Source organism: Methanoculleus sp. SDB (genome assembly GCA_001412355.1).
GTDB lineage: Archaea > Halobacteriota > Methanomicrobia > Methanomicrobiales > Methanomicrobiaceae > LKUD01.
On sequence record LKUD01000089.1, the window covers coordinates 1 to 51514 of the forward strand.

Here is a 51514-nt window from a genome sequence, read left to right on the forward strand (position 1 = left end):
GGCTGTGTCCAGTCCTCGTTGGCGACTCCGTCGATCTCCTCGAGGAGGAAGGACCCGAATGAGGCATACCACTCGTCGGAAGCGGCGAAGGTGAACCCGCCTGCGGTGGCTGCGGCGTCAAGTGCGCCGATATCGGTTGTCCGGTCCATTTCGTAGGATGCCGATGCGTTGTTCGATGGTACGAAGTCGAATGTCTCGCCTTCGGTGAGGGTCACAGCGCCACTGTAGATCATCTCGGGCTCGACGGGTGCTGCCGCCGCTCCCTCGCCGAACGCGTAAAAACGGTTGTTTTCCGCGCCGATGTAGAGGACGCCGTCGCTGACTGCTGGGGAGGAGGAGTAGAATGCTGCATATGTGCCGCCACCGGCCGAAGGCAGGGTGTAGCGCCACACCTCTGTCCCTGTCGCGGCTTCCACGCCGTAGAGTTTTCCCGTCTGCTCGTTGGTGGCGATGTAGATGATTCCGTTCGCCACCACAGGGGAGCAGTCCACTTTGGCGCATGCAAAATGCCACCCCTGGTTACCGGTATCGGCTGCGAACCGGTACAACCCGTCTGCTGCTCCCGCGTAAAGGGAATCGCCGTCAAGGGCGGGGGTCGCAAAACTTGCATCGATATTCTTATTCCAGACCTCGCTTCCGTCTGAGGCGGAGAGTGCGTAGAGCGTTTCGCCGGTCGTGACATACACAATGCCTGCGCCGATCACCGGCGTGGACATGATCGTCCCGTCAAGGGTTACATTCCATTCTTCGCTCTTTGCGCCTGGATCAACGCAGTAGAGCGTGCTGTCGTTGCCGGCGAAGTAGACCAGTCCTCCGCCTGCGGCGGGGGAAGTGAACTGTGAGACACCGCCGCCGGTCTGAAACGTCCAGTGCGGCGATCCGTCGAGTGAGTAGGAATGAAATGTGCCGGAGTGGCGGGCGGTGACCATCACACGACCGCCGTCGACGGGCGGGCTGCAGGAGAGGCCGAAATAGGGATGGTCATCGACCGTTTCGCTCCACAGCGTGGATCCGTCGGTACTGTCGATACAGTAGAGACGGTTGTCCGTTCCGCCGACGAAGATTTTCCCGTCTGCGATTGCGGCACCCGAGACCGATCCCGCGCCGGTTCCAAGCGGGTTCTTCCAGATCTCGATTCCGGTGGTTGCATCGAGGCAGTAGAGGTACAGCTCTTCGCCATCGCCGAAGTCCATGTCCGGCCATGTAGTGACGTACACACGTCCGTCGGCGACGACCGGAGACCCGTCCGCCCACTCGGCGGTCGTGGTGCTCCAGAGTTCAGCCTCCGTCACCGGCCCGTCCCCAGCCGCCAGTCCTGTGCGCTGTGTGTCGGCATGAAACATCGGGTAATCAGCCGATACCGGAATGGTCACAAGTGTAAGAAGTATGATACCGATCATCATCTGTTGCCATGTCTTCATCTGGAACTAACTCCATATAATTTTAGTTGGATCAAGTATACTTTATAACAATTAAAAATGTTTTTATTTCATATTTTTGGATTTGCGGTACACCACGATTTTATCGTCAGGAGGGGCAGGAATCTGTCCGTCTCCGGCGCATCATCGCTTCGTTTTCGTTGCCGGGGTGAGAAGAAGCGAAAGAAGCTCTTCGTGAGATCCTGCGGTGCGGGCGCCATCCGCTTTCAGCGCCGCGATGATCCGGTCCGCCTCTCCACCGGTGAAATCCCCGGATGCCTTCTCCCCGCCCTCCCGCCTGATCATGATGATACGCTCGCCGGGATAGCGTGTGAGAATCCTGATATTTTCTATGTTGCCCGGCCCGACGGGCATATCGGTCACCAGCACGACATCGGCATCGGAAAGCCATCGTTCACATTCAGCGAGGGCGGGAGGATCGACCTGGCTGAAGGGGGGTGCGGCTACACACGGTATGTTCAGCTCCTGTGCGGTTGTAAAGTCCGAATCGTTGACGCAGAGGACGCCTGTTGTGACACGATAGCCCTTGTGGTTGAGGAGGTACATGATATCAGTGCCCGCCCCGCCTCCGCAGATGAGATGGACCTTCAGTTCGCCTCCGTGAGGGCCAGGCTCATCCATGATCGGGATGACATAGGGTGCGCGGGTCACAGGATTGATCCTGATGAGCACATCGATCCCGTAGACCTCCCGGATATTCTCACGGGTCAGTACTTCCGCTGGTGTGCCTATGTTCACGATCCGGCCTTCGTTGAGCAGGACGAGCTCGTCACAGTAGAGGGCGGCGAGGTTGAGGTCATGGAAGATGGCAACGACTGTCACCTCGCCCTTGAGATTGGTGATGATCGAGAGGATCTCCATTTCGTGGCTGATGTCAAGGTGGGACGTGGCTTCATCGAGCAGCAGGATTTTCGGCTGCTGGGCGAGAGCACGGGCGATAATCACCCTCTGCCGCTCCCCCCCGCTAATCTCGTTGACGGAGCGGTCCTTGAACCGGAGGGTATTTGTCAGCTCCATGGCATGGCGGACTATCTCAAGATCCTCCGGCGTCTCGGAGGAGAACCGGGTGAGATAGGGGTGACGCCCCATCATCACGATGTCCTCGACGGTGAAATCAAAGGAGATGGAGGTCTCCTGCGGTACAACGCTCACCTCACGGGCGAGGTCACGATATGAGAAGCCAACAAGATCCCTCTCTTCGAGGAAGATGGCACCCGACCGGGGTATGAGGATCCTGCTGAGTGCCTTGATGAGCGTCGTCTTTCCCGACCCGTTCGGACCGATGATGCCGAAGAACGTCCCATCGGCGACCTTGAACGAGATGTGCGAAAGGATCCTCTCGATCTCGTCATACCCGACGTCGATGTCGTTTACATCGATCATGCGTTCATCCTCCTCCTGAGCAGGTAGACAAAGAAGGGGGCGCCGACGAACGAGGTGATGACTCCCACCGGCATCTCGTTTGCAAAACTCCGTGCGATCGTATCAGCCCAGAGGAGGAAGAGCCCTCCCGCGATCATTGCGGAGGGGAGGAGCAGCCGGTGGTCGGGCCCAACGATCAGCCGCATGATATGGGGGGTGATGAGGCCGATGAACCCGATGGCTCCGGCAATAGAGACAGCGATTCCGGTGATAAAGGAGCTGAATAAAAGGAGTATCTTCTTGAGACGCTCTACATTGACGCCGAGATGTACTGCCTCCTCCTCCCCCAGCGAGAGGATATTGAGGTCACGGGAGAAGACGAACAGAACGAGGCTTCCGATAAGGATCAGGAGGGCGGTCCGGACGTCGGACCATTCAACGGTCCAGAAACCGCCCATCAGCCAGAATATGATCTGGTGAAGGCTGTTTCCGGCTGAATACATAAGAAATGAGAGAAAAGCCGAGAAGAACATCGAGAGCGCGACACCCGTGAGGAGAAGGGTTTCAACGGGTGCCCTCCCCTTGCGGGTTGCGAGAATATAGACCGTGAAAGTGGCGCCGGTTGCCCCGATAAAGGCGAAAATCGGAAGTCCCTTCGCCCCGAGCAGCACAATGGAAACCGCCGCCCCCAACGCTGCGCCGGACGACGTGCCGATGATATAGGGATCGGCCATCGAGTTCTTGAAGAGTCCCTGCATGGCGGTACCCGCCACGGCAAGCCCGCACCCGACCAGAAAGGCGGTGATGACCCGCGGGAGGCGGATATCGAAGAAAACCATCGATGCGGTGCGATCAGTGAGGATCGCCTGCAGCGAGAGCTCCGTAGGTCCCATTGTGACGGTGATCAGCACGCTCACCAGCATCATGACAAGGAGAACAGCGATTGTGAATACAGTGCGTGGCTTCATGATTGGGGTTCTTCCAATTTTTTTTCCCGATCCCGAGACGTTTTCTCTCCGTGCGGATGGAGGAAAAGGGACTCGAAGTAGCTGATGCTCTCGTCAAATGCCCCGATATCCGCCGTCTCGATGATGAGGGTCGCATCAGGCGGTATCGATGAGAGCACACGGGGGAAATCGATGGTGCCCGATCCGCATGCGGCATGGTCATCCTGTATGCCGTTGTTGTCGTGGAGGTGGACGTGGACGGGTGACGATGCGGCGAGGAAGGATTCGAGATTGCCGTTGAGGTGAGCATGGCCCACGTCGAGCACGAATCCGAGGCCCAGTTCGTCGAGCCGGTCGAGGAGCGAAGGATCGCGAAAATGGCAGATGTCCCATGATCCAAGATTCTCGATCGTAAAGACAACCTCCCGCTCCGCCTGTAGTTCCGCGAGTTCCGCAAGCGAACGGTCGAGCGCCCGTGCCGAACGCTCCATCCCGGATCCATACACCGATTCGCAGTAACCGGGGTGGATTACGAGCCGTTCGGCACTGATATCGTCACAGATCGCGGCAACCTCTGCGATCACCTCGATCGATGCACGCCGTATCCGCTCGTGGTGGCATGCAATGTTCATATCGGCGCAGGGGGCATGGACGGTGTACCGGAGGTCGAAGCAGGCACAAACCTCCGCGTTTCGAAGGATGCAGTGGGTGGTATCCGAGAGGATCTCCGCGAGGGTGGTCCGGGCGGCGATCTGCTCAAGCGCTTTTGCGAGCGTTTCGTTAAAGCAGGCATAGGTCGAGCACCCATACACCGGGGGTGATTCCGTGCGCCGCATCACATGCTCCACCGTCGTGACATGCAAGAAGCATGGTTTTCCCTAAGATAAATAAAAATTGATTTAAGTCTAATCCAATTGAACAGCCCGCTCCGGCTGCTTCACGCGGATCGTGCCGGTTATACGCTATAAAAAACGATGAATGGGTCGGCCAAACGCACGAAGTCATCCGGTAACGGTGCGGGAAACAGCATGGGGCTGCACACAGATGCCGTGCGATCCCGGTGCGGGTGCGGCGGTCCGGTTCGGGATTGCTGCCATTGCGGCAGGAACCCGCGTTTTTTCTGCTATGCCCCGAGGTATGCGGCTTTCACGTGCTCGTCCCCGAGCAGCTCATCGGACGTGCCCGAGCCCACGATACGGCCGTTCTCCAGTACATAGCCGCGGTGCGATATCTCGAGTGCATTCCTGACGTTCTGCTCGACAAGGAGTATGGTAAGGCCGCTCCGGTTCAGGTCATGAATGGTATCGAGCACGGTTCCCACAAGTTTCGGTGAGAGCCCGAGCGACGGCTCGTCGAGCACGAGCATATCGGGCGCCGCCATGAGACTCCGTGCAATCGCCAGCATCTGCTGTTCACCGCCGGAGAGCGTTCCGGCAAGCTGGCCTTCCCGCTCATGGAGGATGGGAAAAAGGTCGAAAATCCGGTCGTAATCGGCCGTCTCCCGCTGTGTTGCGAACGCGCCGAGTTCAAGGTTTTCACGGACCGTCATTTTTGGAAAGAGTTCTCTCTTCTCCGGTACAAGGGAAATTTTCCGTTTGACAATCTCGAAAGGAGAAAGCCCCGTAATATCCCTGCCCTGAAATACGATCGTTCCCAAATCAGGTTTATTCAACCCGAAGATTGTCTCCACGACGGTGGTTTTGCCCGCACCGTTTGAACCGAGGATCGTCACGATCTCTCCGCCGGAGATATGCAGGGAGAGATCCCATATGACATGGAGGTTCCCGTGATGTACATCCAGTCCGGAAATATCAAGCACGCAAAGACATCCTTTATTGAGCGTAGTTTTTTCCGAGATAGGATTCGATGACCGCCGGGTTCCGGACAATCTCTTCTGGCGTCCCTTCGGCGATCTTCTCCCCCTGATCCAGCACGACAATCCGGTCGGACACTCCCATGATCACCCGCATGACATGCTCGATCATGACAATCGTGATCCCCCGGTCCCGCATCTTCCGTATCAGCTGGATTGCTTCGGTCCCTTCGCTCGGGTTCAGGCCGGTCGTCAGCTCATCGAGAAGGAGGATCTGCGGTTGCGACGCCAGGGCCCGGGCAAGCTGGACTCTCCTCAGTTCGATCATGTTCAGGTGTGCGAGGGGAGTGTCATGTTTTTCCGGGGGCAGTCCGACGAATGTCAGGTGCGCCCGTGCCTCCCGTTCGGCATCATCGCGCCGGAGGCGGTGATGGTTGCCGAACAGCGCGCTCACCGTCACCCCTTCGCAGGCTGTCAGCCCGGGAAAGAGCTGGGCGTGCTGAAATGTCTTTGAGATTCCGGCTTTGCAGATTTTGTCGAGATTCATGCCGGTGATATTCATATCCTTAAAATACACGGAACCCGAATCCGGCCGGCAGATGCCCGATATGATATTTAAGAGCGTCGTTTTGCCTGCGCCGTTCGAACCAACGAGCCCGAGAATTTCACCTTTGCGGACGGTGAGATCCACATTGTTGACCGCGACCAGTCCGCCGAATTTCTTCACAACGCCCTGCACTTCGAGCATGACCCACCACCATGTCACCTGTTAACATGACATATGTTAACATATGACACTATTAACTTATTGGTGATGCACACGGATAGCGGCTGCACCGGAAGATCATATAACCTGCAAGATTCCCGGAAAAATGGAGAATCGCCGGTGTGCGTTCTCCCTTCCTCTACCCGATATATGATTCGGATACCAGATCAGTATAGTCATCAAACCAGAGCGCATCCGGATTTTTCCAAAATACCATGAATTTTCCGAAATCCTGCTGTTCTGCAGCCTGATGGAATTTGAAGTACGTATGATTCTCATCGACACCGACGACCGATATTTTTCCGCATTTATGCGACATCGCAAAAGTGACCCGCTTGGCAAGCCCTGAACACTGTGCCTTCGCATGCTCGATGATTCCGTATGCTTCTTCGACGGGCACGACAAAATGGCGGTTCCCGAGAGCCGGGCGGCACTGAAACACGTAATACGGCGCTACGCCGACAAACGACAGATTTCTGAAGAGTTCGGCAAGGACGTCCGGATCATCGTTTACCCCGCGGAGGATCGGTGTCTGGTTTGCGAGAATTGCACCCGCTCCGAGGAGCATGTCGATGCTCTGTACAGCGGCATCGGTAAGCTCACGCGGGTGGCTGAACTGCGTGATCACGTAGATACGCCGGTCGGGTGTGCTGTATTTCCGGATCATCGTGATAAGCGAGGGATCGGTGATGATGCGGAACGGATAATACGCGGGCATTTTCGTCCCGATACGGATAATCCGCACATGGTCGATTGCACGCACCTCCCTCACGATCGCATCGAGCCGCGATGTGGAGAGAAACAGGGGATCCCCCCCGGAGAGCAGCACATTGGTGATCTCGGGGTGAGAAGCGATATATGCAATATCCGGCGATATGTCCCGGATAATTTCCCTTCCTTTCTCAAGAAACAGGCGTTTCCTGAAACAGTATCTGCAGAAGCCTCCGCACATGTCGTTTACGAGAATGAGTGCCGTCTGGTCGTATTTGTGCTCCAGCCCGGGAGCGACCACATAGCGGCTTTCCTCGGAGGGATCCAGTTTCCCCCAGTCCTCGAGTTCGGCGATATCGGGGATGATGATGCGCCGGATGGGATCGTCGGGATCATCCCAGTCGATGAGCGAAAGATAATAGTCATTGGAGCGGAAGGCAAATTTCTCTTCCACGCGCTTCAGTGCATCACGCTCTTCCTCCGTCAGCTGTGCGATTTTATCAATGCGATGTATATATCGCGGTGAAGATATCACGGAAACGATCGAGGGTACCAACGAATTCCTGATTTAAATATCTTCTCAGGGGACGTATGGACATCTCCAAAAGACCCTGAGATAGCGGCGGATGTGTAAAAAACAAAAAAATTGCCGTGCCGTGCATGCTCAAGGGGTTGGTTTCCTCCTCACGTGACGAGCCGCTTCTTCATCAGATGAATGGCAAGCAGGAAGAAGACGGCGGTTGCCAGCACTATCCAACCGAGGCTCACGAGGATGAAGGGAGTGATGTCGGTGAGGGTAAGCGAGCGGGTGACCGTGACTACGTGGGCCAGCGGCAGGAGGGCGAGGGCGAGATAGCGGATAGGATCGGGCAGCACCGAGAGCGGGAAGAAGGTTCCCGAAAAGAGAAACATCGGCGTGATGAAAAGGAACGACGGGTAGTTGAGCTCATCGATGCCGGGAGTCAGTGCGGTGAAGCACATGCCGATGCTCGCGAAAAGGAGTCCGGCGGCAAAGGAGAACGGGATGACGAGGAGAGAGGCGGGAACGTCGACGACACCGAAGATGATAAGGATGAGGAGCATGATGGAGACGTAGATGAAGCTCCGCGTGGCACCCCACAGGAGTTCGCCCGCGATCACCTCGTCGATGGTGAGGGGAGTCGACACCATGGCGTCGAATGTCTTCATGTAGTACATCCGCACGAACGAGCCGTAGGTGCATTCGAAGAAGGCCGAGTTCATGGCTGAGATCGCGAGCAGTGCCGGGGCGATATAGCGGATATACGGGACACCGTCAATATCCCCGACGAACGAACCGAGCCCGATACCGAGCGCGATGAGATACAGCACCGGTTCGAGCATCGGCGGCAGAAAATTCACACGGTACGTCTTGAAAAAGACATCCCTGTTTCGCCGCCAGACTGTCCATGCCGCACGCGAGATGTCGGGCGTGAGAAATGATCCGGGACGCATGTCAGTCCCTCAGGTTCCGGCCCGTCAGCCGGAGAAACACATCCTCGAGCGTCGCCCGTCGGGCAAACACCCTGCCGGGGTTGCACTCCTCAAAGAGCCGCCGCGCTATTTCGCGTGACCGATCCGTCATCACCTCGACCACGTCGCCTATTACCTCGTAATCCGCTCCCATGGCATCGAGGCAGGCGATCACCTCGGGTTTGGGTTCCGCCTCGACTATCTCGGTTCCTGCATGCTCCTTTACAAGTGTTTCCGGCGCCCCTTCAACGAGGATCGAACCGCCGTCCATGATGAGAAGGTTGTCGCAGAGCCGTTCCGCCTCTTCGAGATAGTGGGTGGTGAGCACAATCGTATTGCCGTCCGCCTGCAGTTCCCGGAGCTTCTCCCAGATGAGGTGGCGTGCCTGCGGATCGAGCCCGATGGTCGGTTCGTCGAGGATCAGGAGCTGCGGGTTGTTGACGAGCGCCCGGGCAAGGAGAAGCCGCCGCTTCATCCCGCCGGAAAGGTGTTCGATCCTGACGTCCTGTTTCTCCGTCAGCTGTACGAATGCGAGCAGCTCTTCGATCCGCCGCTCAGCCTCCCGTTTTTCAATGCCGAAATACCGGGAATACACGAACAGGTTTTCGCGGCAGGTGAATTCGGGATCAAGGTTCGTCTCCTGCGGCACCACACCGAGCCACTGCTTGATGGCACGCGGCCGGACGTCCGGGTCCATTCCATACACGGAGAGCGATCCCCCCGAACGCGGGGAGACGCACTGGATCATCCGCATCGTGGTCGTCTTTCCCGCACCGTTCGGCCCGAGAAACCCGAAAACGGTGCCGGGCTCCACATCGAAACTGATGCCGTTCACGGCAGGTTCGGTGCCATAGTACTTCGTGAGATTCCGTGCGGATATGACGGGGGGTGGGGGTGCCATCGGTAGAAAACTGATTGATGGCGGACCGGATGAAACCTTCTGTCGGAAGATGCCGGTAGGGGGAACAATCCCCTATTCGGAGGAGAGAGCCACCCCCTGTCCTCAGGCGGCACGTACCATGGCGCCGTCGTTATCTGCCCGGGTGCGGGTGATCGCAACCTCCGTCTCCCCGAGCGCCTCCCGTGCCGAGCGCTCGATCTCACCGAGCCCCGTATCGGCAATCGCATAGACGGTCGGCCCGAAAGAGCTCAGTCCCGCACAGGCTGCCCCGGCCTCACGCAGGGCGGCCAGGAGTCCGAAAATCAGGGGGGGCTGCAGGGAGATCTCCACACGCTTGAATCCGACATCCTGCAGATGGTTGATCCCGGCGCCGAAGAGATCGAGATCATGGTCTGCGATCCCGGGAAGGATACGCATGACCAGCTGATGGCAGATCTGCTGCACCTCCTGTGCGGGGATCGGGCAGAACTTCCGGAACACATCCTTTTCACGCCTTCCGAACATGGTTTCCGGGAGATGCGGTGTCGCTAGCAGTATCTGCCAGTCCTCCGGGAACGGGTGACGGACGACCACCGGGGGGGGACGCGTGCCTTGCGAAAATGATGAGGGAAGGAAATCCTTTTTCTCCCCGTTTTCACCGAAACTATGGCCTCCGTCAACGAGAAAACCTCCTCCTGAAAAAGCACCCGTACCTATCCCTGACGTTCCTCCCCTGCCTGCCATGAGCGCCATCTCCCGCACCGGCACGGACATCCCGTAGAGATCGCACAGTGCCCTGATAGCAGCGAGCGCAAGGGCAGTACCGCTACCGAGCCCGATATGCGGGGGCGGAGAGCGGTAAATGGTAATCGATGCTCCGCCCTGCACGCCGAGGCGGGAGAGCAGTGCCCGGGACACGTCTTCCACCCTCCGGATTGCGTCCGGATCGCCCCCCTTAACCGACAGGACGGGAGAACGGCGGGCTTCAAGGAGGGTGTCGGGATGGTCAAGTGCAACACCGATGCCGCCATCCACCCGCGAAAGCCCGCCGTTGAGGTCGATAAGCCCTATGTGAAGCCGGGAGGGAGCTTTTACGATAACACCCGATTCTCCTGAAAACGAGGAGAGTGGAAATATCTCTTCGATATGGATGAGGGGGGCTTCGTCATGGATAATCTGGTACTTCCGCCGGAGGAGGCGGTCGTCGCCTCCGATTCCGAATACACGGGAGAGTGCGGGATCCGGCTTTGTCATCCTTACGTCGAGGAGTTCCCTGCGCCCCTCGATCTCGTATTTTTTGAGGATTTTTCCGATGGGAATGTCTGCACGCATCAGGTCGTTCTGCCATTCGGACCGGAGCCGTGCGAGAGGAGTATCCGAAACGGCATAGATGAGGACATCACCTGTCTCGGAATCCTGCAGTTCAACGACACGGTGATTCACTGCCTGCCCCGGCGCGACATCGAGTGACATGCTGCATTCGCTGTCGGCGGATACCACTTCCTGGAAGCGTGTCCGGACGGCCACCTCATGGCCGCTTATGGCTTCCAGGAGTCCCGTCACAGAGCCATCGGTCGTGAGCAGTATTTTCTGGAGGGGGGAGAGGGGCCCAACCTTTTCCTCGATCTCGGAAATTTTCCGGAAAAATGCATTGTACGCCATGTCGTTCCTACCCTGATTCAGAGTGCGGCCTTCATTACAATGAATGTATGGGAGCGCGTACCCTCTCCGGCAGAGACCGCTGATCGCTGCTCCCGGCAGGATCCGACTGTGCCGGGATATGGGATGCCTGTTCGCGGAGAGCTGTTCCGTAAATTTTGTTGTCATGTTCGCGACAAATAATTTATCTGGTTTCCGGGTTCACTATTAAGAAATCGAGGGATATCCGTGGACAGACCCTTTGCCGTGCTCGCCCGTATCATTACCGGCCGCCCGTATGCTGTCGCGGGGGCGATTGCTGCCATCTTTTTCGTATCACTCTGGGGGATGACCCTGCTCTCCATGGAGACCGGAACCGACACGTACATGGACAAATCCACCGAGCGGGGCATGCTTCTCGATAAATATACGGATACATTCAGCACCGATATGGTCATGCTGATAATCGAGGCGGACGACGTCACGAATCCGGAAGTCCTTGCCTATATCGATCGCATTGAGGCCGATATCGGAAACGAGCAGTATATTGCGGGAATATCAAGCATCGTTGATCTGATCAAACAGATAAACAACGGCCAAGTCCCGAAATCTTATGCCGATATCATCCTGGCGAAAGAGTCGCTCCCCCCCTACCTGCTCGAACGGTACCTTCCGTCGGAACTGCTTACCATCAGCGTCATAACGCTCGAACCGGGTGTCTCCGCGGATGTTCGGAATGCCGTGCTCGACAATATCGATGCCATACTCCGGCTTTCGGATCCGCCGCCCGGTGTCGGCGTAACGGTGACGGGCGATTCGGCATTCGAAAAACAGATGGGAGAGGAGATCGGGGCCTCGATGGGAGTACTCATCTCCGCCGCCATGCTGCTCATGATCCTTGCGGTCGGCCTCCTCTTCTCTCATGTCCGGTACCGCCTGCTTCCCGTTGCGGTCGTGGCATGCGGCCTGATCCTCACCTTCGGTATCATGGGGATCGCCGGAATTCCTATCAGCATGGTTGTGATCGGAGCGTTCCCGGTGCTTATCGGGATCGGCATTGACTATGCGATCCAGTTCCATACCCGGTTCGATGAAGAGTCGCGGAAATCCCCCCTGCCCGAGGCGATTCTAACGACCCTCACCCGGTCCGGCCCCGCCATACTCTTCGCAATGATCGCGACGTCGCTCGGGTTTATCGCGATGTATATCTCCCCTGTGCCGATGGTGCAGGATTTCGGGCTGACCTGCACCATCGGCGTGGTCTCCTGTTATATCGCAGCACTGGTGATGGTTCCGACGTTCGGCACGCTCATCGCGTACCGTCCGAAAGAGGTGCGGGGTGCGGGAAGGCGGGGCGCGATGGATATGTACGATTCCTTCCTCGGGACCCTCGCCCTCAAAATTGCAAAACATCCCTTGCCCGTGGTCCTGATCCTCGGTTTCGTCGCAATCGTCGGAATCCAGATCGACCAGACGATTCCGATTAATACCAATGAAGATACCTTTGTTCCCCCTGACATGCCCGCTGTTGTGGATCTGAAAAAAGTCACGCGGACGATGGGATCGACCCAGACGCTCCCCGTATACGTCCGCGGGGCGGGTGTCCTCGATATCGACACACTCAGCTGGATTAAAGAGTTCTCCGAGTACGAAGTATCCTCAAACGACAAGGTTACCGGTGCGACGAGTATTGTGACGTACCTCATGCAGTACAACGGCGGGGTCATGCCCTCCACCGACGCGGGTGTGGAGGAGGTGCTCGCGCGGATTCCCCGGGAGACAAAGAATGCCTATGTCAGCGGCACGATGGATACCGTCATCCAGTTCTCTCTCATGGATATGGAAAACGAGGTTGCGCTCTCGCTGGTCGACAGGATTTCGAGGGACATTGTTTGGAAAGAGGCACCGCCGGGTATCACCGTCTCACCGACGGGACAACTCGACATGTTCACGTCCCTCATCGATCAGATCAATCAGGGAAAGACACGGATGACGCTCCTCGGTTTCGGGCTGATATTTGCATTTCTCCTGATAGTGTACCGCCGCCTGAATGCGATCTCGCCGTTGATTCCCATCATGATGATCGTCGGGTGGAACGGGGCGATTATGTATCTCCTCGGCATAGAATACTCACCCATGACCGCTGCGCTCGGCTCCATGACAATAGGTGTGGCCTCGGAATATACGATCCTGATTATGGAGCGGAGCATGGAGGAGCGGGACCGTGGCCGGGATGTATTTGAATCGATCCGCGAATCCGTCCAGAAGATCGGGACCGCGGTCACCGTGTCGGGGATGACGACGGTATTCGGTTTTTCGGCCCTCCTGCTCTCTACGTTTAATATCATCAAGAATTTCGGTGCCGTGACCGTGATTACCGTCGGCTTTTCGCTTATCGGGGCCATCATCGTCATGCCCGCCGTGCTCTCCCTGATGGGGAGAGGGGGACGGCCGGAGGGAGATCATGCCGCCGTCGAGCTTGTGGGAGCAAAGGGAGCATGACGACGGACGATTACTTCATGCACTGCGCCATCACGGCCGCACGCCGGGGGATTTCGGAGGGACAGACGCCTTTCGGGGCCTGTATTGTCATGGACGGGGAGATCATTGCCTGCGACCACAACCGGGTCTGGGAACAGAGCGACAGTACGGCGCATGCGGAGATACTTGCCATCCGGAGTGCCTGCCGGGCCCGGGGGACCATTGATCTCGCCGGTGCGACAATCTATGCCACCTGCGAGCCCTGCCCGATGTGTTTTGCCGCCTGCCACTGGGCACGAATCGGACGGATCGTCTCGGGCGCCTCCATCCGGGATGCACGGGGATTCGGTTTTCACGAGCTGCATGTCTCAAACGCGATGATGGCCCGGCTTGGGAGGAGCGAAATTACGCTCGAGCAGGGAGTCTGCCGGGACGAATGCATCGCCCTCTTCCTGGAATGGGTGTCCGAAGGGCGGAGCGGGCCGTACTGAGCGGCGGCAGCGGCCGCTCCGCTCCGGGAAGAAACAGAGAAGTGAAATGTAGTATCCGGGGGAATCGGCTATGTCCGTGACATCGCTTAATAATAATCGTCGAATTGTGTCATTTTGCTCTGGCTTTTCCGTTGTCTGTCATCGGGATGCCGGTGGTTGCGGGTGTTTTTAATTTTGTCCCGGGAACCTTTCACATCCCGTTTCTGGCGTCGGTATTCCTTCTCCTCAAAGAAGTCCACACCATCGTTGAAATAATCGTAGGTATTCCTTTTTCCCACAATGTCAGGTGAACCGAATAAAAAAATAAACCTTACGATGGAGGACTCCCCGTCTTGCCGGAAAAAGGGAGGGGCCCGGTATCAGTGGGCGGCATCGCCACACCGGCACCGGCCGATCGTGAATGCCATGGATGCGGTTGTGAGTGCCATTACAAAAAAGGCGGGTGCAAATCCGGATGTCTGCGCTATGATACCCGCTGCAAACGGGAGCAGCGTCATTCCCGCATAGGTGGCTGTATTGAAAAGGCCCATCAGCGCTCCCTGCTGCACGCCCATTGCGCCGAGATACGCGAGCTGGGCATTGATAATAAATCCCGCCACACCGCCGATGACGGCGAACATCAGGAGCACCGCATACAGCCCCAGTGACGGTGCCACGAAGGAGAGCATGACCGCCGTGGCCATGAGAAGGGCCGATATCCGGACGGTCCGCACCGGTTCGAACGAGAGGCGTGACGCGGCAAGTGATGTCGCCATGGTTGCCGCGTGCATCATCCCGATCTGGACGGACAGGAGCGATGCAGATTCGCCGGTAAACTCCGGATAGAGAGCGGTGACCACGCCGGTGACCCCGATAAGCACAACGGTGGAGATATACAGCCAGAAATGAACGCGGAATGTCTCCGCAAGATGCACCTTCCGGCGTTCCTCTTCTCTCACTTCGGAAATATAGGCGCTCATGACTAGCGGAACGGCGGAGAGGGCGGTGAAGAGGACCACGCCACCCGTCGCACCCATGCTCATTTCGAGCCATCCGGTCCCGAGGAGACCGGTCAGGAGACCGAGATTGAGGGCGGCGATAAAATGTCCGCTCAGGCTGCGGTGATTCGGCTGCGAATTAATCCATGCCAGTGCGGACGGCACGAACAGCCCCGCACCAATCCCTTCGAGTGTCCGTGCGGCGAGAACCGGCAGGACGGCCGGGAAGAGTATGATCAGGATCCCCGACATGCACGTAAGAAGCAGGCCGAGGCGGATCAGGGGAGTTTTTCCGATCCGGTCGCTTAACAGGCCGGCGGGGAGTACAGTAAGAAACGCTCCGAAAAAATAGGCGGAATATATCGCACCCTGGAGAGCGGGTTCGGCTTGTGCAAAGGAGGGAAGGACGGGTACGATGGCATTGGAGATTGCCATCACGATGAAAATGCCGGAGAGCAGGGTGATTGACTGTCTCATTTCAGACCATTCGATAGGTTTCAAGGTTCATGGGCGAATGAGTTTCGATGCGGAAGCGTTTATAGATGGAACTGGCCAGATCAATCGTCTTGTTTTCGTCACCATGAATGGTAAATATCTTCTCGGGACGGGGATGCAGGTGCGTCACGTAGTTCATGAGCTGTTTCCTGTCAGAATGGCCCGAAAAACCGTCGACGGTCACAATCTCGAGATTGATCACGATTGTTTCACGCCTCCCGGTCGGGATTTCACGCCATCCTTTCTGGATTCTTCGCCCCATGGTCCCGTCAGCCTGGTACCCGACAAAGACAAGCGCGTTGCGCTCGTCGGATGCGAGGTTTCTGAGATACTCCATGACCGGCCCGCCGTTGAGCATACCGCTTGTGGTGATGATCACGCAGGGGTCGGCGTTCATGACCTCCTCGCGGAGTTTGGGCGAGTCCACCTGGACAAAACAGTCGGAAAGGAACGGGTTCATTCCTTCCCGGAATATCTGTGTGCGCAGGTCGCTGTTGAGATATTCGGGATAGGTCGTGTGGATGGCCGTCGCTTCCCGGATCATCCCGTCGAGATAGACCTTCACCTTCGGGATTTTCTCGAGCCGTATCCCTTCCTCGAGTGCAAGCATCACTTCCTGCGATCTCCCGACAGCGAATGCGGGGATGATGACTTTCCCACCCCGCTCCACGACACGGGACACGGTATCGTAGAGCAGTTCTTCGGCGTCTTTCCGTGCGGGCTGCATATCGCCCGAGCCGCCGTATGTGCTTTCCATGAAGAGCGCTTCGAGGCGGGGAAACTGTACCGTGGCGGGTCCGAAAAGCCGTGTTTTGCCGTAATTGAAATCGCCCGTGAATGCAATGTTGTAGAGCCCTTCCCCGATGTGGAAATGGGCGATTGCAGATCCGAGGATGTGCCCGGCATTGTGGAAGGTGAGTTTAATATCGGGTGCGATATCAGTCACGCTGCCGTAATTCAGCGTAATCGAATGCTTGATATACTGCTGGACCTCCGTCGAGGAGTACGGCACGCGGTTGTTCTCCTTGTTCATAACGTCGATGTAGTCGAGCTGGAGCATTGCCGAGAGATCGCGGGTTGCCGGAGTGCTGTAGATTGGCCCTTCGTACCCGTACTTGAAAAGCAGGGGTACGAGTGCGCAGTGATCAAGATGGGCGTGGGTGATGACGACAGCATCGAGCGAGGTAAGCGGCTGGATCTCGGGAACACCGAGATAGGGAAATCCGTTTACATTGCTGGGCTTCTCTCCGCAGTCGATGAGTATCTTCGACTCGGGAGTCGAAAGGAGGAATGCGGCCCGGCCGACTTCCCTGCAGCAGCCGAGTGTCGTGACCCGCACCCAGTTCTCCTTGCGGGTGATGTCGCGGTGGATGCGCCTCCCGATGGTCCTGAGGAACTCTTTTCGTTCATCCTTGACGGAGCGAAGAAACTGCCGGATCTGTTTTACCGTGACGCTTTCGATGGGGGGCGTCCGGACAACCTTCGGCGTCCACCCGATCTCCTTGGTGATTTCACGGAGCGTGGCACCGTTCTTCCCGATCACGACACCCGGCTTTTCCGCCTCGACAAGTACTTCGCCGGTGTCGGGGTCAAAGAAAATATCGGTGATACCGGCGTTTTCCGGGACGACGTTACGGATATTCACCGCCGCCCGTTCGGGATCCTCGAGGACGTTCGGGCGGACCACGATGCGTTTCCGGAGATCCCGGGCAAGGATTTTAATGAGGTCGGCCTGATCAGCGAACTTCTTCGGATCATCGGTATAGATGACCAGTTCGGGCCCTTCGAATTCGACTTCCGAAATCGTAATCCCTGCGGGTATTTTGTTATTGATCTTTTCCTTAAGATCCTGTAATCGCTCCTCAATAAGCATTAAAATCGTCCTCAATAAAAAAATGTTAGTTGGTTGCCTGAATCGGGCTTTTACCGAGCCCGGGTAATTTTGTTTCTTCGTATTTTTCCCGGGTGATGACGACGATGCTGATGTCCTCGCCGGATCCGACGTCACGGCGCATTGCCGATTTCAGTGCCCTCACGGCGAGATCAACGGCCTCCTCCTCGGTTATGTCACGGTGGTATCGATCTTCGAGCACACCGTATGCAAACGGCGACCCCGAGCCGGTAGCGACCATATCGTCCTCCCGGGAGGCACCCCCCATCGCGTCCACCGAATAGACGGAAGGGCCGGTCTCATCAATGCCCCCGACAAGGAGCTGCACGTAAAACGGGAAATACCTGTTCTGGTTGAGGTAGTTGGAGAGAAGAGTGGATGTCGCACCTACCGTTATCGGGCGCCCCCTGCGGACCTGGAAGAGGTTGCATTCAACCCGCATCAGCCGGGCAAGCTGCTGCGCATCTCCCACGCCTCCGGCAGTTGTCATACCGATCCGGTCGGCAATCTGGTATACTTTCTTTGCTGTTTTACTTGCCACAAGGTTGCCCATTGTCGCTCGTTTTTCGGTGGCGAGCACGACTCCTTGATCAAAGACGAGCCCTATTGTCGTTGTCCCCTTATAAATTTCATTGGAAAGTTCAGGCATTTGGATTCCTCCACCGGGATTACACGATATAAAGATAATAAAAGGTTTCAGACTATACAATGATACGATTATCCATAAAGGTTATTGTTATTTGATTTTAACGGCCTGAAAAAGTATTACATCCGGCAGGTGTCGAAAACTCCTCCCAGGACAATCGATTCGGGGATGAGAACCCTTATCACGTTCCTGTCAAAGAGCATCGAAACAAGCCGTTTATCGCCGTTAATCACCGGCAACTGATCGATCCGCGTCCGCTTCATCTTCAATGCGCATTCGCTGATCACGGAATTGACGGGCATGGCAACGACGTCGCGGACCATGGCCGACTTTGCCGGTTTGTCGGGAAGCTGAATCCGGGATATTCCGTAGGATATGGAGTGCATGTCGCGGATGCTCTCCCACGTCCATTCGTCATCATCAGTGCCGTTTGAAAAATCGCTCACCTGTACCGAATCCTCGATGCATGCATGCCGGATCAGGTCGCGTTCCGAGATGATGCCGGTGAGCTGCGATTCCTCGTTGAGTATGGGAATCGCATCGAAGCCGGAGATCTCCATGATCCTGCCGACGACCGGCAACGGCGTTTCCTCCCACAAAGCGAAGGTGTGGCAGGTATACCGTGATTTGATCTCCTCCTCGATCTTCATTTGTGCGATGGCCCCGATCAAATCCGCGACACTGATCAGCCCGAGGAGTTTCCCGGAATCCACGACAGGAAGACGGCGGACATTGTGTTTTATCATCAGGATTGCCGCTTCACGGATGTGGGCATCGGGGTGGATCGTGACAGGGTCCGGTGTCATGAGAAGCCCGAGCTGGGTCTCATCCGGTTTCCTGAGCAGATCCTTTCGGGTGATGATGCCGACAATTTTTCCTTCTTTCAGGACCGGGACACCGCTGATGCCCGTCCGTTTCAGAATTCTGAGCACATCGTCCCTGTTTCCCGGAATTTCCACGCAGACGACGTCCCCCGTCATAAAGTCGCGGACTGGTTTCGTGTCTATAATCTCACCACCATTGTTGAAACCGTGCTGTTTCTTACGACGTGGGACGTGACACTCCCGAGAAGAAGCCGGTCGATCTCGCTCTTTCCGTGCGACCCGAGAACGATAAGATCGGCAGCGATCTCGTCGGCGAGTTTGAGAATTTCATTTCCTGCGTGTCCCTGTTTGATATGCGTCGTGAGTTCCACACCAGCCTGTGATGCGGTCTCTCTGCTTTCGTCCATTGTCAGATTGCCTTCGCTTTCGAGCAGGTTGTAGATAACCTCAAGCGTATTATCGATGGGGATGGAAGAGAGCATGCCGGTCTCAATGACATAGACCGCATGGATCTCTGCATTCCAGACCTTTGCTTCGTCAATGGCGGTCTGCAGAGATCTTTTACTCACATCCGAGCCATCAATGGCGACCAGGATTTTATGAAACATTGACTCTCCTCAAAAATTAGGTCTGTATATTATTTTTACCGCATACTATAAATGATTCGTCCAATCAGTCCCTGGTTCATGCGTTTCACAACCGTCGCGAGCGGATCATGGCTGTACCGGAAATTTGCGCGCAGGGGATCCACCGTGAAAAACGCAGCCGGGTTCCCCTCGGAAATATAGTGAGGGGCGGTGAAGAGTGACGAACCTGCGGTTGCCATGCGCAGGATGTCGGCGGGCGGAATCCGGTAGATACATGCGGTAAAAGCCATTTCCTGGAACATATCCGGCTGGACGAACATCACGTTGTCCGTTCCGAGCAGGACACGGCACCCGAGATCCAGCATTCGTTTGATCGGGGGATGGGAGCGTGACATCGCCACACCGAGTGACCAGTTCGAGCGCGGGCAGACGGCGACCGGTACCCCCTCGTCTGCAATCCGCTTCAGCTGCGTATCGGTTGCATGCGTGCAGTGGACCAGCAGATCGGGCCCGAAGGACAGTGCTCCCTCGATATCGTCCGCATCCTTCTCCCCGGCATGGAATGCAACGAATTTTCCCTGCCGTCTGGCGTCCGCGACAGCCGCCTCCAGTCCCGGGTCCGGCCGGTAACTCGGAACGCCCACTCCGTCGGCGATCCTCTCCCCCCCGTCGCGTCCGAAGATCACCGCCCGGCACGGCTGCCCTTCCACCGCCTCGGTGAGCAGGGACACGCCATCGGCGCCGCCCTCCCTGAAATCGGCAAATCCTGTTGTCCCGGACGCGATCATACTCCGGATCGAGGAGCGCATCGCCTCCCGAATCGCGGCGGGTGCTGCGGCGGCAAGCAGGCGGTGCTTTAGCCCCGCAGGGGGAGCGACGAGGGACGCAAGGTCCCCGGATGCGGGAACGTCGAGCGCGACAGTGTCGGCAAGGTGCGTGTGCGCATTGAAAAATGCGGGGCAGATCCAGGGGCCGTCCCGGGGAGTGGTCTCATCGATGGAGAGGATCCGTCCCGCTTCGACGGTTATGGCGACATCACGGAGAAGGAGTTCCTCCCCGACAAATGCCCGTCCTTCAACGACACAACTGGCCTGTACAGGATCCATGGATGCTGATTTATATATGGAGACTCCCACATTATAGGTATATGGCAAAAAAAAGTGGCGGACGGTTAATATCGTCGGCGGGTCTTGTCACGTATTATGAGAGCGAGGACCGCCGTTCATTCCATATCAGTCCCGTCGCGGTACTGATCATCGCGGGAGTGATCGGGCTGATCACGCTTGTTCTCAACATGCTGCTCTGATCAGAGCGGATTCTGCATTTTTTTCAGTGCATTCTGTGTAATATCCTTGTCCTGTCCAAAGTACAGGTTATCGTGCCCTTGCCATACGGGGCAGTTCCTGAATACGACAGCGGGGACTCCCCGGTTGCTTTCGCCCATGACAAAATTGGCGAATCCTGCGATTTCATCCACAACGGCCTCTTCCGTGATCTTCAGCACATGCCCGAAGAGGTCATGATCCCCCCGATAGTCCTGGATTGCCGGCATTCCGCTCCACCCGATTGCGATCCCTGTCTGCCCGCGCCGAAACGATCGCCCGCAGGTATCGGTGATGATAACCCGGATATCCTTTCCCGTAATCGTACGGATTTCTTCCCTGACTTCCTCCGCCGCTCCGTTCGGATCCGGCGGGAGCAGGATCACCGTTCCGTCCTCCACATTGCTCTGGTCCACACCGGCACGGACGCCCACGTGGCCGTGCGGAAGGCGGGTCAGCAGAAAGGGGTGGTCGAGAAGGATGTCCGTCGACTCGTCAAGCACCGCCTGCATAAACCGGGGATCTTCTCCGCATGCCGCTCCTATCCGGCATGCCCGCGCACCTGCCTCGATGGCGGCGAGAGAGCGTGTATGTCCTCTGGACTTTGAATACACCGATGAAGCGAGGCAGAGAATATCGCCGTCCTGCATCGCGACGCGGTCGCAGATGAGCGACGGGAGCTTATCGCCCTCGTGTATGAGGGGGAGCCCCTCGACGGGAAGTATCTCGATGTGCATATGTATAGAGCATCAGCCGCTGAACCCCCAAAAAACTTCCCATAGGGCCTTATTCGCAGGGATGATGTCGTTCCGGCCGCCGGGCACTAGGGTGCCCATGCGGGAAGCCAATAACTATATCCCGAACCAAACATCCTGATAATGGTTCATTCCGCATGCCCGCCGGCAATTCGTCCGCGGGATTACACGCTCGGGGAGCTCGGGGCGTTTCATGCCCATATCGGCCCCTTCCTTGTTCTTGGTTACCGGATCGGGCGGTACGTGCGCGATCATTTCTGCGACGATCCCTTTTCGATATCCGCACGGGTCTGTTGCCCCGCCCGTTCACCCGAACGGTGCATGGTCGACGGTATCCAGGTATCGAGCGGCTGTACGCTTGGCAAGGAGAACATCGTTGTCATCGACGATCCCGATGTGCGTGCGGAATTCGAGGCGGGGGGACGTCTGATTGTCATCCGGCCCCGCCCGTTTCCCCGGCCCGTTCGCGATGCACACTACCGGGAAAACCTGCTGCGGTGTGCGGAAGACTTTTTTGTCCTGCCTGATGCGGAGCTTTTCGACGTCAGCAGGTATGGCAGGGGGTAACATTCTTTATCTGACGTGACGTACCAATCGCATGCTATGTATATGGTAATTCGGTGTACGGGTTGCCGCACATTTACCTATGTCGACCGGTTTCAGCGATGGAAACTCTGCCCCGTCTGCGGAGCGGCTATTGATGTGGCACGTGCACCGGCATACCTCGACGTCCCGTCACACAGCGAAGCAGAGTCGCTCGTGCAGAAACTCGAGAAATTCCTTGACGAAACCGGAAAAAGCGATCTCAACCGGGATGAGAAAGAGCGGTTGAGGACGGAATATGCACGCTGGGTTCGCAGTCAGGTGTGATACCAGGGAATTACCAGCGCTTTCCGCATCCCGGACAGACTATCGTGATTTTTCTCCCGCAGTGGGGACACCAGAGACCGCCCCGCTCCGTGGAGGTCATCGGGCGTCCGCATTTTTTACAGAAAATCTCCGCCTCATAGCCACAGATATGCCGGACCATCATTCCATATATTGATAGTGCCTTATAAAAAGGGTTCCTTTTCCGCGATTTGCAATATCACCGGTAAACCGTGTGTACACAGTTCCGTCAATCATTTCGCTCCCCTCTTTCCGAAACGTCGGCATCATATCCGTGACGGTGCCGTGAACAGTACAGGTTCCGCCGGTCATATTCGGAACAATACATGAGGTGGAGCCATGGATCACAAGTACGCCGTCGTGCATATCCGATCCGGCCATGTCTCCGGCATCGCCATGGATGATCACGGTTCCGCCCGACAGTGTCTCGGCCGCTAAATTTCCGGCATTGCCGAAAACCTCAAGAGAGCCGCCCCGCATGCCCCTCTTCTCTCCCCGGTACCCGGATCCGCAGTAATCGCCTGCGTTCCCGTGGCAGACGATGCTGCCTCCCCGCATCTCGCGTCCGAGCCACGCGTCCGCATTACCGCGGATTTCTATCATGCCGCCGTTCATGAAATTTCCGCAGTGCTTCCCGATATCGCCCTCGATCAGGATCTTTCCTGCATCCATGTACTCTCCCACCCGTTTAATTCGGGAGCTGTCGCCGCGGATCACGATCTCGATCTCGTCCGCTGATTCGGCGGTGCCCTCGACGGTTTTTGTAAAGACCTCTTCAAGGGGCAGTTCCTTGTTCCCCTTCCAGACGGAAAGCTGTTCGTCGGGGTTGAGGAAATGTTTCGGAACGATTGCCTCCGCCTCGATCGGGAGGAACGGTTTTTTCCGGTCATTGACGACCAGCGTGACCCTCATATCTCCGCCTCCGTTTCGATGCAGCGGTTCCGGGGAATATACGAGTCCTGCACCGGGTAATTGCTCATACGGACGGTATAGTACCTGTCGAAATTCCGTACGAACTCCTCGTTTTGCATGATATCATTCTCGTCGGATATCCGGGATCTGACCCAGTACGTCGTGTTCGCGCCCCCGACGAGGCACTCGCCCCGCCGGCATACAACGCGTCCCCGCTTGATGGTGTATTCTGTCCGGGAAAAGGCACGGATGATCGTTTCGTAGTCTGCGGCCGGGTCCACCATATCGATGCTGACCGGATAGATCGCCACATCCGCCTCGGCACCTTCTCCCAGATGGCCCTTCCCCATCCCTGCGATCCCGAGCGCCCGTGCCTGCGCAGCGCGGGTCATTACGGCAATCTCATGCCAGTCGAGTTCGCGGTCTATCGCAGGAAGCGGCACCCGGTGCTCCAGGTCGGGGTGCACGGTCGCACATTCGGCGTCGCGGTACCTGCTGCTCATCAGGAGGGCGATAACCTCCGGGTATTTCACGAACGGGGCACCGTTCGGGTTGTCAGTGGCGAGAATGCACTGGTAGGGGTCGCGGACGAGGAGGGCGAGTTCGAGCCCGATCGCCCACATGATCGAGTTGACAAGGTTTTTCCTGCTGTAGTAGACGGGAATGATTCCGGAACCGGTTTCAAGTTCCACGTCATGGTTGCTCCACTTGTTGTGGTGCAGGCGGTAGAGGTTGAACTCCATCGGCCCGTCGGCTGTCATGGTCGTGGTTTTCCCGAACATCACCTGCCCCATGTCCATGACAATCTGCGGCTTCGCGTTCACGGCTCCGGCCACCTCCTCCGCTTTCGAGCAGAAATCCCTCCATGTCGAACCGCCGTAGGAATGGAACTGCACATGGGTCGCGTAGAGCGACTGGCGATCCGGATTCAGATCGCGGACCAGATCGAACGTATCGAGTGTACATGCATAATTTCCCGGTGTCCCGAGGTTATTGCAGTGCAGGTGGACGGAATGCGGCAGGTTGAGCATTTCGTTCGCCTCGATCAGCGTGGTAATGATGTCGGCGGGAGTGACCTCGAAATGCGGCACGAGATCCCTGATGCAGGTGAGGTTCTTTCCCCACCCCCATGCCTCCGTTCCGCCGGGATTCGTAAGCTTGACGGCAAATCCCTTTGATGCGGAGATGAACCAGGCAAGAATGGCCGCGGCTTTCTTAACGTCCCCCTCGCGCACCGCATCCATGATTGCCCAGTTCCCGTCGAAGAGGACGTTCGCCATCATGTCCTGAAGCGGCGTGTAGTTGAACTCTTCGTGTGTGTGGCGCGCCTCAAGCGGGGCCATCGCACCTTCAAGAAGGGTGGTGTACCCCATCGCGCTGTACCGGTAACTTGTGCCGTACGTCGTTGGCACGCTGTACCCGGAGGTGGAGTGCATGGCCCCGCAGCGTTGCGTCCTGCCGGCACGCATATCCTCGGGGCTCATGTACCGCCCGAAATTCACCTTCGTGCCGCAGACATGGGTATGCGAGTCAATGCCTCCCGGCATGGTCAGCATTCCCGCCGCATCAATCACATCGGCCGAAGATCCGACCGACTCGACAATCCTTCCGTCGCGTATCGCGATGTCCATGACCTCGCCGTTTATCCCGGAGATCGGATCGATGACACAGGCGTTTTTTATCAGGAGTTCGGTCATCAGAGTTTTACCTCCTTCATGCGGTCGAAGATTTTCGCCAGGATCTCCGTATCACTGGGGATGGTCGGTTCAAGCACTTTCTTGACATGAATGGGGACGCCGTCCATCCGATAGGCTGTCCCCACGGCGTCAATCCCGGTCATTGCGGACGGTATCTGCACGTCACAGACCGACGTGGTCATGCAGGGGCACGGATCGATGACCACCGTCGGGATCTCCGCAAGGTGCTCCACGCACCGCCGCGGGAAATGCGCCGCCGGGTCGCTGCCGATGACGAGGCAGGCATCGCACTCCTTTTGTGCGAGGACATCAATCGCCGAGGTCTCCCCCGGATTGTAGAAGGCAACACCCCGGCAGAAATCGACCGCATACGGATAGCCGGTCATCCAGGTAAAAACTTCGTTTGACCCGTAGACATTCCAGTGCCCTCTCATCGGCGTAATGGTGAATTTTGTGTGGCGATTGAGTTCGTCGACCAGTTCAATCGCGTTCCTAATGTTTTTGTATTTTCCCCGCGTCATGGTGAGCCCGAGCCCGAAGAAGACCGCCCCGAACGATGCCTCCTTGCAGAGTGCGGCGACCCGCTCCAGCTGCGCCCGCTTCACACCGGCGACCGTCGGGGGGATAATTGCACCTTTTCCGCGAACGATTGCCCGAAGCGCGCTGAGTACAGCGTAATCACCGCCGGGTTTGATCCTGATGAACTCATCGGCCACCCGTGCCGTTTCCGTCTCGCGCACGTCGACGACGATGACCGTGCGGTTCCGGAACGCATTATCCAGGAAATAACCGTCCGCATAGGTGGTGTACCTGCTCATATGCCTCGGGTGCGCTTCAATCGGGTTGGATCCCCAGTATATGACGAGATCGGCACGGTTCTTCACCTGCCCGAGCGTACACCCGGGGTGGCCGACTTCCTGAATGGCAAGAATGGAGGGGCCGTGGCAGACGGATGTGGTGCTGTCGATAATGCCCCCCACCAGTTCCGTCATATGGACGCCGATGCACTGGGCCTCGCCGTGCGTCCCGCTCCAGCCGAACAGGAGCGGCCGGTCGGCAGACAGCAGCATGTCGACGGTATAGTCGATTGCCTCGTCGTAGGCGATGGATTTCCATCCGTCCGGGGTCCGCCGGATGGGAGTGTGAAGCCGGTCTTTTCCCATGAATTTCGCATTCCCGAGGGTGCACCCGTTGTCGACGGCGATGATCCTGTTATTCTCAACCGTCACCGTCAGGTCGTCGCAGAGGCAGCCGCAGAACGGACAGACAACATCATCGATTTTCATAGCGCAGGCCTCCCATCTCTTCCATCAGTTCCCATGCGGTCTTTTGCGGCCGGTCGGTCGGTTCGATCTCCACGTCAACGTACTTGTAGTCGGGCATCCCGCACGAATGAGTGCCCGGAGGCGTGATGTGGTTTGCAAACGGGCCGTACGGGATAAAAACCTCTCCTTCGTACAGATCCTCCGACTCGCGCACGGTGAGGACGACGGTCCCCCATCCGCTCGTCACCAGAACGCGATCACGGTCGTCAATTCCGAGCTCCATCATATCGAAGGGGTGCATGAAACAGGTTCCCGTCTCCTCGGAGTACGTCCTGCCTCCCTTGCTCTCGATGTGCCTGCCCTGCGTGATCGTCCTCCCGGTGTTCATGACAAACCTCATCGGACGCCCTCCTCTGTCCCGGCTCCTCCTTCCAGCTGAACCGCTTCGATAATCCGGGCGACACGGATCGCCTGGTTCGGGCATGTCGCTTCGCAGGTCTTGCAGCCCGTGCACTTCTCCTCGTGCAGCACCCGCATCTCGCCCTCCCTGATGCGCATGATCACCTCGTCGGAGATCGCCGTGCCGGTTGCCGCGAGCTGGGGGTCCGCCTCTTTGTTGACCGGGCATGCGACCGAGCAGTTCCCGCACCGCATGCAGCGGGCTGGATCGATGGAGATCCGGTAATAGGGCAGGTAATATGTCTCCTCCCGGTGCTTGGAATCGAGGATCCGTCCGCTTGCGAGGACATCCTCGGGGCAGACCTCCACGCACAGGCCGCACCTGATGCAATGGCCCGGAAAGACCTGCGGTTCCCAGCCTTCGCCCTTTTTCAGGACCTCGATGGCGCCTTCGGTCGGACAGATCATCATGCAGAGCAGGCAGTGGGTGCACTCCTTACCGGTCAGTTCGGGATATCCCCTGAAATGGGACGGAGTGACAAGCGGAGCGGTTTTTACGAAGAAAAACCTGCGGAGCCATTCCGCCCTGAGAAACTCCCGGATGTACCAGATGATCGATGTGGTCATGGCTATCTCTCGGTACAGGCGACACAGGGGTCGGCACTGATGAACGTTGAGGTGACATCAGCGGCCGATGTGACACCGGTGAGCATGTAGTGTGCGCACGCTTCGATGTTCATGATCGACGGCGTCTGGACGGAAATATCAACAATTCTTCCGTATTCATCTGTTTTTACAAAGTAGGTCAGTTCGCCGCGGGGCGCTTCTCCGGCGTAGGTCCCCTCCCCGGCAACGACCGTCCCGCCGCCCCGGATCGGGCCCTCGGGAAGCATCCCGAGGCATCGCCGGATCAGCCCGATACTCTGCCGGATCTCATCGAACCTGACCATGATGCGTGCGTAATTATCCCCCTCGGTGTATAAAACGGGCTCAAATCCGAGTTTCCGGTACGTGGGGTGGCGAAGGCGCATGTCCTCCGCGATTCCGCTTGCCCGTGCCGTCGGACCGACGGCATGGGCCTCGAGCGCTGCTTCCCGTGTGAGGATGCCGATTCCTCTGCTCCGGAGTCCGATGAGGGGGCCGTTTTCAAACATCGCAGTAAACCGGGTGACCTCCGTCTCGATATGGGTGATTGCCTGTTCCAGTGTTGGCCCGTCTTCCGGGCGGAGATCAAAGCGCACGCCTCCCGGAATCATGTAGGCGCAGGTAACCCGCGCTCCCGTGATCAGTTCGAGCATATCCATTGCGGTTTCCCTGAGGTTGAGGAGATACATCGCGAGCGTCTCGTGTTCGATGGTGTAGCAGTAGGAGAAGTTGGCGAGGATGTGGCTCTGGATGCGGTCAAGTTCGTTGACAATCACCCGGAGGAGTGCCGCCCTCTCCGGCACGGCAATGCCGCTGATCTGCTCGACGGTTTCGATGTACGTCATATTATGGATCACCGAGCAGATGCCGCAGATCCGTTCCGCAAGAAACATCACTTCCTGCCACGGGCGGCCACGCATGATGCGCTCGATGCCCTTCTTGACATACCCGAGCTCCACTTCGGCGGAGAGTACGAATTCTCCGCGTGTTTCGCATTTAATGCGGGCAGGCTCCTTGAAGCAGGGGTGCAGGGGACCCACCGGAAGCGAGACGTCAACCACTTTTTTCATGCCTTTCTCTCCTCGAAATCTTTGAAAACAACCGGTGCGAGCGAGAGCACGGCATTCAGAATCTCGGTCGGACGCGGCGGGCATCCCGGTACTTCGGCGGCGATCGGGATGTGCTTTGCAACAGGGGGATCGACGAAGGATCCCCGGCGGTTGAAGACGCATCCCGAGATCGGGCAGTTGCCGATGGCGATGGCGGCCTTCGGTTCCGGTATCTTATTCCAGATAGACTCGAGTTTATCCTCCCATTGCGGTGTAAACGCACCGGTGACGAGGAGGATGTCCGCCTCTCGCGGGTTGTTGTGGACATAGATGCCGTACTGTTCAATGTCATACCGGGGGGCGAGCACGGCAAGGATTTCAATGTCGCATCCGTTGCAGGACCCCACGTTGACGTAGCTGACGTGGATCGATCGTGACCGCACGGCGTTTTTCATCGACTGTATCGTACTCATGTGCGTAGTATCTCCCTGATGTTCCGGAGTCCTTCTGATAGTGCCTCGTCTTTCGGGGTGCCCTTTTTGATACGTTCCTTAACGTCACTGCAGATGCGATCCACGGCCTGCCGTTCCGCGAGGGGAACATACCGGGAAATCAGCTCACAGCCCAGTTTTCTCTCCGTCTCGTCGCCGGCGTCGCCAGCTGCACTCCATGCATCATAGCGTGCGGGCAGGTTTTCAAGCAGGATCATGTCCATCCGCTCCATCATAATCCTGATGACCTCATGCTTCTTCAGCCCGTAATGCGTCGCAATCGCTCCCGCCACTGCGTTGTGGCGGGCACTCGTAAGTATATTGAACCGCATCATCCGGAGATCCTTTTCATACAAAAAGTCCCGCATCAGATGACACCTCCTGCACGCCCGGCTGCATACAGCAGGAAACCAAGGACGCACACCCACAGCACCCTCATTTCCGTCGTTTTGAGCAGGCGCTCGTCTCGTACGAGCATGAGGAGGGAAACCACCGCTATCAGGACGGCGACGGCACCCGCCTGCAGCCAGAGTCCGGTTCCCAGAGTCGCCTGAAGAAGGGCGACACCGGCATAGAAAGCGGCTCCCGCCCAGAGGATTCTGTATATCAGGTTCATGCGATCACTCCCACTGCGAGGATGTACACGGCGACAAGGCCGGCGGCAAGGGTCTGCATCGTGACGGTGTCGTAGGGAGAGAGCATCGGGCAGAGTGCGCAGACAAACGAGAGCGACAGCAGCAGGAGCAGCATGAGAACAAGCACCGCCGCAAAGGGAATTCCCCCGACGAAGATGAGCACGAAGGCATACAGCAGCACGAAGGTCTTGAGCGAAAAGGCGACATCGAGCCCGGCCCGCCAGACGCCGAAATGCTCCGTCCTGTTGCCGCTCACGATCTCCTTTGCTTCAATGATGGCGAAAGGGCTATAGTGCATCTTTGAAAGGATGATGAGGTACATCGCTGCCGCAACGGGGGGCATGATCAGGAGGAGGGGACCGTTTGCAGCCTGATAGGCGATGATGTCGGAGAGCCGGAGTGATCCGGTGACAAGGTAGATGGCGCCTATCGTTGCGAAGAGCGGGATTTCCGATGCCGCCGAGATGACGGAGCGGATCGCACCGAATTTCCCGTACGGCGATCCCGACGAGAGGCCGAGCCCGTGCTCGACGATCTTATGGAGCATGTAGATGCCGAAGAGCATCAGGATGCTCCCCTCGAGGAGCAGGATGAACAGGGCTGCGCTCCAGATGCCGAGGGCGACGAGAACGACCGCCACGAAGAGCACTTCGCTCGCGGTTGCCGGGATCCACGTCTCCTTGAAGGAAAATTTCAGGGTATGAAGGATCTCCTGCCATACCGGCGGACCGGGACGCCCCTGTATCCGGGCGATTGCCTTTCGGTGGATGCCGTGAAGAAGCAGGCCGGCAAATACAGCAAACAGCAGAAAGTCGATCATGTCAATACCCGATAAACGGAATGTCTCCCTCGCCTTCCGACGCGTTCCACCACAGTCCGAGAAGGACGACAAAGAACGGGAATGCAACCACGATCAGCAGACCTGCACTCCAGAGGGGGAGTGTGCCCAGGACTGCACCGGCTCCTGCTAAGAGACAGAGAGCACCGGTGACACCCATTCCCATGGCAGCATTTCCTTTTTTCATCATTATCACATCGATAGCACAATCTCCACCACGCGCAGGAACAGGAGCAGCGAGCTGACATGGATGATCAGCACGTACGGCGCTCCGGGTGCGCGGGTAATCTCCGCCTTTGCAACGTAAAAGGGGGCCATTCCCTCTCCCATTACGCCAAGCACGAGAAATGCCTTTGCAATGAGGGGGACGGCAATCGCACTGCCGAAGAGCTCCCACATGCTCAGGGTTCCCGTCGTCGCGAGGATGATTGCCGCCCCCCCGAAGAGGGGGACGGTGGCAATCATCGCCACGATCCCGTACTGGAACGCTGCATTGAGCACGTGGCGGTTTGTATAGGCCGCAACGATTCCGATGTTTGTAATGCCCACCATAGAGGTGAAGAGCGTGAAATTAAAGACATCCCCGGAAACTACCGCCCCCAGCGTCGCGAGGCCGCACGCAATCGCCATAAACCGCTGGAATTTCAGCTGTTCCGGCCAGATGTCCTTGGTGTAATACGCGTCCCCGCCGAAGACGATATCGACCTGTCGCTCCGGCCTGCTCACGATTGCGATTGCCGTGAAGAGCACGGCAAATGCAAACAGCATCGCCGTGTACGGGCTGAAGTAATTGACGATGTCGCCGAATTCTATGACATGGAGTTCCGCACCCCCGATGGCGGGAACGGCAAGGCTATTCATCGTGGCCACCCCGCATCGTGCCGATGAGCGACATCTTTCCGCATACCTTGAGGAGTATTGCACCGCCGGCGGTCATAACACCGAACAGCCAGTACTCCGGCAGGACCATGAAGATGAAGAACGCGAAAATCCAGAGCGCCCATGCATAGCCGCTGACCGCCTCGACAACGGCAAATCTTTCGTCATGCCCCCTGCACATGAAGTAGAAGATTGCACCGACGGCCGCCAGAGCACCGCCCGAAAATCCCGAGAGTACGATTCCGTAGAGAACAAGGGCGAGCGAAAGGATGGCGGGTGCGCTGTCCATGATTTCGATGGAGAGCGGGGCATACCGCGGACGGGAAAGAGACTCTTTTACCAGGTAAACTTCGGATATGGCCATGAGTTCGGAAATGCCGACGACGAGCCCCGGCAGTATCAGTGCTTCGGCGAGGTCGGTTGCGACAAGCGCGATGAGCACGAGGGCAAGAATCTCGGCGAGATCGGTGAGCAGGATACGGTGCAAATCGTCCTTTTCGCGGAGTATGGCATAGAATGCCACAATCACGCTCAGGAAGGCGATGCCGAGGCCGGCAGTATAGACGGTATCCATCACTCCCTCCTCCGGAAGAGGTATGCAGCGATGGTAAACGCTACAAAAAGGATGCTGGTTTCGACGACAGTATCGAGGCCCCGCGTATTATAGAGGATCTCGTCGATGATACCGCCCGGGTGCGAGACGATGGTCGTCCCGAGGTGGAGAGAACCGTCGGCCATAAACTGCGAGAGCGGAGTTAAATATGCTGTTACATAGCCGAGATACGGGGAGTTGTCCGGGTACTGGGCGTGCACGGCGGTCGTATTGAACGGCGTTCCCCCCCTGTCGTAGGGGTCCAGCGGGCTTGAGCGGTCGATGTGCTTCGGGTAGACCTGAAGATCTTCGTACGCCAGAAAGGGAAGGCTTACAATACCGATGATGGTGATGATGATGACGAGCAGTGCATAGACGCCCGCAAGGTACTCGTAATTTGATAATGCCCGGGAAATCCGGCTGATGATCGATCCCTGCCCTTCGGGTTTCATGCGGGCCCCCTCCGTTCAATGATTCTCACGAGCACGAAGGTGGATATTCCGGTGACCGCAATAAACGTGAGGAGTGCAAGCATCTCGTCAAAGGAGAGCATGATGAGCAGGAGACCGAATGCAGGTATTTCCAGGTTGATGAGCCGGGTCAGGTATGTCCGGTCCCGGGGGAACGCAACGGCGAGGACTCCAATCGCAAGCAAGGCGATGCCGAGGATGAACTCCGCGTTCATGGCTCCTCCCTCCTGCAGACAAGCAGGATGAAAATCGTGGTTACCGGCACGATAAGTGCGACAGCGGTTGCAACATCGAGATAGCCACGATCGGCAATGAAGGGGACGACACCGCCCGCAATAACACCGACGGCGATCATCTTCGCAAAGGGATCCCGCTCAATAGCTGCTCCTGCTGCGCCGATGAGTGCGATAGCACCGAAAATTGCGGCGAAGATGTCAATCACCCGGTTTCTTCCCTCCTGCAATTGTGCTGGCGATCGCATTGGATTCAAGGGTTGATCCGACAAAGTATGCCGAAGCGGCAAGGATGGCAAGGGGATGCGGAATGAGAAGGGCAATGGAGCCCGCCACGGCAAAACCGACCACATTGAGGTACGGGAGTTTCCGGAGCGTGTCCGGCTCCAGTAGGATCCGGGCCGCGGCGAATAATCCCACGATGGCGCACACGGCAAGCGGCAGCTGCCCTTCCATCAGGTCCGCCACCCCCACAACCTGTCAAGGAAGGCGCTTGAACGGGCATGGGATATTCCCTGTACCGAGAGAATGGCAAGCACCATGCCGGCAATAAAGTCCTGCGGCGCAAATCCCGCAAACGATGCGCCATAAACCACACATGTCGCAAGAACAGCACCGCTCGTACCCGCATAGCCCGGATCGTGGCATATACGGTTGCCGATGAATACAAGCACGGCAGCCGCGAGGCCTCCGGGAATTCCGGCAATTGAGACGCCGCACGCGGCAAGGAGCGTTCCCGCGGATGCATCGGGTGAACAGACGATATTGCCCATCATATAACCGCCATGCAGCGCACCGCCCCCTTTCTCGATCGCGGTGCCGATGCTCGTCGCCCCGCTCACTCCCCCCTTCTCCGGCAACCTGAATATGAGATCCACCGTCACGAAAAGGATTCCGGCGATGGCAGCGGCGGCAAAAATGCGTGCTATCTCAATAAGCATTGCGCGTCTCCAAGGTAAATGAACTACGGGTGAATCTATTGCATAAAGGTTTTCATTACGACATTCTTATCCGTTTTGTCACTATTTCCATGCTTTTCCGGACTGTTTCAGACGGGCCTGCGGAACTTTCCGGGCATCCTGTATAAATAAAACGAATTAATGGACGTGAATTTACGAATAGCGACATAATTATTCATTCCTCTCCGAGTGGCGATGAATTTCGGGAGCGACTGTCCGGTCCTTCCGGTTCGGGATGGGAGGCCCCGATCCCCGGATCCGTCGAGCCCTGCCGCACCTCTTCTCCGGGGGACGGGGGAATGTACACGAAATAGTACTAAAAAATCTTATAAGTAAATGTAATTTAATGTCGCGCGGAGCGTGGCGGTCCGGCCGAACCGGGCGGTGCTTCAGCCCGCCGGATATCAACAGGCGCGCTGACCGAGGTTTTATGACGAATCCGGCGAATGTGGTACAGGTTACCCATGTCCGTTGAGCTGACCCGGATCGATGTGCTGACGATTGTCCTGATCGGGTCCATCATTGTCGCGACCATACTGGCATTCTGGCCGCTTTTAAGCGTCATAATCCTCGCCATGTCGATAGCGGTTGTCATGCTGCCCTTTCATCGCCTGCTCTGCACACGGCTTCCTTCTTCCCTCTCCGCGGCATTATCAACGATCCTTATCGGGGTGTTTCTTTTCGGCTCACTCGCCTATATGTTCACGATCATCTACCAGAACAGTGATTATCTGTCACATATCGTAGGAAGCATCATTACATCGGTCAGGTCGTTTCAGATCGATTTCATAGAAATCCCCGTTGATATCCCGAGGGAGCAGATGGCCGAATGGCTCAGGGACCAGATCGGAAATTTCAGCGATTACCTCTCCGGCATCATCAGGGGGATTCCATTTCTGATCATCCAGCTGATCATCTTCTTCCTGACCCTGTATATCGCAATTCTCAAGGGAGACGATATCCGGAGCCAGGTCATGGATCATCTTCCTGACCGTATCAGGGATTCTATCTTGCGGATGACGGAGATCGTCGTCAATACGCTCTATGCAATATACGTGGTCCATATCGCGACATCGGTGCTGACCTTCATTCTCGCCATTCCGTTCTTTTATTTCCTGGGATTCGGGCACGTGATCTTTTATTCGCTGATGGCGGCGATCTTTCAGCTTATCCCGATCATCGGCCCCTCCTTCCTCATGCTGTTTATCGCAATCTATTCGGTCTCCATGGGCGATTACCAGAGTGCGGCGTATGTTGCGTTTATCGGCTACCCGGTTGTCTGTGCCTTCCCCGATATCTATCTCCGTCCGATGATGATGGGAAAACGCGCCTCGATATCCCCGGTCCTCATGTGGATCGGATTCTTCGGCGGGCTTGCCGTCATGGGCATCGTAGGATTCGTTCTCGGTCCGCTGTTTATCGCACTGGTCGTCTCAGGGTACGGAATTCTCATCGATGAGCTGAAGCAGGCACGGAGCGGGGACGGGGAAGGGGAGACCGCCGGGAATTCCTGAGCGGAGGGAGCCTGTTCGTCCCTCCGCCGTGCAATGCGTGCGCTTAATACATACGGACACCAGACTGTATACCCGTATTTCAGCGCGAGGGTTGCCGAGCCAGGTCAAAGGCGATGGATTTAGGGTCCATTCTCGCAGGAGTTCGAGCGTTCGAATCGCTCCCCTCGCATTTTTCCGTGATGCGACGGCGCTACGCCGTCCGGAATTCGGTCATCCGGTTTTTATCTGTTCTGATCTGTCGGGAGCCCGCACTGCCGTATACGGGCATACAGCTCGCGGACACCGTCCATGAACGGCGAACTCCCGGCGAGCAGGCGGGTTACGTCGGGTTCGGTTTCGAGCACCTGTTCGGCAAACGGCAGGTAGATCACCGACGAGAACGGACTGTCGTCGGCCAGCATCTCCCCGACTTTCTTCCGGTCGGCTCCGGACCGCACCTTATTGACGACGAGGTGAATGACGGGAATGCCGAGCTGGCGTGCGAGAAATGCGGCGTGAAGAGCAACCTGCATCGCATTAAATCCGGGTTCGGCCACCACGATCGTCTGTCCGAATCCTTCTGCAAGTGCCCGGCCGAAATGTTCGACCCCTGCCTGCGTATCGAGCAGGATTACCTCCCCGCGACGAAGCCTGACAGAGCGGATGACACTTTCGAGGAGGGCGTTTTCCGGGCAAAGACAGCCCGTCGCAGCCTGTATCACGCTGCCCATGACAAGCACGGAGACCCGGTCGGTGATTGGGACGCCGAAACGATCCACGACATCGGAGACATTCGGATTGAGGGTGAGCATCTGCCCCCATCCAACCCCGGGACGTGCCCCCGTCTTCTCCTCGATATATGCTACGTTCTCAGCAAGGGGGACCAGCTTTTTCGCCTGGTCCCGTGGATATCCGAGGGAATATGCAAGATTCTGCTGGGGATCTTCATCGACGGCAAGGACGTGCCGGCCGTCGCGGGCATGCATATGTGCGAGAAGAGCGGTGAGCGTCGTTTTGCCGACACCGCCCTTTCCGGTGATGACAATCCGCAGTCCGCCGGCGTCTTCGACCTGCCGCTCCCGGAAGGCATCAGCGGCCGACAGGATTTTTTTTCTTCGTTCGGCCGGGGACTGCATTATCAGATCCCCAGGTCCTGCCGCTTGCGCCTGATATGCGATTCGAGCAGGTCTGCTGCCAGCAGCGGGTCCGGTTGGACGGCAAACGAAGCATTCACCACGCCGGTGAGGCCGTTTGTCAACAGGCCGGTCACGTTTTCACTTCCCGTTATCTTCGGCATGACGCCGAGTACCGTATACACCCCGGATGCGACAAAATACGACCCGATCGAAACTGCCTTCTGCGAATACCATTCGGGAGCGGCGCCGCCCAGCGGCAGCTGATCGATCCCGACGTTAAGTTCGTTGGCGAGCGCTGCCGCAAGCACGAGAATACGGGAGCAGTCGACACAGGACCCCATATGGAGCACCGGCGGGATACCCAGCGCCCTGCAGACCGACGCGAGGCCGGGACCCGCGAGATCCGCTGCCCCGGGCAGGAGGAGTCCGGCCTTCCCCGATGCAATTGCAGCGCATCCCGTCTCCACGACGAGAATGTCACGCTTGATGAGCTCTTTTGTGAGGGTTACGTGCCCGAAGTCATGCTTTACCTTGGGATTGTTGCATCCGACAACCCCAACCGCGCCAAGTATTTTTTCGTCTGCTATCGCCTCGATTAGCGGTGCGAATGTGCCGCCCAGTGCTTTCTGTATTGCCTCGACGGAAAAACCCGTGACGGCCTTCATGGGTTCGCCGGGGATATGCACTCGCTCGGCGAGCCGGTTCGGATAATTCTCGACAGCGAGGCGGATGATCGCCCGTGCCGTATCCATGGCGGATTCGGGATGGAACGGGTAGTGCAGCGACCCCGGCACTTTGGATTTCGGGCTCGTAGAGACGATATGCGTATGGTAGCAGCTTGCCGTTCGCGGCAGGGAGGGGAAGATGCACTGGTAGTCGACGATCATCAAATCAAGCGCCCCGGTGGCGATGACAAGCTCCTGGTTGAAGTGATTGCCTGCCTGGGGAATGCCCTTGCGCATCAGCAGTTCGTTGCCCGTGCAGCAGAGTCCCACAAGGTTGATCCCCTTCGCGCCATTTTTCGTCGCCAGTGCGAGCAGGTCCGCGTCCTCTGCCGCACGCACGATCATCTCCGAGAGGACCGGGTTATGGCCGTGGAGCGCGATATTGACATGGTCTTCCTTCAGGACACCCAGGTTGATCGACGAGGTGTTGATCTCCGGTGTTCCGAAGAGAATGTCCGAGACTTCGGTTGCCATAAGGGATCCGCCCCACCCGTCACTCAGGGCGGTTCTCAGACCGTGCAGAAGCACATTCACGTAGTCCGCGCCGACACCCATATGAATCCGGTGCATCGCCTCCACAACTTCGCGATCCACACTCCGGGGTGTGATTCCCGCACTTTCCCATATCTCCCGCGTCTTTTGCGGAGCCCTCTCTGAGAACCGGATGGAGTTCTTGATCGTTCCGAATTCCTCGAGAAGGGCAAGGGAGACATCGTGCGCTATCTCCAGATCCCCGCGGTCTCCCACGAGTACTCCGAGTTCAAGGGCAATACGTCTTAGTTTTTCGGGATCTGTTATCGTATACCCCTGCGCCGTCCCTTCGGACGTTTTGTACATCGTCTCCACAATCTCGCGGCCATGGTCCGAATGGGAGGCAGCCCCGGTTGCGAGCGTGTCAAGCAGGTTCCGTGCCACAATGAGGTCGGCGTCCGCTCCGCAGACACCCCGCAGGCGGTGATGATCCGGGATAATCCGGCACGGTCCCATGGCACAGCGGCTGCAGGAAACCCCGCCGGCGCAGTAAGAGCAGGGAGGCTGCTGCATCTCGAACCGGTCCCAAACGGTCTCGATCCCCGTCTCAAGGGTGGTCCTGAGTATCGGTTTGGCAATCTCATCGATCGTCCGTTCCTCGACCTTTTCCGCGATCAGGGCCGGATTTAAGAGCGACATCTTTGATCGTTCGAGTATCGTGCAGGAAACCCTGCCGCGCACATAGTCCCCGTCCTTCTTTGTCATGTACCACAATCCCCCGTGAAAACATCCTGTAATAAGCATTAGATAACGATTTACGGTAATAAAGGATCTGGCGATCGCAGGTGGAAGAACCGTGTGTCCGGTAGCCGGGAAATCCTGCGTTTTCCTCCCGTTCAAGCGGCCGGTGGCGGCCATCCGCCCCGAATGCAATAACGGCGTCTCCGCACCATCCGGAGAAACCGGATTTTGCCGGGTAAAAAAAATTCGAAAAAAATATTATTTCATACCTGTACGGGAGTATATGTCGCATATCCTCGAGTCGCTGACGCACCAGCACCCGTGCATCGTCGAGAGCACACCGGTACCCGTTATCTCCCAGGGTGCAGGCCTTTCAATTCCGGAATACCGTATCAAGCCGTATTTTATCGTGGCATCGGTGGAAATGGGCAATACGACGACGAAGTGCGTGCTCACCGGCACAGACCTCGAAACCGGCACCACATATATCATCAACAAGACGGTCTTCAACACACGCGATGCCCGTCTCCCGAAGGAGGGTGAGGAGGTCATCGCCACATCTCTGGTCGGCCATCCCGTCTCCCGTGAAAGCGTCGCCGAACTCGCCAGTGCCGTCCTGAAACAGTGCCATGAGGAGGCGGGACTGCGTATCAACGAGGATCTTGACTATATCGTCCGAAGTACCGGGATGAATGCCGCGTGGCATACGCCGCAGCAGGTTGCGGGCTTTATCGGTGCGATTGCCGACGGCTGCATCCGGGCCGGTGCGTCTCCGAAAAAACTGACACCACCGCTTTCAAAGCAATACCTCCCTAAAAAACTGCAGGCGTTCAGTCTCATGGACAAGGTGACGCTGAGGGAAACCGTTGCAGGCGTTATCCCGCCCTCGGCACTCACGGCCGAGGACCGGATCGTCGCCAACGAAATGGAGGGTGTTCTCGCGATGGCGGGCATCAAGGACGGGGCACTCGCAACCGAAATTGATTTCCGCAATCCCTGCATGGCGCTTGATTTCGGAACCACGGTGGACGGATGTATCACGGAGGAGGTGCCGCCTGATGCGGACACACCGTTTGCACGGACGATCGGAAGCATCTGCGGACTCGGCGGTGCAGTGGCAGATGCGCTCGCCCGCGGATCACCGGCCGTGGACAACGAAAAAGGGACCGCCCGCGATCTCTTTGGCGATGCGCACACGCCGCCGGTGCTTACGGGAGGGGAAAAGGCGTCGGTCAGGGAATATACAGACCGTATCATGAGCCTTCTCACTATCGGAGTCGTACCTGAGTCCAGAACCACATTCGGCGGGGTTCCGGTGGATTCGAAAACCGCCGCCGAACAGGGCATCGTGGTGATTGGATGCGACTGCGGCACCGATTTCAGCGACCGTGAAAAAATCAGAATGATTGGCGCCGAGATTTTCGAAAGCCATGGGCCCGCACGGCTTGCCGAGGTTGTTGACCGCGTCTGCACCCGGATAGCGCTCGGAATTATTGACACGGCCGTCGACGAGCGGCTGGTCACAGCGCACACTGCCATCGGTTTCTCGGGACGGGCTGCGTTGTCGGGCAGGAAACCCGAATACATCTTCCATGGCATCAGGGAACGCAATCTCTTTGACAATCCCTCCGCCAATATCATTTTTGTGGAAGACGGGCTGGCGCGGGGAGCATCCCTCATGGCCCGGTGCATGTGTTCTCTCGGCCGTCCGAAGCACCCGATCGGGGGATGCCGGGGCGGTCCGTGCATCATCGGCAAACGAACGCGCATCGGGTACTGAGTGCAGCCGGGTTTATCTGTCCTGTATTAATCAACCCGGAATACCGTTTTTTCTGTTCTTCGGAAAACAAGTCGCCATATTTATCATACTGTGCCCGATATTCCTGTTCATGCGAACGGATCCGACCCGCCATGATCTGCTGACACCCGCTATCCTCGGCCTGATTTTTCTGGCCATCACCATCATTCTCTGGCCCCTGATGAGTGTCCTTATCCTGAGCCTTTCGGTCGCCGTCGTCTGCCTCCCCTTTCACCACCGCCTGTCCCGTCACATGCGTGAGAGTGCCTCCGCCGCGATAACGACAACGGGGATGTTTCTGCTGCTTGTCGTGATGGCATCCGCCGTGCTCTTCCTCCTGTACGAAAATGCGGAGATGCTCCTGAGCATTATCACCGGCTTCATCTTCGCGATCCGGGATCTTCTGCAGGACAGCCCCTTCGTGTCGCGCTTTGCGGATGAAATCGCACGTGCCCTGACCTCCCTCGTCACCTTTGTCGCGGAATATCTCTCCGGCCTCGCTCTCGCCCTGCCGTTTCTCCTTGTGCAGGTAATCATCTTCTTCTGCAGTTTCTACCTCTTTATCCTGAAGGGGGAGTACCTGCTCGGCCGCATCCTTCGGAAGCTGCCGGAGAGGACATACGCTGCGGTCAGAAAACTGACGCATATTACCGGCGATACCCTTTATTCCGTCTATATCGTCTCATTTGAAGTCTCCGTCTATACCTTCCTCGTTTCCCTGCCCGTCTTTTACCTGCTCGGGTACGGCAACATCATCCTCTTCTCGCTTCTCGCGGCACTGCTGCAGCTCATCCCCGTATTCGGCCCCCAGATCCTCCTCGGCCTCCTCGCACTGTATGCACTCTCCATCGGGGATACGAATGCGGTCCTGTTCCTCGTCATCGTCGCATATCCGGTGATCTCGCTCTCCGCGGATTTCTTCGTCCGCCCCCGCCTCATGGGCCGGAGAACGGCCATCAACCCGGTGCTCATGATGATAGGGGTTTTCGGGGGGCTCGCGCTCCTCGGGATAATCGGGTTCGTTCTCGGCCCCCTCTTCACGGCTCTCGGCGTCTCGGCCTATGAAATTCTCATGGCGGAGACCGGGGAGTGCGAATCAGGCGCCTGAAGCCCCGTTTTCAATCGCGACGCTGTCCCGGGCGTGCCCGTCGAGATGCAGGGCCGCATACATCTCGGCAAGTTTCCGCATGACGTGTACCAGGCCGTTTGCGTTTTCGATGATGGAGAGGAGTTCGATGACGATGCTGTCGGCAACCTCGTCCTCCCGGGTGATAATTCCGAGCTGTCGTAAGTAATTTGCATTGAGGTTTTCCCGGAGCAGGATATCATTCTGCTTGATGTCCTCCCGGGTTTCCGGCAGCATTCCCGGAAACGGCACACGCAGGACCTCCATATTCCTGTCGAAAATGCGGTAGGTCTTCCTCACATCCTCTTTGAGATCAGGCAGCACCGAGGAATCACCGGGGGTTATCCGCCCGGATGTCTCTGCAAAGTCGTATGCCCAGTCGCCGAGACGGACGATCAGGTTTGACATCCTGATAAAAATCACGGTCTTCTTTGCATCCCGCTCGGTGAGGTGCCGCCGGGACATCTTTTGCAGGGCACGTTCGATCTCGTCGTCGAGATATACGGAGAGTGCCTTTAATTTTGCAATCTTTTGCCGGACGTCCCGTGAGTCGCGATCAAGGAGGCGCACCGAATCGCTGAAGAGTTCCCGTGTTATATCGAAGAAGCGCTGGATCTCCTTCTCGATCAGGTCGAAGCTCTCGGTATTGTCTTCGGGGAGGTCTCCGGTCAGATATTTGGTTTTTAAAAGGACTTCACGCTCCTTTCCGGGCACCACCCGTTCGACGACATGCTCAAACTGCCGGACAAAGAGCAGAAACAGGATGGCGGTGATGAGGTTGAAGAAAAGATGCGCATTTGCCACATGCTGTGCATCGGTACCGCCGACGAGCAGTACCAGTGACTGGAACTGGGAGAAGAACGGCATGATGAGAAGCACCCCGCCGAAATTGAAAAGGAGGTGGGCGACGGCGGAGCGGCGGGCGTACAGGCCCATCGTCGTTGAGGCGAGTATCGGTGTGGCGGTCGATCCGATATTGGCCCCGAATATCAGCAGAATGGCATGGGGGAGGGTTATAAACCCTCCCTGCGCCAGTACGACGACGATGCCTGACGTCACCGAACTCGACTGGACGAGAACCGTGAAGAGATATCCGGCCAGAAGAGCAAGGGGAACCGATGAGAACCGGGAGAGCAATCCGATTATCTCGGGATCGTTCTGGAAGGGTGCGAGTGCGCCCGAGAGAAGGGACAGGCTGAAAAACACGAGTCCAAAATAGAATGTCGGTTTTCCGAGGAATTTGTACTGTTTTCCGACGAGTCCGATGATGAACCCGAGCAGGATGAAGACAGGTCCGATTGATGTCAGCCTGAACGCAACGAGCTGGGCGGTTATTGTCGTGCCGACATTGGAGCCAATGATGATTCCGAGGCTCTGGACAAAGGAGATGACGCCTCCGTTCACGAGTCCCATGGTAATCACGGTCGTCGCGGCGCTGGACTGGATGATCGCGGTGACGAGCGCTCCGAGCCCGGCTGCTTTCAGGGGTGTCGCGGTGAGGGTTGCAAGCACTCTGTTGAATTTGCCTTTGGCGACGGCAAGGATTTCTTCGCTGAAATGCTCGATTCCATACAGGAACAGAATAATCCCCGGTACCAGTGAAAATGCTGTCTGCCATGGAATCATCCCTTTCACCCCTCCACACCCGGATACCGGCGTTTTGGTAAATACTTGCAACTGGTAGTATTAGAATCCCTCTCCCCGCCCCCTCCTGATGCGGCGGGGGTGAAATCACGTGCCCCTGCTCAGCCGAACAGGCCGCTCTGGTGCGCTTTTTTAATACGGTTATTCCGTGCCGTTTGATGATCTGGCTGGAATATCCACTTGATATTAAAAAGGGGCAATTTTTTACCGCGCAAAACCATTTTAGGCTTGTTTTTTCGGTTTTATTTCAAATTGGCAGTCAATTCGGCTGTATTGGGCGTCTTTTTCTAAAACTTAATGATCTGCCCTGTTTCTCTAAAAAAATTCCTGAAATGTCATTAAAATTAAAATTGGCTTAAAATTTACCTTCTTTTTCGTAATTAAAGGGTGTATCACCATGCAAAACTTTAAATCCTCAATTATTCCTTGTATTTTCAATGATAGATCTTCCCTCACACAAGCTGGAAGGTATACCCTTGCCCGTAACAGATGACGACATCATTGCACGATTCAAGGAATCGGACGCGTGGGGTCTCTACACCAGCGTCGACCTGAAGAACTGTAATCCCGAGACCATCAGGAATCCGGAAAAGATCCGGAGGTTCATCGTTGAACTCTGTGATCTTATCGACATGAAGCGCTTCGGCGAACCGCAGATCATTCACTTCGGGCCGAACGAGCGTGTCGCCGGGTACTCGATGACTCAGCTGATCGAAACGTCCCTCGTATCGGGACATTTCGCGAACGAGACCAATGCAGCATATCTTGACATATTCAGCTGCAAGGAATATGCCCCGGGAGTCATGGCAGAGTTCTGCCGTCAGTACTTTGAGGCGGAATCGATGACCACCCATGTTTCACTCCGGGAATAAAAAGCCGGAAATCTTCTTTTCATTATCTTTTCATGATCCCCTTCACCGCGGGGCCGTCTCCGGATCCCGTGCGGGATCAAGGAGCACATCGTGCGGAAGGCCCCTGAGTCCGACCGCCGCAAGAGCACCGATAATCCCCCGCTTTCCTTCGAGATCGACTCCTGATGCCTGTGCGGCAGCCTGCGCCTCCTCCCGGGAAACAGAGGACTTTCTCGCTTTCACCCCGAATGCCCTGAGCACCGGGGGAATGGTGAAACCCTGCCTGATCGCGATGCCCCATTCGGGGGAAAGCGATTCATCTGCCATAAAGCGGACTGCCGTCTCCCTGATATGGGGGAGCAGGCCGGGTTCGGCCGCGAGTTCGATATAACTGCACGAATTGCCGGCCGTCCGGTAGGGGCAGGAGGGATCGAGCATGACAACACGGTGGCCGATGGGGATGAGGCCCTCCATTTTTCCGAGGAACTGGAGCAGGCCGAGAGCAAGGGCGAAGGTCGCACCTCCTTCGGGCGAGTCCGTATCGTCAATGCCCACGATGACATGCGTCAGCGCCCGGGTGACCACATCGCCCTCCACGACCTGCCCTGTTTTCTGCACGGAGATGTGGACGACACCTTCGGCCATCGCCATCATATCGGTGAGAGAATAGGCGGGCCCGCCGGTGCATCGGATCCGCTGGACGATATACCCGTCATCCTTCCGGACTCCGATGACTCCGACGGCGGCAGAGGGGTACTGGCCAATATTTGCGTCCTTCTTGCCGATGGTCGCATATTCGTGCAGGAGCATCCCGTCCCTCGATACGTCAGCAAGAACGCCGCCTGCCTGCCGGTGGTGGAAAGCGCAGAATGCCGCACATCCGCCGCTCCGGCATTCGTGATAAATCGCTACCATATCGCCATCGACAGTCGTGAATATCCGCCTGCATGCCGTGGAGAGCATCGCACTTGATGCCATGTACCGTGCGGGAGTCCGCCCGCGTTTTTCCTCCTTCTGGACAAGGCATCGTTCCTCGATGAGGCGGTTAATCCAGTCCTGGACCGTGCTGCGCGGCAGACCGGCGAGATCGGCAATATCATTGACAGTGAAGTGGCCTTTATCGAGCGTCAGCTGACGCATTAGTTTCAGGAACTCCCGTCTCCTTTCAAGCACGCTTGACATGGTGATCCCGGATGAACAGCACATCTGAGATGATAGCACTCGCCGTTTCAGAAGAACCGGCGCCTTTTCCGATGAGTGTGACTTTTCCCGCCATGTCGGTGTCGATCATGACGGCGTTTAAGGTATCGGAGACGACAAGGGGATGGCTCTTGGGGATGATCCGGGGGGCCACCCGGAGGATATCTTTTTCAGGAACGATCTCTCCGATAAGACGAATCGTGCAGTCCTGCCCTTCGGCAAGTTCAAGCGCATCCGATGTGATGGCGTCGATGCCGGTAATGTCCACGTCGTCAAGTGTCGTGGAGAGGCCCCAGACGGTATTTGCGAGGATGACGAGCTTGATGGCAGCATCAATTCCCTTCACGTCGTAGGTCGGATCCGCCTCGGCATAGCCCAGTTCGCGGGCTTCGAGGAGTGCCTGCTGGTAGGTGAGGCGTTCGTCGGCCATCCGGGTAAGGATGTAATTGCAGGTGCCGTTGAGAACGCCGGAGATGCCCCGGATATCGTTTCCGGCGAGGCCGTTTTCGAGGGCATGCATGATGGGTATCGCCCCGCATACCGTCGCTTCATACCTGAGCTGGACGTCGTGTTCACTGGCAAGCGTCCTGAGGGTATGGTATGCACACGCGATTGGCCCCTTGTTGGAGGTGACCACGTGCTTTCCCCGCCGGAGTGCCGCCGTGATATGCCCCAGTGCCGGTTCCCCCGTGCGGGCATCGGTCGGTGTCACCTCTATGAGCAGGTCGTAGTCCGCGGTGGTGATGATATCCATTGCCGAGATGCCCTCTTCTCCGCACCTGCCGGTTTCACGCTTCCTTTCAAGGAGCGCCCGCACATCAATGCCTGCAGGTTCAACAATCCCGCTTTGTGAGTCGGCAACACCGCTGATGCTCAGACCGAGGTTTTTCTTCGCGATGGCTTCGGCGATGCCCTTTCCAACAGATCCGAATCCGATGAGGGCGATTTTCATAGGTGATCCTCCATGGTCTCTATGATAAGAAGCTGCTTCTGCCCGGCCACGTCCCGAAGGATGTCGAGGGCCCGCTCCATATCTCTCCCGCTGGCTGATTTTATCGTGATTTTTGCCGACGAAGGCTCGCTGATGGCAGGCATGACCATATGCAGTTCGGCCACTTCCGCAAAGCCGGTCGAATCAATCCTGTCGACCGTGTCGGTGAGATCCGTGTGCATGAGATGTCCGATGAGGATGACGGAATGGCGGATAAGCAGGCGCTCTTCTCCGATTCGGAGGATATTTACGCCCTTGGAACGGATTAGTCCGATGAGTTTGTCAAGGTTTTTTTCCGGCAGTTCAAGCATGATCTGCACATCGATGGTGTCCGAAAGATGCTTCGGATCATGCTGGTGTATGACGGCGATGATATTGCCGCCCACGTCTGAGATCGGCGTCAGTGCAGCCACGAGCTGTCCGGGTGCATCCTTCATTTCGAGTTTCATCGATATCTGCATCACAGCCACCTGACAAGAGATTGAACGGCGGTACTGATAAGCCTTCTATACATTCCTGCCGGGGTTTGGGATGTTCGTTGCCCGACCACTATGTTCTTGCCGCATTACCACCAATTCCAGAGAAAGAATCCGGTCGCGGTCTGACGGCTCGAGTGCCGGGCTAAAATATCCGGGAGCGTACGAATGGCGGATAAGAAAACAAGAATTATCGCATGCGGAAATCCCCTGATGGGAAACGACGGCGTCGGCCCTGCCGTGCTGGACTGCCTCCTTGCGGATCACCCCGATCTCGACGCCGTAGAGGGAGGGCTCGGCGGGCTCGGCCTTCTTCCTCTTATAGAAGACTACGATCGCGTCATCATCATCGATGCAATGACGGGATACGGCAGGAAAGGCGATGTCCGGATATTTCGGGAGCCTCCCGACTCACGTTTTTTCCCGATGTCGCTGCATGACATCGGCGTCGTGGAGGCGCTTGCCGTGGCGAAAGAGATCGGGTATACAACCGAGGTGATCATCATCGCGGTTGAGGGAGGGGTGATTGACACGTTCGGCGATACGCTGGATCCCGAAGTCAGGGCGGTCGTTCCCCGTGTCTGCCGCATGGTGCTCGAGGAATGGGAAAAAGGATAGATTCGGAATTATACGGAACCCGGTGCGCCGGTTACGATTTTTATTGCCTCGGCAATCTCGGGGAGCAGTTCGCCGGGTATGCCCATGACCATCTCATCGTCGGCTATTCCCGAGAACTTGCGGGAACCGTCGCACCCCATCGAGAAGTTGACCGCCCCCGTCATATACGGCAGGGCGACGGTATCGGCGCAGACGGACTGAATGCCCGACATCGAGGAGTGTATCCGTCCTCCCATCTTATAGAGGATCGCCTGCGCCAGCTTCAGCATTGCGCGGGGCTGCGTGATAATGAGTACGACATGCGGATCGAACGGTGTTTTTTCAAGCGGTGCATAGACCGTTGCCCATGTTGTTCCGTCCAGGCTGCCCGGTGCGTGGACATGCGGGATGTTTCCGATGGTGCGCATGCATGCTGCCCAGCTCTCGAATTTTCCCAGCTTGTAATAGAATTCTCCTGACTGAAGAGACGGACTGAGCGTTTTCAGACCGAGAGCCCATCCCCCGCCCATGCACTGGTGCTGTTTTGATGTCGCGTAAAAAATCCTGCCTTCCTTCCGTGCCATGGTTGCCATCTGGCAGTGCCGGGCACTCTCGGAAATCTCTAAAATACCGTCGGGTATCGCCTCGCGGGACTTTGCGAGCTTGATGGCGACAGGGGACCCGTCCAGTCCCAGGTATGTCGTGAATACCTCGGAGATTTCAGCATAATTCGGTTTTTTTCTCATTTCATCCTGCATATACAGTCCTCCTGACAGGGGAGGGTCGTGAAGGGAACTGTCCCGCACGACAACCTCCGGCATATCACTGCTCTGCATGATCACGGATAAATATAGAGGTGATTACAGTCTGCGGAGTTTGCTGTCGACCTTTGTAAAAAAATTCTTGCCCACATCGATAAAGAGGGCCGCTTCCGTGGATTTCTCGATGCGAAGAACGGATCCCGTGGCGAGCTCACAGTTCTGCTGTCCGTCAAGGACAAGCTGAGCGGGTTTCGTGCTCTCCAGCCTGATCTCGAATTTCCTGTCATAGTTGATCAGGTGCGGCCGCGAGGAGAGGAGGTACGGTGCGAGCGGCACGAGCAGAAATCCCTCGATGCGGGGATCCACGATCGGTCCGCCCGCGCTCATCGCGTAGGCCGTTGAACCCGTCGGCGTGCTGACGAGTAATCCGTCGGATCTGAACCGCTCCACCTCAATCCCGTCGATCAGCACCGTAAACCTGAGCATCTTCGCGGGCCGCGTCGTGACAATCACCGCTTCATTCAGTGCATCTCCGAAATGCGTGCCGTCAAGGAAGAGCGCGATTCTCATCCGCTTTTCAACCTGGTATCCACTGTCCCTGATATGCCTGAAGAACGTGAGCGCTTCGGAGGGTTCGAGGTCGGTAAGAAAGCCGACCTCGCCCCAGTTGATACCGATTATGGGAATCTGCCGCTTCATCTGCTGGACGGTGAGGAGAACGGATCCGTCTCCTCCGATGACAACGGCGATATCGGCACGAATATCAGCAAAATCCATGCCCTGCGTGCCGATCGAGGCGGCCGTTCCTGCTTCGAACGCCACATCGAAGCCGAGGCTCCCGAGATCCCGTGCAAGCGACGACGTATAATGAAGAACCTTTTCGTCATCAAGCCGTGAGATAAGGACGACTTTCATGAGTTTCCCCTACCGCAGGTACTCGATTACCTTCTGGTGGATGACGGCGTTGGTGGCAACGAGGCACTTGCCCACGGTCACTTCGTTGGGGAAGGTGATAACCCCGCCGTTCAGATCGCTGACAAGCCCGCCCGCTTCTTCGCACAGCAGCATTCCCGCCGCAGCATCAGTAATCCGCAGGGTGTCCCGCAGATCGATAAACCCGTCAAGCCTTCCACATGCCACGTAACACAATTCGAGTGCCGAAGCGCCGAAAAGGCGCCACCTGCGTATTTTCTGCCCCAGTTTCAGGACGGTGCCCGGGTTAAACTTTCTCCCGTAGACGCTGATGGCACTCTCCTCCAGGAGCTTCGTCCGAGATACCCGCACCGTTTGTCCGTTGAGATATGCACCGTGCCCCTTCTCCGCATAAAACGTCTCCCTGTGACCGAGATCGCGGACAAACCCGCGGGTGACGGTTCCCTCTTCTGCGTAGGCAATGGAGAGTGCGTAAAAAGGAATTCCGGCAACGGCATTGTAGGTACCGTCGATGGGATCCAGAAACAGCGTGCCGCTCCCGTCCCCGAGCGGGATAGTGCCGCACTCTTCACTGACAAGGGTTCCGCAGAGGGGGTGGTCCCGGAGATAGGACACGACAATATCCTCAGCGACCTGATCGATCCGCTTCGTGGGGGTTCCGTCCGCTCCCATTTTAACGTACGTGCCGGATGCGGGCGTACCTGCCATTCCCGCAATACCGTCTTCAACCAGACGGGCGATCTCCTCACAGGAACGAAGAAAATCCATCAGATCCACTCTGCCATACATCCCTTTGGGTTGAATTTATTTAAGTTCATTGAGATATGATATGAGAGACTGATTATTATGAAAGAACAGACCGAAGTGGGCAAGCTGAAAGAAGGCAGATATGTGGTTATCGATGATGAACCGTGTAAAATTCTCTCGATCTCGGTTTCAAAACCGGGCAAGCATGGTGCCGCGAAGTCCCGAATGGATGTTGTCGGTATTTTTGACGGCATGAAGCGCTCGGTCGTCAATCCCGTATCGGCCAAAGCCTATATTCCCATCGTCGAGCGGCGGAGTGCCCAGGTCATCTCCGTTTCCGGCACTACCGTACAGCTGATGGACGTCAAGGATTTCGATATGTTTGAGATGGAAGTATCCGACGACGCGATCGGCGGCATCGAGGCGGGCATGGAAGTGCCGTATATCGCATCGATGGGCAGGAAGAAACTTGATCTAAATTAATGCGTCACCCCATACTTTTTTTATGCACTCTTTTTCACGCCGCCATTTCGCCGATGCCGATGCCTCCTATGGTGACGCCCGGTACGTACTCTTCGGAGTCCCCTACGACGGCACCACCTCTTTCCGTTCCGGAACCCGCGACGGTCCGGCGGCAATACGGGAGGCATCCCTCAATTTTGAGTCGTATCTTATCGATTACGATCTTGACCTTGCCGATGTGCCCGTCTGTGATGCGGGTGACATCGAACCCTTTTCGCTTCCCGATGCGGTCGCGTCACAGGTGGAGCAGGCCGTTCGGGATATATGCCACGATGGAAAGATACCCGTCATGATCGGCGGGGAGCATAGCATTACACCGGGTGCCGTCCGTGCAGTTGCCCCCGAATGGTATGTCGTCTGCGATGCGCATCTGGATCTTCGCACTGAATTCGGGGGAACCCGGGATAACCATGCATGCTCCTGCCGCCGTGTGTATGACGGCGGGGTGACGAATATCGTTATCGTCGGTGCACGGAGCGGTACCCGCGAGGAGTATGCATTCGCACATAACCTGCACCTCTACACCGCGGATGAGATCCGGGCACGGGGGATGGGTGAGGTTGTGCGTGAGATTGCCACGATTATCGGGAACGGCCGGACCTACATCTCCATCGATGCGGATGCCCTCGACTGCTGTGCAACCCCGGGCCTCGGAACGCCCGAACCCTTCGGTCTTTCCCCATGGGATCTTCGCGACCTTGTTCGCGGACTGGCACCGTCCGTTGCAGGATTCGATTACGTTGAGGTCTGCCCCTGTGATGCGGGCCAGACCGCCGCCGTCGCTGCCCGTATTATCAGGGATTTCATAGGGTGCCACGCCAGGCCCAAACAGGAGTAACATTATTTATAGTGTGCTCCGCACGGGGGGATCCTCCCCACCCTCGTCATGGCCGCAGGAGTCGGGGCGGAAAAAAGCCGGCCTTCAGGAAACGTACCGTGTCGGAACCTTGATTTCCATGCTGTAGGACTCAACGAAGCGGGTCGTGATAATAAAATAATAGCTCCGTTCGCCTTCGTAGAATTTTTCGATCCACGGTCGCGGATCGTTCTCGCTCCATGTCCGCGAATCAAGGACTCCGGGGTTGATGATACGCACGAAACGGTTGGGATCGCTCACGTCCATGACCTGAATGTTGATGGTCGGGAAGACATATCCCGGATCGGTCATCCCTGTAACCGTATAATACAGTTCCCAGTACGGGAAGGGGATGGTGATAATTTCGGTTGTCCCGCTCCACTTTCCGTCGATGGTTGCATATGTCGTGAGATCGAGGTTGTCCCGGGGTACCTGTGCCGGGATGCCTGCTGTCGGCTGTGGTTCTGCCATCTCCACGTGATAGGTCGCCGGATTAACGAAACTGACATCGCGAACCGTTCCGTCCCAGAGGGGTGTCGGTGTAGGCTCCGGTGTCGGTGGCCCGGCGATCGGCGTCGCTTTCGGTGTGGGAATGAATTCCTCTTCCGTACCGGAGCCCGGGAAAAATGCGGCGCCTTCACCCTGCAACGCCGGTTTTATTATCAGGGCGACAATCAGTACGAGCCCTATGGCTGCCACGACCGCAAGGAGATCCCGTTTCTCCATACGGAATCTTTATGCCAGATCATATTTGAATATTCGTATTGTACATCAACGCTGTTAATCAGTAGCGATAAAAAATTGAGATAACTATATATATTATCACTGGCTCATATCTACGTAATGAATATTGGAGGGATCCGGTATTCATCTTTATGGAGGCATTGCAATGCGAAAATTGATGAACAAAGATGAAGCATTCACCGGCCTTGAAGCCGCCATCGTACTGATCGCCTTTGTGGTGGTCGCGGCGGTCTT

The 51514-nt window shown here is 57.0% G+C and carries 57 protein-coding genes, 1 tRNA gene and 2 pseudogenes; 13 read left to right on the top strand and 47 right to left on the bottom strand.

Features of this window, described 5'->3' with window-relative positions:
• From APR53_05370 to APR53_05415, 10 genes and pseudogenes are all read right to left on the bottom strand, one after another.
• A pseudogene (locus APR53_05370) lies at positions 1–1403 on the bottom strand.
• Positions 1404–1562: 159 nt separating this feature from the next.
• A complete protein-coding gene (locus tag APR53_05375; protein KQC03368.1) occupies positions 1563–2822 on the bottom strand; it encodes a hypothetical protein in 1260 nt (419 codons plus the stop codon).
• Positions 2819–3769, bottom strand: a complete 951-nt coding sequence (locus tag APR53_05380) for an iron ABC transporter (protein ID KQC03369.1) — start codon at positions 3767–3769, stop codon at positions 2819–2821. Before APR53_05380 ends, APR53_05375 begins: the two co-directional genes overlap by 4 nt.
• A 77-nt stretch (positions 3770–3846) precedes the next feature.
• A pseudogene (locus tag APR53_05385) lies at positions 3847–4584 on the bottom strand.
• A 287-nt stretch (positions 4585–4871) separates the two neighbouring features.
• Positions 4872–5567, bottom strand: a complete 696-nt coding sequence (gene livF / locus APR53_05390) for an ABC transporter ATP-binding protein (GenBank protein ID KQC03370.1) — start codon at positions 5565–5567, stop codon at positions 4872–4874.
• A gap of 13 nt (positions 5568–5580) precedes the next feature.
• Positions 5581–6309, bottom strand: coding sequence for an ABC transporter ATP-binding protein (locus tag APR53_05395; GenBank protein ID KQC03371.1), 729 nt, complete (start codon positions 6307–6309; stop codon positions 5581–5583).
• Between the two features lie 157 nt (positions 6310–6466).
• Positions 6467–7570, bottom strand: coding sequence for a radical SAM protein (locus APR53_05400; protein KQC03415.1), 1104 nt, complete (start codon positions 7568–7570; stop codon positions 6467–6469).
• 152 nt (positions 7571–7722) lie between these two features.
• Complete coding sequence (locus APR53_05405; protein ID KQC03372.1) at positions 7723–8511, bottom strand: ABC transporter permease; 789 nt, start codon at positions 8509–8511, stop codon at positions 7723–7725.
• A 1-nt stretch (position 8512) separates the two neighbouring features.
• A complete protein-coding gene (locus tag APR53_05410; GenBank protein KQC03373.1) occupies positions 8513–9430 on the bottom strand; it encodes an ABC transporter in 918 nt (305 codons plus the stop codon).
• A gap of 102 nt (positions 9431–9532) precedes the next feature.
• Positions 9533–11071 carry a beta-ribofuranosylaminobenzene 5'-phosphate synthase gene (locus APR53_05415; GenBank protein ID KQC03416.1) on the bottom strand — a complete coding sequence of 513 codons (1539 nt, stop codon included), beginning with the start codon at positions 11069–11071 and terminating at the stop codon, positions 9533–9535.
• 225 nt (positions 11072–11296) lie between these two features.
• Here APR53_05415 and APR53_05420 point away from each other — a divergent pair, with 225 nt between their 5' ends.
• Positions 11297–13549 (top strand): hydrogenase expression protein HypA, encoded by a 2253-nt coding sequence (locus APR53_05420; protein ID KQC03374.1) that lies wholly within the window; start codon positions 11297–11299, stop codon positions 13547–13549.
• Between the two features lie 17 nt (positions 13550–13566).
• The gene (locus tag APR53_05425) at positions 13567–14019 is read left to right on the top strand and encodes a deaminase (GenBank protein ID KQC03417.1); all 453 of its coding nucleotides are present in this window, start codon (positions 13567–13569) and stop codon (positions 14017–14019) included.
• Positions 14020–14105: 86 nt separating this feature from the next.
• Here APR53_05425 and APR53_05430 read toward each other — a convergent pair whose 3' ends face one another.
• The 7 genes from APR53_05430 to APR53_05460 all read right to left on the bottom strand — a co-directional run bounded on the left by APR53_05430 (position 14106) and on the right by APR53_05460 (position 20545).
• Positions 14106–14297, bottom strand: a complete 192-nt coding sequence (locus tag APR53_05430; GenBank protein ID KQC03375.1) for a hypothetical protein — start codon at positions 14295–14297, stop codon at positions 14106–14108.
• An 81-nt stretch (positions 14298–14378) separates the two neighbouring features.
• The gene (locus tag APR53_05435) at positions 14379–15473 is read right to left on the bottom strand and encodes an MFS transporter (protein ID KQC03376.1); all 1095 of its coding nucleotides are present in this window, start codon (positions 15471–15473) and stop codon (positions 14379–14381) included.
• Position 15474: 1 nt separating this feature from the next.
• Positions 15475–17364 (bottom strand): hypothetical protein, encoded by a 1890-nt coding sequence (locus tag APR53_05440; GenBank protein KQC03377.1) that lies wholly within the window; start codon positions 17362–17364, stop codon positions 15475–15477.
• 25 nt (positions 17365–17389) lie between these two features.
• Positions 17390–18031, bottom strand: coding sequence for a proteasome subunit beta (locus APR53_05445; GenBank protein KQC03378.1), 642 nt, complete (start codon positions 18029–18031; stop codon positions 17390–17392).
• Between the two features lie 116 nt (positions 18032–18147).
• Entirely contained in the window at positions 18148–19008 is an 861-nt protein-coding gene (locus APR53_05450; GenBank protein KQC03379.1) for a transcriptional regulator, read from the bottom strand.
• A 23-nt stretch (positions 19009–19031) separates the two neighbouring features.
• Positions 19032–19460 (bottom strand): universal stress protein UspA, encoded by a 429-nt coding sequence (locus tag APR53_05455; protein KQC03380.1) that lies wholly within the window; start codon positions 19458–19460, stop codon positions 19032–19034.
• Between the two features lie 35 nt (positions 19461–19495).
• Entirely contained in the window at positions 19496–20545 is a 1050-nt protein-coding gene (locus APR53_05460) for an amidohydrolase (GenBank protein ID KQC03381.1), read from the bottom strand.
• A gap of 41 nt (positions 20546–20586) precedes the next feature.
• On the opposite strand from APR53_05460, the gene APR53_05465 reads away from it, so the two are divergent.
• On the top strand, positions 20587–20745 hold the full coding sequence (locus APR53_05465; protein KQC03418.1) for a preprotein translocase subunit SecG: 159 nt from the start codon (positions 20587–20589) through the stop codon (positions 20743–20745).
• Here the strand turns inward: APR53_05465 and APR53_05470 are convergent, their stop codons facing one another.
• The gene (locus APR53_05470; GenBank protein KQC03382.1) at positions 20746–21498 is read right to left on the bottom strand and encodes a F420-0--gamma-glutamyl ligase; all 753 of its coding nucleotides are present in this window, start codon (positions 21496–21498) and stop codon (positions 20746–20748) included.
• Between the two features lie 141 nt (positions 21499–21639).
• Between APR53_05470 and APR53_05475 the strand changes: the two genes are divergently transcribed.
• Together APR53_05475 and APR53_05480 are read left to right on the top strand one after the other, a co-directional pair.
• Entirely contained in the window at positions 21640–22083 is a 444-nt protein-coding gene (locus APR53_05475; protein KQC03383.1) for a hypothetical protein, read from the top strand.
• Positions 22084–22119: 36 nt separating this feature from the next.
• Positions 22120–22386 (top strand): hypothetical protein, encoded by a 267-nt coding sequence (locus APR53_05480; GenBank protein ID KQC03384.1) that lies wholly within the window; start codon positions 22120–22122, stop codon positions 22384–22386.
• 10 nt (positions 22387–22396) lie between these two features.
• Here the strand turns inward: APR53_05480 and APR53_05485 are convergent, their stop codons facing one another.
• The 19 genes from APR53_05485 to APR53_05575 are packed head-to-tail and all read right to left on the bottom strand — an operon-like array spanning position 22397 to position 33450.
• Entirely contained in the window at positions 22397–22546 is a 150-nt protein-coding gene (locus tag APR53_05485; protein ID KQC03419.1) for a DNA helicase PriA, read from the bottom strand.
• The gene (locus APR53_05490) at positions 22546–23316 is read right to left on the bottom strand and encodes a formylmethanofuran dehydrogenase subunit C (protein KQC03385.1); all 771 of its coding nucleotides are present in this window, start codon (positions 23314–23316) and stop codon (positions 22546–22548) included. Before APR53_05490 ends, APR53_05485 begins: the two co-directional genes overlap by 1 nt.
• Positions 23313–25013, bottom strand: a complete 1701-nt coding sequence (locus tag APR53_05495) for a formylmethanofuran dehydrogenase subunit A (protein ID KQC03386.1) — start codon at positions 25011–25013, stop codon at positions 23313–23315. The genes APR53_05490 and APR53_05495 overlap by 4 nt, the downstream gene beginning before the upstream one ends.
• On the bottom strand, positions 25013–26299 hold the full coding sequence (locus APR53_05500) for a formylmethanofuran dehydrogenase subunit B (protein KQC03387.1): 1287 nt from the start codon (positions 26297–26299) through the stop codon (positions 25013–25015). The genes APR53_05495 and APR53_05500 overlap by 1 nt, the downstream gene beginning before the upstream one ends.
• Complete coding sequence (locus tag APR53_05505) at positions 26286–26678, bottom strand: molybdopterin dinucleotide-binding protein (GenBank protein ID KQC03388.1); 393 nt, start codon at positions 26676–26678, stop codon at positions 26286–26288. The genes APR53_05500 and APR53_05505 overlap by 14 nt, the downstream gene beginning before the upstream one ends.
• Positions 26675–27304: a 4Fe-4S ferredoxin gene (locus APR53_05510; GenBank protein ID KQC03389.1), complete on the bottom strand. Its 630-nt coding sequence runs from the start codon at positions 27302–27304 to the stop codon at positions 26675–26677. Before APR53_05510 ends, APR53_05505 begins: the two co-directional genes overlap by 4 nt.
• A 2-nt stretch (positions 27305–27306) precedes the next feature.
• A complete protein-coding gene (locus APR53_05515) occupies positions 27307–28392 on the bottom strand; it encodes a hypothetical protein (GenBank protein ID KQC03390.1) in 1086 nt (361 codons plus the stop codon).
• Complete coding sequence (locus tag APR53_05520) at positions 28389–28844, bottom strand: hypothetical protein (protein ID KQC03391.1); 456 nt, start codon at positions 28842–28844, stop codon at positions 28389–28391. The genes APR53_05515 and APR53_05520 overlap by 4 nt, the downstream gene beginning before the upstream one ends.
• Complete coding sequence (locus APR53_05525; GenBank protein ID KQC03392.1) at positions 28841–29230, bottom strand: hypothetical protein; 390 nt, start codon at positions 29228–29230, stop codon at positions 28841–28843. The genes APR53_05520 and APR53_05525 overlap by 4 nt, the downstream gene beginning before the upstream one ends.
• Positions 29230–29478: a hypothetical protein gene (locus APR53_05530; protein KQC03393.1), complete on the bottom strand. Its 249-nt coding sequence runs from the start codon at positions 29476–29478 to the stop codon at positions 29230–29232. Before APR53_05530 ends, APR53_05525 begins: the two co-directional genes overlap by 1 nt.
• On the bottom strand, positions 29475–30317 hold the full coding sequence (locus tag APR53_05535) for an NADH-ubiquinone oxidoreductase (protein ID KQC03394.1): 843 nt from the start codon (positions 30315–30317) through the stop codon (positions 29475–29477). The genes APR53_05530 and APR53_05535 overlap by 4 nt, the downstream gene beginning before the upstream one ends.
• 1 nt (position 30318) lies before the next feature.
• The gene (locus APR53_05540; protein KQC03395.1) at positions 30319–30525 is read right to left on the bottom strand and encodes a hypothetical protein; all 207 of its coding nucleotides are present in this window, start codon (positions 30523–30525) and stop codon (positions 30319–30321) included.
• A gap of 2 nt (positions 30526–30527) precedes the next feature.
• Entirely contained in the window at positions 30528–31196 is a 669-nt protein-coding gene (locus APR53_05545) for a hypothetical protein (GenBank protein KQC03396.1), read from the bottom strand.
• On the bottom strand, positions 31189–31788 hold the full coding sequence (locus APR53_05550) for a hypothetical protein (protein KQC03397.1): 600 nt from the start codon (positions 31786–31788) through the stop codon (positions 31189–31191). The genes APR53_05545 and APR53_05550 overlap by 8 nt, the downstream gene beginning before the upstream one ends.
• Positions 31788–32258 (bottom strand): NiFe hydrogenase, encoded by a 471-nt coding sequence (locus APR53_05555; protein ID KQC03398.1) that lies wholly within the window; start codon positions 32256–32258, stop codon positions 31788–31790. The genes APR53_05550 and APR53_05555 overlap by 1 nt, the downstream gene beginning before the upstream one ends.
• Positions 32255–32491, bottom strand: a complete 237-nt coding sequence (locus APR53_05560) for a NiFe hydrogenase (GenBank protein ID KQC03399.1) — start codon at positions 32489–32491, stop codon at positions 32255–32257. Before APR53_05560 ends, APR53_05555 begins: the two co-directional genes overlap by 4 nt.
• Positions 32488–32718 carry a hypothetical protein gene (locus tag APR53_05565; protein ID KQC03400.1) on the bottom strand — a complete coding sequence of 77 codons (231 nt, stop codon included), beginning with the start codon at positions 32716–32718 and terminating at the stop codon, positions 32488–32490. Before APR53_05565 ends, APR53_05560 begins: the two co-directional genes overlap by 4 nt.
• Positions 32711–32965, bottom strand: a complete 255-nt coding sequence (locus APR53_05570) for a hypothetical protein (GenBank protein ID KQC03401.1) — start codon at positions 32963–32965, stop codon at positions 32711–32713. Before APR53_05570 ends, APR53_05565 begins: the two co-directional genes overlap by 8 nt.
• The gene (locus APR53_05575) at positions 32965–33450 is read right to left on the bottom strand and encodes a hypothetical protein (protein ID KQC03402.1); all 486 of its coding nucleotides are present in this window, start codon (positions 33448–33450) and stop codon (positions 32965–32967) included. Before APR53_05575 ends, APR53_05570 begins: the two co-directional genes overlap by 1 nt.
• Before the next feature lie 482 nt (positions 33451–33932).
• On the opposite strand from APR53_05575, the gene APR53_05580 reads away from it, so the two are divergent.
• Positions 33933–34982, top strand: a complete 1050-nt coding sequence (locus tag APR53_05580; GenBank protein ID KQC03403.1) for a hypothetical protein — start codon at positions 33933–33935, stop codon at positions 34980–34982.
• Between the two features lie 84 nt (positions 34983–35066).
• Positions 35067–35151: transfer RNA gene (locus APR53_05585), tRNA-Leu, on the top strand.
• Between the two features lie 52 nt (positions 35152–35203).
• Here the strand turns inward: APR53_05585 and APR53_05590 are convergent.
• Positions 35204–36097 carry a carbon monoxide dehydrogenase gene (locus APR53_05590; protein ID KQC03404.1) on the bottom strand — a complete coding sequence of 298 codons (894 nt, stop codon included), beginning with the start codon at positions 36095–36097 and terminating at the stop codon, positions 35204–35206.
• Between the two features lie 2 nt (positions 36098–36099).
• Positions 36100–37992, bottom strand: a complete 1893-nt coding sequence (locus tag APR53_05595; protein ID KQC03420.1) for a carbon monoxide dehydrogenase — start codon at positions 37990–37992, stop codon at positions 36100–36102.
• Between the two features lie 325 nt (positions 37993–38317).
• Here APR53_05595 and APR53_05600 point away from each other — a divergent pair, with 325 nt between their 5' ends.
• Positions 38318–39814 (top strand): hypothetical protein, encoded by a 1497-nt coding sequence (locus APR53_05600; GenBank protein ID KQC03421.1) that lies wholly within the window; start codon positions 38318–38320, stop codon positions 39812–39814.
• A gap of 109 nt (positions 39815–39923) precedes the next feature.
• Positions 39924–40940, top strand: a complete 1017-nt coding sequence (locus tag APR53_05605; protein ID KQC03405.1) for a hypothetical protein — start codon at positions 39924–39926, stop codon at positions 40938–40940.
• Here the strand turns inward: APR53_05605 and APR53_05610 are convergent.
• A complete protein-coding gene (locus APR53_05610) occupies positions 40929–42584 on the bottom strand; it encodes a hypothetical protein (GenBank protein KQC03406.1) in 1656 nt (551 codons plus the stop codon). The genes APR53_05605 and APR53_05610 overlap by 12 nt on opposite strands.
• 455 nt (positions 42585–43039) lie before the next feature.
• On the opposite strand from APR53_05610, the gene APR53_05615 reads away from it, so the two are divergent.
• Positions 43040–43474, top strand: coding sequence for an S-adenosylmethionine decarboxylase (locus APR53_05615; protein ID KQC03407.1), 435 nt, complete (start codon positions 43040–43042; stop codon positions 43472–43474).
• A gap of 42 nt (positions 43475–43516) precedes the next feature.
• Here the strand turns inward: APR53_05615 and APR53_05620 are convergent, their stop codons facing one another.
• From APR53_05620 to APR53_05630, 3 genes are read right to left on the bottom strand one after another with little or no spacing between them, the layout of a single operon-like run.
• The gene (locus tag APR53_05620) at positions 43517–44635 is read right to left on the bottom strand and encodes a sugar-specific transcriptional regulator TrmB (protein KQC03408.1); all 1119 of its coding nucleotides are present in this window, start codon (positions 44633–44635) and stop codon (positions 43517–43519) included.
• Positions 44619–45605 carry a homoserine dehydrogenase gene (locus APR53_05625; protein KQC03409.1) on the bottom strand — a complete coding sequence of 329 codons (987 nt, stop codon included), beginning with the start codon at positions 45603–45605 and terminating at the stop codon, positions 44619–44621. The genes APR53_05620 and APR53_05625 overlap by 17 nt, the downstream gene beginning before the upstream one ends.
• Positions 45602–46093, bottom strand: coding sequence for an amino acid-binding protein (locus APR53_05630; protein KQC03422.1), 492 nt, complete (start codon positions 46091–46093; stop codon positions 45602–45604). Before APR53_05630 ends, APR53_05625 begins: the two co-directional genes overlap by 4 nt.
• A 195-nt stretch (positions 46094–46288) precedes the next feature.
• On the opposite strand from APR53_05630, the gene APR53_05635 reads away from it, so the two are divergent.
• Positions 46289–46738: a hypothetical protein gene (locus APR53_05635; GenBank protein ID KQC03410.1), complete on the top strand. Its 450-nt coding sequence runs from the start codon at positions 46289–46291 to the stop codon at positions 46736–46738.
• An 8-nt stretch (positions 46739–46746) separates the two neighbouring features.
• Here the strand turns inward: APR53_05635 and APR53_05640 are convergent, their stop codons facing one another.
• The 3 genes from APR53_05640 to APR53_05650 form a co-directional block, all read right to left on the bottom strand.
• The gene (locus APR53_05640) at positions 46747–47475 is read right to left on the bottom strand and encodes a hypothetical protein (protein KQC03423.1); all 729 of its coding nucleotides are present in this window, start codon (positions 47473–47475) and stop codon (positions 46747–46749) included.
• 102 nt (positions 47476–47577) lie between these two features.
• A complete protein-coding gene (locus APR53_05645) occupies positions 47578–48393 on the bottom strand; it encodes an NAD kinase (GenBank protein KQC03411.1) in 816 nt (271 codons plus the stop codon).
• A 9-nt stretch (positions 48394–48402) separates the two neighbouring features.
• Complete coding sequence (locus APR53_05650; protein ID KQC03424.1) at positions 48403–49179, bottom strand: fructose-1,6-bisphosphatase; 777 nt, start codon at positions 49177–49179, stop codon at positions 48403–48405.
• Between the two features lie 78 nt (positions 49180–49257).
• Here APR53_05650 and APR53_05655 point away from each other — a divergent pair, with 78 nt between their 5' ends.
• Both APR53_05655 and APR53_05660 read left to right on the top strand, forming a co-directional pair.
• Entirely contained in the window at positions 49258–49641 is a 384-nt protein-coding gene (locus APR53_05655; GenBank protein ID KQC03412.1) for a translation initiation factor 5A, read from the top strand.
• 22 nt (positions 49642–49663) lie between these two features.
• Positions 49664–50518, top strand: a complete 855-nt coding sequence (locus tag APR53_05660; GenBank protein ID KQC03413.1) for an agmatinase — start codon at positions 49664–49666, stop codon at positions 50516–50518.
• 84 nt (positions 50519–50602) lie between these two features.
• On the opposite strand, the gene APR53_05665 is transcribed toward APR53_05660, so the two are convergent.
• The gene (locus APR53_05665; GenBank protein KQC03414.1) at positions 50603–51262 is read right to left on the bottom strand and encodes a hypothetical protein; all 660 of its coding nucleotides are present in this window, start codon (positions 51260–51262) and stop codon (positions 50603–50605) included.
• Positions 51263–51514: the final 252 nt, after the last annotated feature.

Excerpts from the sequence above, each read along its gene's own strand:
- APR53_05560 (KQC03399.1), bottom strand. The coding sequence starts at position 32,491 with ATGAACGCGGAGTTCATCCTCGGCATCGCCTTGCTTGCGATTGGAGTC.
- APR53_05535 (KQC03394.1), bottom strand. The coding sequence starts at position 30,317 with ATGATCGACTTTCTGCTGTTTGCTGTATTTGCCGGCCTGCTTCTTCAC.
- APR53_05520 (KQC03391.1), bottom strand. The coding sequence starts at position 28,844 with ATGAGTACGATACAGTCGATGAAAAACGCCGTGCGGTCACGATCGATC.
- APR53_05580 (KQC03403.1), top strand. The coding sequence starts at position 33,933 with ATGTCCGTTGAGCTGACCCGGATCGATGTGCTGACGATTGTCCTGATC.
- APR53_05440 (KQC03377.1), bottom strand. The coding sequence starts at position 17,364 with ATGCTTATTGAGGAGCGATTACAGGATCTTAAGGAAAAGATCAATAAC.
- APR53_05415 (KQC03416.1), bottom strand. The coding sequence starts at position 11,071 with ATGGCGTACAATGCATTTTTCCGGAAAATTTCCGAGATCGAGGAAAAG.
- APR53_05665 (KQC03414.1), bottom strand. The coding sequence starts at position 51,262 with ATGGAGAAACGGGATCTCCTTGCGGTCGTGGCAGCCATAGGGCTCGTA.
- APR53_05395 (KQC03371.1), bottom strand. The coding sequence starts at position 6,309 with ATGCTCGAAGTGCAGGGCGTTGTGAAGAAATTCGGCGGACTGGTCGCG.
- APR53_05470 (KQC03382.1), bottom strand. The coding sequence starts at position 21,498 with ATGCACATCGAGATACTTCCCGTCGAGGGGCTCCCCCTCATACACGAG.
- APR53_05620 (KQC03408.1), bottom strand. The coding sequence starts at position 44,635 with ATGTCAAGCGTGCTTGAAAGGAGACGGGAGTTCCTGAAACTAATGCGT.
- APR53_05630 (KQC03422.1), bottom strand. The coding sequence starts at position 46,093 with ATGAAACTCGAAATGAAGGATGCACCCGGACAGCTCGTGGCTGCACTG.
- APR53_05425 (KQC03417.1), top strand. The coding sequence starts at position 13,567 with ATGCACTGCGCCATCACGGCCGCACGCCGGGGGATTTCGGAGGGACAG.
- APR53_05660 (KQC03413.1), top strand. The coding sequence starts at position 49,664 with ATGCACTCTTTTTCACGCCGCCATTTCGCCGATGCCGATGCCTCCTAT.
- APR53_05650 (KQC03424.1), bottom strand. The coding sequence starts at position 49,179 with ATGGATTTTCTTCGTTCCTGTGAGGAGATCGCCCGTCTGGTTGAAGAC.
- APR53_05605 (KQC03405.1), top strand. The coding sequence starts at position 39,924 with ATGCGAACGGATCCGACCCGCCATGATCTGCTGACACCCGCTATCCTC.
- APR53_05570 (KQC03401.1), bottom strand. The coding sequence starts at position 32,965 with ATGGAAGGGCAGCTGCCGCTTGCCGTGTGCGCCATCGTGGGATTATTC.
- APR53_05490 (KQC03385.1), bottom strand. The coding sequence starts at position 23,316 with ATGAGGGTCACGCTGGTCGTCAATGACCGGAAAAAACCGTTCCTCCCG.
- APR53_05515 (KQC03390.1), bottom strand. The coding sequence starts at position 28,392 with ATGAAAAAAGTGGTTGACGTCTCGCTTCCGGTGGGTCCCCTGCACCCC.
- APR53_05530 (KQC03393.1), bottom strand. The coding sequence starts at position 29,478 with ATGAACCTGATATACAGAATCCTCTGGGCGGGAGCCGCTTTCTATGCC.
- APR53_05500 (KQC03387.1), bottom strand. The coding sequence starts at position 26,299 with ATGAAAATCGATGATGTTGTCTGTCCGTTCTGCGGCTGCCTCTGCGAC.
- APR53_05410 (KQC03373.1), bottom strand. The coding sequence starts at position 9,430 with ATGGCACCCCCACCCCCCGTCATATCCGCACGGAATCTCACGAAGTAC.
- APR53_05555 (KQC03398.1), bottom strand. The coding sequence starts at position 32,258 with ATGAAACCCGAAGGGCAGGGATCGATCATCAGCCGGATTTCCCGGGCA.
- APR53_05380 (KQC03369.1), bottom strand. The coding sequence starts at position 3,769 with ATGAAGCCACGCACTGTATTCACAATCGCTGTTCTCCTTGTCATGATG.
- APR53_05485 (KQC03419.1), bottom strand. The coding sequence starts at position 22,546 with ATGGTCCGGCATATCTGTGGCTATGAGGCGGAGATTTTCTGTAAAAAA.
- APR53_05375 (KQC03368.1), bottom strand. The coding sequence starts at position 2,822 with ATGATCGATGTAAACGACATCGACGTCGGGTATGACGAGATCGAGAGG.
- APR53_05465 (KQC03418.1), top strand. The coding sequence starts at position 20,587 with ATGGCAAAAAAAAGTGGCGGACGGTTAATATCGTCGGCGGGTCTTGTC.
- APR53_05550 (KQC03397.1), bottom strand. The coding sequence starts at position 31,788 with ATGGATACCGTCTATACTGCCGGCCTCGGCATCGCCTTCCTGAGCGTG.
- APR53_05615 (KQC03407.1), top strand. The coding sequence starts at position 43,040 with ATGATAGATCTTCCCTCACACAAGCTGGAAGGTATACCCTTGCCCGTA.
- APR53_05525 (KQC03392.1), bottom strand. The coding sequence starts at position 29,230 with ATGCGGGACTTTTTGTATGAAAAGGATCTCCGGATGATGCGGTTCAAT.
- APR53_05405 (KQC03372.1), bottom strand. The coding sequence starts at position 8,511 with ATGCGTCCCGGATCATTTCTCACGCCCGACATCTCGCGTGCGGCATGG.
- APR53_05595 (KQC03420.1), bottom strand. The coding sequence starts at position 37,992 with ATGTCGCTCTTAAATCCGGCCCTGATCGCGGAAAAGGTCGAGGAACGG.
- APR53_05600 (KQC03421.1), top strand. The coding sequence starts at position 38,318 with ATGTCGCATATCCTCGAGTCGCTGACGCACCAGCACCCGTGCATCGTC.
- APR53_05610 (KQC03406.1), bottom strand. The coding sequence starts at position 42,584 with ATGATTCCATGGCAGACAGCATTTTCACTGGTACCGGGGATTATTCTG.
- APR53_05505 (KQC03388.1), bottom strand. The coding sequence starts at position 26,678 with ATGAGGTTTGTCATGAACACCGGGAGGACGATCACGCAGGGCAGGCAC.
- APR53_05475 (KQC03383.1), top strand. The coding sequence starts at position 21,640 with ATGGTTCATTCCGCATGCCCGCCGGCAATTCGTCCGCGGGATTACACG.
- APR53_05495 (KQC03386.1), bottom strand. The coding sequence starts at position 25,013 with ATGACCGAACTCCTGATAAAAAACGCCTGTGTCATCGATCCGATCTCC.
- APR53_05655 (KQC03412.1), top strand. The coding sequence starts at position 49,258 with ATGAAAGAACAGACCGAAGTGGGCAAGCTGAAAGAAGGCAGATATGTG.
- APR53_05480 (KQC03384.1), top strand. The coding sequence starts at position 22,120 with ATGTATATGGTAATTCGGTGTACGGGTTGCCGCACATTTACCTATGTC.
- APR53_05540 (KQC03395.1), bottom strand. The coding sequence starts at position 30,525 with ATGATGAAAAAAGGAAATGCTGCCATGGGAATGGGTGTCACCGGTGCT.
- APR53_05545 (KQC03396.1), bottom strand. The coding sequence starts at position 31,196 with ATGAATAGCCTTGCCGTTCCCGCCATCGGGGGTGCGGAACTCCATGTC.
- APR53_05510 (KQC03389.1), bottom strand. The coding sequence starts at position 27,304 with ATGACCACATCGATCATCTGGTACATCCGGGAGTTTCTCAGGGCGGAA.
- APR53_05575 (KQC03402.1), bottom strand. The coding sequence starts at position 33,450 with ATGCTTATTGAGATAGCACGCATTTTTGCCGCCGCTGCCATCGCCGGA.
- APR53_05645 (KQC03411.1), bottom strand. The coding sequence starts at position 48,393 with ATGAAAGTCGTCCTTATCTCACGGCTTGATGACGAAAAGGTTCTTCAT.
- APR53_05625 (KQC03409.1), bottom strand. The coding sequence starts at position 45,605 with ATGAAAATCGCCCTCATCGGATTCGGATCTGTTGGAAAGGGCATCGCC.
- APR53_05450 (KQC03379.1), bottom strand. The coding sequence starts at position 19,008 with ATGACGGGGGACGTCGTCTGCGTGGAAATTCCGGGAAACAGGGACGAT.
- APR53_05640 (KQC03423.1), bottom strand. The coding sequence starts at position 47,475 with ATGCAGGATGAAATGAGAAAAAAACCGAATTATGCTGAAATCTCCGAG.
- APR53_05435 (KQC03376.1), bottom strand. The coding sequence starts at position 15,473 with ATGAGACAGTCAATCACCCTGCTCTCCGGCATTTTCATCGTGATGGCA.
- APR53_05590 (KQC03404.1), bottom strand. The coding sequence starts at position 36,097 with ATGCAGTCCCCGGCCGAACGAAGAAAAAAAATCCTGTCGGCCGCTGAT.
- APR53_05445 (KQC03378.1), bottom strand. The coding sequence starts at position 18,031 with ATGCCTGAACTTTCCAATGAAATTTATAAGGGGACAACGACAATAGGG.
- APR53_05460 (KQC03381.1), bottom strand. The coding sequence starts at position 20,545 with ATGGATCCTGTACAGGCCAGTTGTGTCGTTGAAGGACGGGCATTTGTC.
- APR53_05635 (KQC03410.1), top strand. The coding sequence starts at position 46,289 with ATGGCGGATAAGAAAACAAGAATTATCGCATGCGGAAATCCCCTGATG.
- APR53_05455 (KQC03380.1), bottom strand. The coding sequence starts at position 19,460 with ATGTTTCATAAAATCCTGGTCGCCATTGATGGCTCGGATGTGAGTAAA.